Genomic DNA, 56,813 nt, shown 5'->3' on the forward strand with positions numbered 1-56,813 from the left:
AGGAATATTTTGACTCCCGCCATCACCAGCAGCCCGCCCAACAGCAGGATGATTACGATCTTAACGTGCGCTTTCATGCATCCAGTCTCTACTGCCTGAGGTCGCCTTGCGTTCTATTGTTGAAATTCCAGGAGCGTGAAGTCCGGCGCTTCGGCCAATACTTCATTCAGCCCCGCCATCAGACTGTCCGGGTCGCTCGCAGAGCGGTAAAAGGTTAACCCAGGCTGATGTAGGGAGTGATCGTCGCCAATACAGAAACCAATGGTATGAATGTTGATCGGCGTATTCTGCAGAATGGACTGCACCGCCCCATCGGTTTCATAACCACGGCTGGCCAATCCGTCCGTGATGATCACCAGGTGATATTCGCCATAGCCCAGTTGCTTGCCCGCCTGTGTAGTCAAGGCGGCTTGGCCGTCCTCCAGGCCCGCGGACAGCGGCGTACCGCCGCCGGCGACTAACTGGTCGATCATCTGTTTTACGACCGGACGATTCTGTGTGGCGAGATGGGTGCGTTCGCCAACGCCCTGGCCGTCAAAGGCGTAAACCCCCACATTGGCGTCAGCCGGCAACTGCTCGACGAACTTTTTCACCGCGGTTTTAGCCACATCCAGCTTGCGCTTGCCGTCGCCGCAATCGGTATTGTCCATGCTGCCGGAGCCGTCGAACACAATGTAGTAGTTCTTCGCCAGCAGGTTGTTGCTCAATTCGCTTTGCTCCCGCGTCGCCGGCCAAAGGTTATCCGCTGGGCGCATGGCGTAAAGCGCGGTAGGTTTAGCCGCCTGCGCAGGCTTCGTCTCTGCGGTCGCCGCCGGGGCGGAGGACGAGGCTGGCGAGGAGGAGCTATCGCACCCCGCCAGCGCCGTCAGGGCGATACAGACTGAAAGTTTCTTCAACATCGCATATCCCCTTACAACGGCATGAATACGTCGGATTCAGCTTCAACCTGAATAATGCGGAATTCCACCCGCATGTTCGAACGCCATTCCTGCTGGTTTTTCGGCGCACAGGGCTCCGCGCCGCAAATACCGGTTTTCGGGTTGGCGATACCGTTGCCCACCACCGCGAACTGGGATGGGTCCAGACTGATGTTCTTGCCCGCCGCATATTGAATGATGTTGTCGCGAACTTCCTGCGCACGGGCCAGGCTCAGGTTGCGGGCGGACTGTTTGATGCGTCCCAGCACAACCGCCTGCTCGCCTTTCTTCTTGGCGCGCAGGTATTCCATCGGGTCGGAGTTGCCTTCTACGGTGATAATAGCGCCGCCGTATGTGCTGGCCAGCTCGACCACTTTGTCGAAAGAGTCCTGATACAGGTCGATAGAGAAAGACTTCTGATTAGGCTGGAAGAACACTTCGAAAGAGAACAGCTCACCTTCAGCCAGACTCTGTTGCTGCTGACGCTGATTCACCAACTGCGCCACCTTCTCTTCGTCGAAACGGGGCTTGGCTGCTTCCGCTTTGACATTGACCGCCGCCCCCAGGAAACCATAGTCGAACGCCGCTTTCGCCAGCGTCGCCGGCTTGCTCAGAATGCCGGCCTGTTGCAGACCGGTTTGTACTTCACTGCTCAGGGCGTCGAAGCGACGGGGATAGTTGCTGTCGGTAAAGAATTGCTTGTTGCCTTGCAGACCGACGAAGGTCGCGTCCGCGAACAGGCCTTCCACATCAGCGGTGGCTTCTTCGCTGTCCAGCAGCAGTTTGCCCGCCGCCGCCAGCATAGTTCGGTAAGGTTTGACGTCCTTGGTTTTATTCTGGAACAGCTTGCCCAACGCCTCTTCGCCCTCGAGGAGCCCGGCGACAAAGGCTTCCACTTCGCTGCGATGGGCGTCGAAATAGTCCTTTCTTACCGCGTAGACGTCGGCGATAACTTTGTCCGCAGTGCGGGTGGATAGCAAAATGCGCGCGCCTTTTACCGAATCTTCAGAGCCAGAGCCAACATTGCCGCCAGAGGTCAGCGCCAATGCGTCAGGGATGATGACGAACGCTGCATCCACGTCCTGCTCATAAAATGCCGCCATAGGCGCATTATTGGTGCCAGTAAGATCCGGCAACCAGCGAACCGTGACGTCTTTGAAGCTCAAGCCGGCGTCTTTCAGAATCCGGGCGGCGTAATCCACATGCGGGCCGTATGCCTGAATTGCGATAGTTTTGCCTTTCAGGTCCTTGGCGTTACGAATATTGGACTTCACTACCAATGCATCGCCGCCGGAAGACCAGGTCAGTTGATAAATGACCACTGGCTGCGTGCGCGGGTCTTTATTCAGCAGCTCCGCCGCCGCGCTGATCATACCAACCGTGCCGCGCAAAAACGGTGTTTCGCCGGCCACATAGCTTTTGACCTGATTGACGAAGGCGTCTTCCCGGTACAGTTTCAGTTGCAGGCCTTTCTTGTCGAAGATGGAGCCTTTCGCGGTTTGCGTCTGATTGCCATTAGCCAGCAGCGTGGCGATATCGCCACCCCAGGTTATGACCGGCGCACTGAGGCTGCGGGTGTTCACTTCGCCGACATTGAGCTTGACCACTTCGCTGATCGGCTTGTAGTCAACATAGGCGGGCTTGGCGTGGGAAAGCACGCTGAAGGCGGTGGCCAGCAGCGCCAGTACCGAAATAAGAGAGCGTTTAACCATAATGGATTCCTTATAACTTACCGTCGATATTCCGCATCCAGCAAGGTTTGGAATGAGTCCGGATGTTTGAGGTTGAAATCTTTGACGTGTTGCAGATATTCAGGGTCAAACCCTTCCTGCTTCACTTGTTCTATTAATTCTTTAAAGGCGTCCGTGTGCATCACCTCGCGACTGGTGGCCACCTTCGGTAACGGGTGATCCGCGACAATTTTGCCGCCCCGGCCGGCGAAGTGACGATCGCCCCGGTCATCAGAGTAATACTGGGACAACACCAGTAGTCGCGTCCCCAGCAAACAGGCTTCATGCATGTCGTGGGTCACGAAGAACACCGTCAGTTGTTCCTTTTCCCACAGTTCCAACAGGTGCACCTGCAGGTCCGCGCGGGTGTCCGGGTCCAGAGCGCCGAAGGGTTCGTCCATCAGCAGAATGGGGGGTTTCATGATCAGCGCCTGGGCGATAGCCACCCGCTGCTGCATGCCGCCGGACAGTTCATGAGGATACTTGCGCGCAGCATCCGTCAGTCGCACCTGGGCCAGCATCGCCATGGCCTCTTCTTCGTGGGCCTTGTTGCGGTACCAGGGGTTCCACCATTGCCCCTGCGTCAACGTCTTGCCCAGCATGACGTTCTCCAGCACGGTGCGATTGGGAAACAGGGAATAACGTTGATACACAATGCCGCGACTGAGGTCCGGCAACAGCGCCGGCTCCCCGGCGATCTCCACTTTGCCGGCACTCGGCTGCTCCTGTCCGAGGATGAGTCGCAACAGTGTGGACTTGCCACAACCGCTGGGTCCAACCACGGTACAGAATTCGCCTTTGCGCACCGACAAATCAATATTGTCGAGTACCTGTTTATCACCGTACTGCTTGTATACGTCTTCTATGTGAAGCAATGGCTGCATCGTTTCCAATCCTAAGATTCAAGCGTCGCCGGTCTGCGCCGGTCCGTTCCGCTATGTCCGCATTCAATCAGGGTAGTCCGCAAACGCGGGTCCCGCTCGATTCCCGCTATTGTTCGTACCACTTGTAACGCCACTTCAATATCAAGCGCAGCGCCCAGTCCATCAAAAAGCCCAGCAAAGTGATCCAAATAACATAGGGAATGATCACATCCATGCTCAGATAGCGCCGCACCAGGAAGATGCGGTATCCCAGCCCTTCCGTCGCCGCAATGGCTTCAGAGGCGATGAGAAACAGCCATGCGGAGCCGATGCTCAGACGTAACGCCGTGATCAGGCGCGGCATCATTTGTGGCAGCAGTATTTTGTAAACCACCGCCAGATCGGAAGCGCCCAGAGTTTTGGCTTTCACCACCTGTTCGCGAGGAAAGCTGCGTACAGACAGCGCCATGTCCCGGGTCATGATGGGAAAGACCCCGATAAAAATAAGCGCGACCTTACCCAATTCGCCAATGCCCAGGGATATGAACAATATCGGCAACAGCGCCAATGGAGGAATCATCGCAATAAAGGTAAGAATGGGGTTACCCAGGGAATAGAGGCCATTGAACGCCCCCATGTTGAGGCCAATGATCAACGCCACCAGGGTGGAGAGCGCCAGCCCTATCGCCAGACGTTGCAGACTGGCCAGCGTATCGGCCCAGAACACGTAATCGCCGCTGCGCCGGTCCGGCTCAAAAGCGAGTCGGTGAATAGCGTCCCCCATCTGTTGCAGGCTGGGCAGCAGTTTGTCGCTGGGGTTATCAGCCAGGCGGATATCGGAAGCAATGAGATAGGTCGCGATCAATATCACAAATGGCGCCAGCGCCAGAACCACGTTCAACAGTCGCGGCGGCTGGGCGAACAGGCCCAGCATGGCGGGTCTTTTCATCTAAATCCCTTATTAATATTTATTGAATGGTGGCTGTCGGCGTCCGCCGTTTACAAGTTCCGCTGCGACTCCCGGCTGTCGGGATAACGCTTTTTCTCGATGGCGTAGTACGCCTTCAGCAGGTCGGCCTCCAGGCCAATCGCCTCGCGGGCTTCTTTCAAGGTGTAACTTGAATATTGTTCGAAATCCACCGTATCCAGAGGCGTACAGTCAGAGACATAGCCCAGTCGCACGGCGTCTTTGTATACCTGCAGATCTTCGTCATTCATCTGATAGACCTTGGGGTACAGATACTTGGCGAAGAAGCTGTATAAACGTTCTTCCGTCGTCGTCACCCGGTTGGTGCTGCCCATGGTGAAGCCAAGCACGAAGGCCTCATCTTTTGGCGCCACGCCCCGCCCCAGCAGTACGTGGATATAATCATGCGCTTTCAGGCCGGTGGCGCCGTTGAACAGATTGACGCCGGGGATGTCAAATTTGGGGTTCTCCACCAACTGAATAATCAGCGGAATGTCTTCCTGTTTCAGAGCAATGCTCTGAATGCTGGCGAATGCTTCCGCCACAGTCATTTGGTCATCGTCCAGCTTGATGTGCCATTTTGCCACACGTTCGGGTAATGCCATGGTTGTCTCCATGAGTTTGAGCGAGCTAGCGAATGTTTATACGTCAGTTACACAGTATAGGCCGGGCGTCTGGAGAAGAGACGACGAACGGGTATAAAGCGCCGTTTCTCATGACTTTCCGTCATTTAATTATAAATTTCAATCGCATATGCGCTTATAACGCATCTGCACCAGCCCGCTGGAGAAGGTTTCCGCCAACTGAAAGTCCAGGCGCGCGCAGGCGTCTACGGGGGGAAACAGCGGAATACCCTGGCCGAGTAAAACGGGCACATAGGAAATAATGTACTCGTCCACCAGGTCTTCTTCCTGGAAGGAAGCCAGCAGCTCGCCGCCGCCCACCAGCCAGATCCGTTTGTAATCCAGCGCCCGAAAATGCGCCACTAAGGTGGAGGGATCGCCGGCGCAACGCTCCACTCCCGGGGCGAGCTTTAAATCCTCCTGCCGGGAGAACACCCATACCGGTTTCCCCTGGTAGGGCCAGGCGCCCAGCTCCAGCACTTTGAGATAGGTCTTGCTCCCCATGACCAACGCATCGACGCCGTTGTAAAACGTCTCGTAGCCATAGTCTTCATTTTCATCCGCCACAGACGCCAGCCAGTCCACCTTTCCTTGTAGATCGGCGATGTAGCCGTCAAGACTGGCGGCCACGTAATACACTATTTCCATACACGAAAGACCTTAACAGTTTTCAATGGTTATCGGTTGTCGCCAAATAAAACCGCGCTGATTACACGCTCTCCGGGAATACAGCTAGAATTAAATGCAAGACAACGTCACATGCTTAAGTCCGGAAATAATAAGCTCCCAAGAGCGCTCTGTTTTTCTGGGCAAGTAATGCCTGTTTTTTAGCGCATGACGAAGGGGCGATGATAGAACAATGAACTTTATTAATCATCCGTGGCGCCGCGCCGTATTGCTGGCCGTCATCGCGCTATGGTTTCTTGCGCCCCCGACCGTTCATGCCCAGGACGCCCAGACTAGCGCACCGGAAAGCAGGCTGATCAGGTTCAATATGAGCGATGGCGGCGGCTTTCCGCCGTTCACCTACTACGACGAACATAACCAGCCGCAAGGCATCATGTATGAAGTGCTGGCTACCGTGGCGAACCGGCGCAATTACCAACTCAAATTAATGGCCCTGCCCCGCAAGCGACTCGACAGCATGCTCGCAACCGGCGATGTGGATGTGGTGACCCTGGCGCGGGAATGGACGGATGCGCCAACGCAGTTTCTATGGTCGAAACCGGTGATTCCCCATCGCGACGTGATTTTTTCCCTGCGCGATCGCAATCTGCAATTTAAGAAAGTCGATGAATTGGTAGGCATGACCCTGGTGGTGCGTTTCGGCTACCACTATCCGTTGCTGGACCCTTACTTTGAGGATGGCCTGATCAAGCGTCAGGAAGATTACAGTGAAAGCATCATGCTGTCGCATCTGCTAAAAACGCCGGACCGGGTTGACGGCGCAGTGATAAATGAGCTGGTTGGCCTGTGGTTGATCAAAGAGAAGCGTCTGGGCAATCAGTTCGTCCTCTCCGAGCAGGATGTCAGCACAGTGTGGTTTCGCTTCGCCGTGACGCCGCAGCGCAAACAATTACTGGCCGATATCGACGCCGTGCTGCAGGATCTGAAAGATTCCGGCGATCTGCAGGCAATTATCGCCCGCTATCAACCCTGACAGCGCTGCGGACTACGCCGCGAATTCCGACACCCGATACTCCGCTTTGATGAAGACCTCCAGATAATCCGAGTGATTCATCGCCAGCTCAAAGCCCTCGCTGTCATCGCCTCCGCCCGGCCCTCGCGCTTTCATCAGGCTGCGGCTGCGGGTCAGCCCCGCCATCGCCTGACGGTTAGGCTCGTCCCATTTCGGATAGAGACTGTGTACGGCGATCAGGCGCACGCCCAGGGCGTCCGCCAGCTCCAACGCCTGCTTTTTGTTTTCCCTGGCGGCGGACTTCATGATCTCCAGCTTCTTAGTTTCCAGATAGGAATACTCCCACTGGATATCTTCCAAAGAGATGTTTTTCGTGGTCGCCGCCAGGGCAAGAGTTTGCGGTACATCGGCAATCGCCAGCGATTGCAGCTTGAGCGTGAACGTCACCGAGGAAGCGCCGGCGAACATGCCGGATTTAGAGGTCACGCGGATATTCTCAAGGGATAGCTTGCTTTCATCCACTCCTAGCCGCTTCAAGCCATCGATAAGGCTTTTGACATCCTTCAACTTCTTCAGCGCTTCGGTGGTGAACACCGAAGACTCCCCCGATACCTTGAGCGCCAGCGTCGCCGCGTCGGGAGACACTTTCACCTTCTCCACGGTTTCCATGGTGATTCTATCGGGATATTTTTCGCTCATGCTCAAGCTCTCCTGTTATTGCAGCATGTCCCGCAATGGAATCAGGCTGCGCTCGCCCTCGGACGATACAATCGCCACAGATTGGGCCGGTATGGCTGACTGACCCGCTTTACGCTCCTGAGAGGAAAAGTTCGCGGTAATCGTCGTGCCGTCCGCGAAGCGGGTGGATTGCAGCAGACGATCCTGCGACAGGAACTCAAACCCCGTCATGCGCGTACTGTAAAGTTTTTCATGCCAGGGACGGAACACTTTATCGTAGGCGGCGATGACAGGCAGGTCGCGCTTCTGATTCGCCGCGTTCAGATGGTACATCGGCGGAATCATGTACAACAACTGCAGCAGCCCCACGTCCACGCGGGTTTCTTTGAACTTCAGCGAGGGGTATTCCCAGTGCAGGGTCGCCACAACGCTATCGTGCAGCGCCAGCTGATACAGCGGCAAGCGATAGGCGGGGTTGTAGTAAATATTGCGCAGCGCCGGCTTGATCGGCTTAGTGGCGAAGAACAGCGAGGGCGCCTCCGGCGGCCAGTAGTTGCCGCGATAATAGGTGGATTGGCGGTTCTTGCCAGTGTCAGGGTCCGTCCAGCTGAACGGCGTGATGGTCATGCCATGAGCGAATTCAATGGCGTTGGCAAACAACGCGGAGCCGCCTTCGCTCCCCGTGACCAGCGCCAGTTCTTCCCGTGGGAAATTCAATCGTTGCGTACGCGCCGCCACATCCTGCGCTTCACTGGTTTTGCGCCCTTCCGTATAGTCCTCATAGATCATGCCAGTGGCGTCCACATCCAGGAACAAACTGTTAAGCTTGGCCTCACGCGTCACTGCCGTCATGCGCTGCTCCGCATAGTCTTCAATCGCCACTGGGTTGGCGTAGGCGCCCACACTGGAGAAACCGGAGACGACACTGCCGTCCTCCCGTCGGTAGGGCGCCTTTTCCCAGTTTTCGCGGCCGACCTGGGCGGTCAACCAGGTGCGCGACTCATCCGGCGCGTGAATGCTGCCGTAGCTGTCATAGACTCCCACCAGATAGCCCGCCGCCTTCGCAGCTTTCACCGATTGCGGATGCCATAAGGTATCCAGCCAGTCGTTGGCGCCTAGCCAGGCGCTGGTCAGCCCGGCCTTGCGCAGCGCGGCGATGGTGTCCGTGGAGAAACCGCCGCCCCAGGACTCCGGCTCGGTCATCATGGAGCCGAACGCCTGCTGCATGGCCGTGCGCATCGCGTCTCCCCGCAGTACTTCCATCGCGGGATCATGTCCGCCCGGTAAGGGATGCTGCGCCGGCGCATCGATGGCTTTGATCAACGCTCCATTCACCGCCCTGACGATAGCCTCGCGAGAGTATTTGGAGACAAATCCCGCATCACCCTGAGCCTCCTTGAAGGCCTGGGTAAACATCTTGCGCGCCTCTTTATCGCACTGCGCCCAAAGTTTTTGCGCGAGATGACCCGGCGTCTGGTACTTGGCGGCGAATTCACGCACGAAGGGACGCCAGCTCTTAATATCCTCCGGCTTGATCAGACCGCTGCTCCACAGGTAAATATGCGGCGCGCCAGCCAGCTTGGCTACATTGGGGTTTTGCGCGAGTTTATCGTCCAGCGTCAGCAACCCCTGACGCTCCAACAGCTCGCGATAAGCCAAAGCGCCGGCGACAGGCGTAGCCGCGCCCTTCTGTAAACGCACCAGATAAGGTCGATCCGGCATCAGCGGCGAGAATTCATGACTCACGCCCAGACGCAATGCGCCTTCATCCCGGTCGAAAGTCATGGCGGTATTGAAGGGGTTCGCCAATGTCCAGGTCAGAGAGTAGCCTGCTTGTCCGTCGCCGCCAGCGCGCACTTCCGTCCAAAACGGCATGGACAGCAGTTCCGTCAACGCGGACTCGTCGTACTTTTCCTGCAACCAGTCCGCCCACGCCGCATCATCGGCCGGGATATAAAAACCCTCTCCCAATGGCAGGCCGTAAGCGGACACCAGGCGCGCCGCCGACGTCGGCCAGTCAATATGCGCCTTGGGCTTATCGGCGCTGATGGCGAAAGTCAGAGCGCCATGATCAACAGCGACTTTCACATCAAACGCATTGTCCTGCAGGGCAATACGCCAATGGCGCTGATCTCCTTCCACAAACACCACATTTTTGACGTCTTCGGCAGCAAACGCCGCCGCTGAGGCGGGAGATTGAGTCTGATTCATCTGCACAGTCACCACCAACGTGGCGGGATCGATCAGATATAGGTCGTCGCCAACGGCGACTTGCACCGGTTGAGCATTCCCGGGCGCCGCCCAGGTTGGTTGCAACGCCATGGATAACAGCGCCGCCAATACGGAGATTCGTTTCATAATTACGTATAACTTGAATAGAAGTTGGATCGAGGTATCGCTTCAAACCACGTTGGTTCCCGTAAAGGAGTTACAGGGAGCATCTGGGCGCGGACTTATGGGTAAGTGACTGGTCTTATAGGTAAGTCATTGATAATAGAAGCCGCCATGCTCCGGGAACTTAAACGTGTAAGCCCAATGCACTATAAAATAAAAGTTTCCCGGTTTCTGCATGGCGAAGGCGCCCTCTTTCCGTCGAATGACTTGAAAGCCTTGGCGGCGTAGGACTGACAAAGTTATGAAATTTTATTCATGAGAGTGGGACGGCTAAAACCCATATCTCAACGCCACGTAGAGATTGCTGTTGTCCTTGAGCTGGCCAAAAAAGGTTTCCACTTTCTCTCCGTAAAAAACATTAGCGCCGGTCTCCACGCGCCAGTGATCGTCCACCTTGTAGTTAGCCTTTAAACGCAAGTAGCCGTCGTCTTCGCTGGGGCTCCAGAAATTGAACAATGACAGCGTCAGATTCTGGTTCATCAAAAGCTGGGTCAAACGCAGCGTCACCACCTCCCTGCGCTTGTCCTTCAGATATGCGCCAGAAGGCTGCGAGGCCTTGAAGGCGTCATAATCCTGCATGGACTCAACATAGAACTGCACCGCGCCAGTCAGCTCCGGCAGCAGCTCGCGTTCATAGCCAACCAAAGCGCGCCACTCACTGTTGCGCACCCAGGGGTCGTCACCGCGCTCATCCTCCAGGCTGTCATAGTAGCCCAGCTCCGCATTGGCTACGCCGCCGGCGACAGGACCACGCACGCTCGCGCCCCACACCTGCAGCTCAGGAAACCTATACAGGCCGCTGTCAGGATTAACGCCCGCCGGGCTTTTCCAGAAGCCGCGATAATAATAGGCGGCCAGTTCATAAGGCCCCAATAGACGATACGCCCGCAACGCCAGTTCATCATCCTGCAACGCGTTTTGACGCCCTTCCACCCGCACGGGCTGATTACGCCCCACCACTTCACCGTCGCCCGCGCTGTAGTAGGAAATCCGCTCGCCATCAATGTAACGGTCCGCGTCGAATTGCGGCGTGTACACCCAGTCCAGATTCACTACATCACTGAAGAGGGATATCTTGGCGGCGTCCGAAGGCGCTTTCAGGTACTCCTCGTCACGGCCAATCATCAGCGCGTTCCAGTCCTTGGGAAAGAGGTCGTTGATGAACAACAGATCGCCGGTTCCCCAGGTGAGAATCTGACGTCCCAGCTTGATATCCATCGCATCCGCCGGACGCACCAAAAAGTTGGCTTCGCGCAAGTCCAGCCAGCCTTCGCCGCGCTCAAGATCGATACGATGATGATCCAATACCGGGTCGTACAGGACATCCGCCACGCCCTTAAACGTGACCGACTCCAGAAACGCTTCCGCCTGCCATTGGGCGCGCGCTTCGCCTATGGACGCCCGTTTTTGCGTCGGATCATCCTGCAACCGGGCGCCGAGTCGGGTTTCCGCAAAACCGGACATTTGCCACGGAACCGCAGTCAGCCCTGCCTCTGTCCCTTGGTCCCTGCCATTCGACTCGGGCTCCGCCAAATCCAGGCCGACAGGCAGGTCCGGCTCATTGGCGGACGGCTTAGCAGGCTCTTCCAACCCTGTTGGCAGTTGTGGTTCTTCCGCTCCCAGCCCCATAGGCAACGCGGGCTCTTCACCCCAGGCGCGAGCGCTTATAAGCAGGATCGCGGCGATTCGAAGCGGTGTTTTCATCAGTGCTCCCGCCCTCTCTCAGCGTAGATACTGACGCGGCGCGCTACGCAAATAACGTTCGCTGAAAATATCTTCCGGAATATCCACGTCGTAATCGACTTTGCTGTAGCCCATCTGAGTGTAGCCGCCGATGCGCGAGTCGCTCATTTTGGATTCCGTCACTGTCTGATAGCCGTCCACCATTTCCACCCGCGTCGCCTGATAGGTGCGATAAGCCCGATCCGATGCATCGTAAAACTCTGTTTTCACTGGAATAAAGGTGGTCTTGTGAATCCAGTTTTTGTAGTAGGCGAACTCCACATTGCCGGTGTTTTTTGGCGTGCTTTTCAGCACGTAGTAGTTGTCCGTCTCTTCGAGCAACACATGATTGTCTTCATCCGGGGTGCGACCGGACACATCTTCATAGAAAAAATGTGAGCCCATGAAGCTGGTGCGTTCATCACTGGCGGAAATGCGTTTCACCAGATCCAGAGCCGGCAGATAGAGCCAACGGTCGTCATCTCCCTTCACATGCTTCCAGACCAGGAAGGCGCTTTTGCTTACGTCCGCCGGGCTGTGAAAGTACACATAAAACTTCTGATCGCCATCGCCTGCGTCATCAATGTCTCTCCGCAGAATGGTGAATTCCCGCGAGCGCTCCCGGTTCTGCGCGTCGAAGATGCGCATATCCACCCTCGCCTTACCATCCACGCCTTGATAATAAGCTGCGTGGCTGGCCTTGCGTACGATGTCATCCACCTGCGCCTGATCCGCAGCGCCCGCCGGCGTCACCGAAATTCCCGTCATGACGAATACCCAGGTCGTCGCCCATCGTTTGAATGAAAGACTCATGCCTCAGCCTCCCTTGTTGGTTGCAGATTTTTAAACAGAAAGCGATCAAACGCCGTCAGCAGCGCAGGCAGGATCAGCAAAGTCGCCACGCCAGCGAACAGCAAAATGGAAGAGATAAACACTCCGACAGTCTGGTAGGGAATCAACGGCGCCGCCAGCAACGGCAGGAACCCCACGCCGATAACAATCACATTGCGGGTAATCGCCCGCGCCGGCTCGCCAAACACCGCGTCCACGGTCTCACGCCAGGAGCCGGTCTGCCGATACAGAAAGCGGCTGCGAGCCAGAAAGTGGATGGCGTAATCCACCGCCAGTCCCAAACTCAACGCTGACAGCACCGCCACCGGCATATCGTAATCTTTGCCAATCCAACCGATGACGCCGTAGATCGCGCCAATTGTGACCGTCAGCGGCAGCATACTGAGCAGCCCCCACCACAGGGACCGGAATAAAAACGCCATCATCGCCAGCACAATCAGGAAGCTGCCGAGAAACGCCTCCAACATCCCGCTCACCATTTTTTCCTGCCACACCACATTGATATAGGTCAGCCCAAACCATTCATGCTTAAGAGCCGTCGGCGCCAGATGCTGAGCGAAAAAGCGGTCCACCGCGGCGACCACCGCCGCCATGTCCTTGTTGTCTCCGCTTTTCAGCTGTATCCACAAATTGGTGTTGCGATAGTCCGGCGTTACGAAGCGCCACAAGTCCTGAGGACGATGACTGCTCTGGTAGGTAATCAGCGTCTGCCCTACCGCCGGGGCGCTGGCGGGGATGCGAAACGCCTCCGCATCTCCCTGCATCAGTTCTCTGTGCACGGTTTTGACAATGTCCGGCAGCGCATTGCTCTTACCCACCAGACCGGTTTCCTGCAGGTACTTTTGCAGGGTTTCGATATAAGCCAGGGTCTCAGGCTGTTTAAAGGTTTCAGCGCTTTGTCTCACCGCGTCCAGCCCCTGCCCCAACGCATCCCAGGCGTCCCAAAGCGCATCTGTGTCCGCCTGCTCTCTGGCTTCCGCCACAGCGTCCTGCACCTCACGCAACCATTCATCTCGGGTTTGCGCAGTCGCTCCGCTGATAAGGGCGCGAGCGGGCTCTTGAATGGCCGCATCCGTCTCGTTCAATAACGCAGTGACCCGGTTGCGGGCGTCCTCCAATGTAGCTGGCGCCGCCGGCTGCAGCGCCAGATAGGCCATATAGGTTCCCGCAAAACGCTCATTCAGCGCTTGATCCGCAACCCGAATCGGATGGCTTTCCGCAAACCATTTCACCGGGTTGTCATTAATCTGGATTTTGCTAATGCCATAGCCTGCGCCAACCGCCACCAACAAAGTCGCCACCAGCACCAGTTTGGCGCGGCGATAGGTGAAACGCCCCAGCGCATGAAGAAACCGCGCCAGCGCCGTATGCTCCTCTCCGTCTTTGTCCGTGTTCATACCAAATCCCTGCAGGGAGTTTTCCGGCATCAACATGATGTAGGCGGGGACCAGCGTCACCGTCAACAACCAGGCCAGCCCCACGCCAATGGAAACGAATACGCCAAACACCTGCACAGGAGGAATCGGCGTGAACGCCAATGAAGCGAAGCCCGCACAGGTGGTGATCGAGGTGTACAGCATCGGCGCCGACAACTCTTCCATCACTTCGCGAATCGTTTTGTTGCGGTCGCGAATCCGGGGATAGCGGTCAAAGAAGTCCGACAGGATATGCACCGCGTCCAGCACTGCGATAGGCATGACAAAAATGGGAATCATCGAACTCATGATATGCACGGTGTTGCCGGTGACCACCAGCAGCCCCATGGTCAGGATCACGGAAATCATGGCCACCGCCAGCGGCGCCAGCACCAAACGCAGATGGCGGAAAAACCACCACATCAGCAGGAAAATCAGCAGCATCGCCAGCGGCGCGGAAATCGCCATCTGCTTGAACATCTCCACGCCAAACTGATCCTGCGCCACCGGCAGCCCGGTAATGTGGTATTCATCATTTGAGTCGAACTCAGCGACCTTGGCGCGCAGCTTCTCCGCGATCTGGTAACTGATGTCCTTTGACGTAATAGGAACGTACAGCGCCAACGCTTTCTGGTCCGATGACACCAGAGTGTCGCGCAGCATGGGAATACGCATGGCTTTTTCCGCGACCTGCAAAGCAGCAGCGTCGTTAACGGGAGGCGACGGCATCAGCCATTCAAAACGCACCGTTCCCAGTCCGGCCTGCTCAATATTATCCACCGTGGACGGAGCCATCAGATCCACGCCCACCACGCCCTGCTCACTGCCGTTCTCTTCCCAGCGCAAGCCTCGCGCGAAAGCGGCCAGATCGTACACGTTCTTCAGTGAGCGCGCATTGAATACGCCCTGAGGATGATCGCGGTTGATCACCCCCACCACGACAACGTCGTACAGGCTGAATTCCTGCTTCAGGTGGTTATGAGTCACCCTGACAGGTTCATCCTCCCGCAGCATGTTTTCTGGGTCGGTATCAATGTGTAGAGGGTTCAGGAAGGAAAACGTCGTGGGACTCAGTGTTGGAGCCGCCGCCAGAAGAATCAGCAGCAGGCAAAGAGCCCCGCTCAGGCGGAACCAAAACTTGGGGTGTCGGGAGGCATGTTCTGATAAAGTCAGCATAGCAGGGCCTCAGTGAAAGGCGCTTCCGGGATGGAACCCCAGTTTTTTCAACACCATGGCTAACGGACAAAAGCCGGTGAACGCCGCCTGAAACATATTCAGGCCGACAAAGGCGGAAAGCAGGAACCAATAGGGACTCACCCAGTAACCCAGAATCAAACCAAGAGAAACCATGAAACCTGCGAATGCCAAGACCAGTCGATCAATGTTCATAGCGACCTACTCCTGTTCGGATGGCTGAAAGCTTAGCTGCTGATCATTTATTTAGAATAATCTAAATGATTTTTTTCTAATTTAGATTATTCTAAAATATTAGTCAATTCATTAGATGTGTGGCTTCAAATTATGCTGGATAACGAATTTGACCCCGAAGGTTTTGAAAAGGCTTTGTCGTTAATCAAGTCCATGGACAATCGCAATCGATTGTTCATTCTCTGCCTGCTGTGCGACGGCGAGCGTACGGTGACGGAAATGGCGGAAGCGGCGGAACTGAGCCTGTCCGCCATGTCGCAGCATCTAAGCGTGCTGCGTCAGGCGGATTTGGTAGAGACGGAGAAGTATCAGCAGAGCGTGACGTATCGTCTTAAAGGCAATGAAGTCAAACAGATGATTGCGCTGCTGAAAAAGCTGTACTGCGACAGCGCCGCCAAATAGCGGCGCCGTCAATGACAACAATGGCAACGCGTTAGTGAGCGCCTTGAGGCGCACCGACGCCGCTGCGGGGTAACGGCTTCAGCTTCCACACCAGAGGAATCAGCAGCGCAAACAGGATCGCCAGCATCTTGAAGCTGTCCATGAATGCGATAAACCGGGCCTGCTCGGCCACCTGCTGATTAGCCATCATCAATGCGCGAGTGGCGTCGCCAGTGATCTGCTGCAACTGCATATAATGCTGGCTCCAGACCTCACTGACCGGGCTGGTGTTAGCCACCAGATGACCGCGATTCACGGTCGCGACGCGATCCAGGAATGTCATCAATAAGGCGATGCCGACGCCGCCCCCCAGATTACGCATGAACGACAGCATGGCCGCCGCCTGATTGTTCGCCGACGTAGGCAACCCGACATAAGCGCTGGATGTCGTGGGAATGAACAGGAACGCCAGACCCAGCGTCTGCCACACTCGGGCCAACGCCAGTTGATCCCGACTCACCGACAACGTCAGGTCCCCCAGATTCCAGAGCGCCAGACTGCTCACGCTCAGCCCCAGCGTCAACAGAATACGGGAATCCACGGCGCCAACCAGACGCCCCACGATAGGCATCATAAACATGATCGCGAACCCGCCCGGCGACAATACCAGACCAGCATCGAAAGCCGAATACCCCATCAGCGTCTGCATCAGCAGCGGCAACAACGCCGTGGAGCCGAACAGCACAAAGCCCATCATAAACATGATGACATTCGCCATCGCGAAGTTGGGATAACGGTACAACGTCAGGTCGACGATGGGATTCTTCTGATCGAAAGAACGCACGATATAGGTCAACAGCGCCACCACCACAATCACCGCCAAGGCGACGATCTGCGGCGACTCAAACCAGTCTTCGCGCTGTCCGGTATCGAGCATCCATTGCAGACAGCCCAGGCCGATGGCGATCAGAGCAAAGCCAAAATAATCTACCTTGGAGCCGTCATGGTTGGCGGGCTCGTCCGGCAGAAAGCGTTTAACCAGCATGATCAAGACAATGCCAACGGGCACGTTGATCAGAAAGATCCAGCGCCAGCTGAACTCATCCGTAATCCAGCCGCCCAGGGTAGGACCAATCGCCGGCGCCGCCACCACGGCGATGCCGTACATGGCGAACGCCATGCCTCGCTTTTCCAAGGGAAAACTGTCAGCCAGTATCGCTTGAGATACTGGCTGCAACGCGCCGCCAGCCAGACCTTGCACGGCGCGAAAGATAATCAGCATTTCCAGCCCTGGCGCCATGCCGCAAGCCAGAGACGCCAGCGTAAAACCGATAATGCTGCCGATAAAAAAGCGCGTACGCCCAAAATAGTCGGACAGCCAGCCGGCGATGGGCAACGCGATAGCGTTGGTGACAAGGTAAGACGTCAGTATCCACGTGGTCTCTTCCGGTCCCGCCCCCAGGCTGCCGGCAATATGCTGCAGCGAGACGTTGGCGATGGAGATGTCCAGCACCTCCATAAAAGCGGCGAGCGCCACCAGCGGCGCAATCAGCCAGGGATTAACGGTTTTCTGCATGGATACCCCAGACGCTTGGCGATTCCGATTGACGGCGCATGGCGCTTACTCCTGTCTTTGCCGGCATCAGGAGCCGCTGACGTAGACGGTGGGAATGACCGACATGCCCGGCCACAACTGCACCCCGTCGGGGACTTCATCAAAAATGATTTTTACCGGCACGCGCTGCACTACTTTCACGTAGTTGCCTGAGGCGTTTTCCGGCGGCAACAGACTGAAACGGGAACCCGTGCCAGGCTGGAAAGACTCCACCTTGGCGCTGAAAGTCACGCCAGGATAAGCATCGACTTCAACGCTAACTTTATCGCCAATGCGTACGTCGCCGATCTGAGTCTCTTTAAAGTTGGCTTTCACCCAGGCGGCGCCGGTGACTTCAATGGCGAAGTTGGTCTGCGGGCTGACGAAGCTGCCAGGGTGCTTATCCACTCGGCTGATCCAGCCATTGGAGGAAGCGCGAATTTCCGTCCATTGCAAAGCCAGACTGGCGCGTTCTTCATCCGCCTGCGCCTGTTTGAGCGCCGCTTCACTCTGCCCGATCGCCGCTTTCAGCACTTCGATATTGCGCTCATCGGAGGCGACGGTTTTCTGTTGGGAATGGGCCGCCGCCACCTTGCTGGAGGCGACGTCGATGGAGGCTTTTACAGTCTCCCGCTCCGCACGCAAAGTAGCCAGATTGGTTTTCGCATCCTCCAGCGCCTGCTCGGAGACCTGCTTGCGCCCGGCCAGGCGCTCATAGCGATCCACATCCCTCTGCGCCTGCGCAATCTGCGCATCCAGACGCGCCAGGTTGCTTTCATGGTGCTGTTTCTCCGCTTTGGCGACGTCCACCTGAGCCAAAGCATCCTGTTTACGCGCATCCAAACGCGCTGTAAAAGCGTCCAGATCCGCCTGCGCCTTCACCATCGCCGCCTGCTGCATGGCGACTCGGGCGGATGCGCTTTGCAATTCAGCTTCGTAGGGTTTGGGATCAATGCGGGCGAGCAGGTCTCCCGCCGCCACCTTCTGGTTATCGCTCACCAATACCTCCACCAACGTGCCGGAAACCCGGGGCGTCAGGAAGATAACGTCGCGCTCGACAAACGCATCGTCGGTTGAGACCTTGCCGGCATGCCACAGGTAATAGCCGCAACCGGCAATGCCAGCGAGGCTGAAAAACAACATCAAACGGATCATTTTCTTTGACATGGCGCAGTCCCACGTTCGCTATACAGGTTCAGGATAAAGACGGGCCCGCGGGCGGGATTTCTGAGCAAAGAGTCGGACTTTGGCCCCAACTTCTGATTTTCAGCCGCCGCCGGGTTAAAATTATGTCGATTGCAATTTATAAAACTGAACCGTACAGTTCAGTTTTTGCATTCTACTCTGATTTGACGGATAAGCACAAAGGCAATTTAACGACCACCATGGCACTAAACCCACAACGCACCGAACAGATACTTGAAGCCGCCAAGAACGTTTTTCATCAAAGCGGATACGCCCGCGCCTCCATGGACCGAGTGGCGAAAGAAGCCGGGGTATCCAAGGCGACGCTATACAATCACTTCAAGAGCAAAACGGTGTTATTTCAGGCCGTGGTGTCCAGCGCCAGCGCCAGATTCATTCAGGAGTTGAGCGACCTGCAGATGGATGGGCGCCGCCTGGAGCCCGCTCTGCGCATCGTTGCGGAGCGTTTTCTCACCTTCCTGCTCTGCCCGCATAATCTGGCGGCCATCCGCATGATCCTGGCGGAGATTCAAGCGGACCCGGAACTGGGAGAGGCCTTCTACAGGTCCGGTCCCGCCGTTGGGGAAAGCGCTGTCGCTCGTTTTCTGGAAAAGCGCATGCAGAAAGGGGAAATCCCTCAGACGGACCCCGTTCGCGCCGGCCGTCACTTCATGGCGTTACTGCGGGGAGATTTATTCTGGCGCGCCCTGCTCGGCGTCGCCTTGCCCCAGGAAGAGATCAACGCGCACCTGGACAGCGTCGTCAAACAGTTCATGCAAGGGGTCGCCGGGATGTCCGCCAGTCACGGCAGTGCTGATACTCGTAACAGTCCAGCGTCCGGTTCTTGAGAGTCGCCGCTTCCGGAATCAGGCCAGCCTGCCGGAAGCCGCATTTTTCCAATACCCGGCTCGATGAGGGGTTGGCGGTAGAAACAGCGGCGAGCAGACGACGCAGCCCCAGCCGCTCATAGGCTTCGTTCATCAGATACCTTACCGCACCGGTGGCCAGCCCGCGTCCGCAATAATTCTCCGCCACACGATAGCCTATCCAGGCGTCGCCGCTGTCATGGCAAATTCCCCGCAGATTGGCGCGTCCCACCACAATTTGATTTGCAGAGCCGGACGCCTCGTCTCCCCACAGCAAAAATGGAAGCTGACGTCCTTGCGCCCATGCCTGGAGATAATCTTCGATATGTCCTTCTACGCCCTGGCGAGTGTAGAAACCGTCGGGACGCGGCTCAATATGGGCTTCAAACCAGGTCCGGTTGGTCAGCTCGAATTCAAACAAGGCGTCCAGGTCATCCCGAGTCAGTAATCTGCAATCCATGAAATATCCTTACTATTAATCAAGCCCTGTCTCCCGCGGTCAGCCGCGGCGCTATGCGCGGAGAAGGCGCAGCCGGTTCTCTCCCGGCCCGTTTCTCTCATATACTGTGCGCGCTCAAGCATACACAGGACCCGATACGCCATGAAAGTCATCCGTAGCAAAGAGTTCACAGCGGACCGCGCCTGGGGCGCGCTCGACATCGCCAACATGAGCGGCGTCACCTGCCGCCTGCACTGGACGGATCAGCCGTACAAGTGGCATGTTAATGATGGCGAAGAAGTTTTCGCCGTATTGGACGGAACCGTGGACATGCATTACAAAGACCAGGGAGAGGTTAAAATCGCCACGCTGCAATGCGGCGACATATTCTACGCCGCCGTCGGAACGGAGCATGTCGCACATCCCATCGGAGCCGCCAGAATTCTGGTCATAGAAAAAGAGGGCTCCGTGTAAGCGCCCTCCCTTCCCACGGATAAAACCATACAGAGCTAGAGGAATACATGACGGACATAACCATCAGGACCGCCACCGCGGACGACGCCGCACTCATTCTGCAATTCATCACAGAACTGGCGATCTATGAAAAAGCGGAGCACGAAGTAAAGACTAACGCGGAGGAGATTCAACGCTCTCTGTTCGGTCCCGACTCCACCACCCACGCCCTGATTTGCTCAGTAGACGGCAAGCCCGTGGGCTATGCGGTTTACTTCTTTAACTATTCCACCTGGCTGGGCAAACACGGCATCTATCTGGAAGACCTGTACATATCGCCTGAATGTCGGGGCGGCGGCGCAGGCAAAGCGCTGCTCCGTCATATCGCCAAAATCGCCGTCGCCAAAGGATGCGGCCGCTTCGAATGGAGCGTACTGGACTGGAATGAGCCCGCCATCAACTTCTACAAATCCATCGGCGCCAAGCCCATGGACGAGTGGGTGATCTACCGTCTGACAGGCGACGCGTTGACAGACTTCGCCAAAGGTTAACCTGAGACGACGCCCATGCAACTCGACGCCGCCGCAATCCGCGCCCGCCTGCAACGTCTCGGCAATGAAACAATTGCCGCGCACTCCCTGCGCTTTTTCAAAACCGGGCCGGGAGAATATGGCGCTGGCGACCAGTTTCTGGGCATCAGGATGCCGACCTTACGCAAGCTGGCGTCCGAATTGCGCGGCGTCAGTTTGACGGAAACATTACAGACACTGCAGTCCCCTTATCATGAAGAGCGCATGCTCGCCCTACTGCTACTGGTAGCGCAGTTTCAGAAAGGCGGGCCTGAACAGAAGCAGGCGGTGTACGAGGCTTATTTGGCCCAAACCCGATTCATCAACAACTGGGATCTGGTAGATTGCTCCGCCCGCTTTATCGTCGGGCCTTATCTTGAAGATAAAGATCGCCGTCAGCTCTATACCCTGGCGGCGTCATTCGATTTGTGGGAACGACGCATCGCCGTGCTGGCCACTTACCACTACATCACCCGCCATGATTTCACGGACATTCTGCAACTCGCGGAAATCCTGCTACAGGACAGCGAAGACCTGATCCAGAAAGCCGTCGGCTGGATGCTGCGGGAAGTGGGCAACCGGGATAAAGCATCGGAGGAGACCTTCCTGCTCAAACACTATCGCAATATGCCTCGCACCATGTTGCGCTACGCCATTGAGAAATTTTCAACGGAGGAGAGAAAGCAATATCTCCAGGGGTTGCGCTAACCCTCGGACGTTAAGCCCACTGGGCGAACCAGGCAACTCCGCGAAGCCCGGCGCGATATGCCCGTAAGCCGCAAGTTGCGACCAGCAGTAACTACTAAGGAACAGTATGTACACACGATATTCCAAAATCGCCCTAGTGTGGGCCGCCGCCTTATTCGCCACTCTGGTGGCCTTCAACAACCTGACGGATTACGGCTCTAACTTCGCCTTCGTCTCCCACGTATTAAGCATGGACACCACCTTCCCGGACAATCAGGGCATGTGGCGCGCGCTGACGTCTCCCGTGATTCACCACGGCGCATACGCCCTGATCATCGCGACGGAATCGTTGGTTGCGATTCTGTGCTGGATAGGCGGCTATCGTCTGCTGCGAAACGTCAGGGACGTCGAGCAGTTCACTCAGGCAAAAGGGCTGGCCATTATGGGGCTGACCCTGGGCGTGATCCTCTGGTTCACGGGTTTTATCGCCGTTGGCGGGGAATGGTTTTTGATGTGGCAGTCCAAGATCTGGAATGGACAACAAGGCGCGTTCCGCTTCACGGTCATTCTTGGCGTCACTATGATCTACCTCAATATGCCGGACACAAACGCACAGTCTTGAGTCTGCGGATTTTGCAGCGCTCCCCTTTCTTTGCTATACCTTGAGCAGGGTTTCGGCGAGCGCTGAGTACACACTTATTTTGGGACCCAAGCATGTCACCACCTAAGCAACGCCCGCGTTTTCTGACGCTGCTCCTGCTTTTGCTACTGAGTTTTTCCGCAATGGCGGATCACGATGTCGTCTTCTATCTGGAGGATGAGCCCATCTATACCAGCAAATCAGTGCAATCTCCCGGCTTTCTAATGGAAGTAGTGGGAGAAATGAACAAGACGATGAAATTGAAGGTGAGCGCTAACTTCCTGCCATGGAACCGGGCTCAGTATATGGCGATTAAAACCCCCAACGCCGTTATTTTTCCACTCAGCCGCACCCAGGAAAGAGAGCCCAAGTACACCTGGATCTGCAAAGTGTTCGATGTCCCCGTCATGTTCATCACCAAGGAAGGACGTCCGCCTATCAACGACTTCCATACCGCCCGCGAAATGCGGGGAATCGGCGTCATCATCGGGACGCCACAGGAAGAGATGCTCAAACAAGAGGATGTGCCTTACATCGCGCTTACCGGCAAGCAGCTGTATGAGGCTTTGGCCGAAGATCAGGTCAAAGCCATCTACACCGCCAAACCTGAGGCCATTCTGGGCTGGAAACAGGGAGAGTATTCGCAGAGCCTGCAATATGGGCGACCGCTGCAGACGCTCCCCCTGTGGATAGCCGCCAGCAAGTCGTCGCCTAATGTTAAAGTACAGGAATGGAACGATGCGCTTGAGCAGCTTAAAACCTCGGGCATATTCGACAAGCTGCGAAAGAAGTACTTCGGCGACGACCCGAAACTGTTCAATGCGGCTCAGGGCGCGGGGGCGTCATCGCCACCCAGCAACTGAGGATACTTGCGCAACGCGGCGCGCAGTTGATGATAAGTCAGCCCCAGCGCGCCCGCGGCCCGCTTCTGGTGGAACTGATTGGCGGCGAGCGCTTCGGCGATCAGGCGCTGCTCGAACTGCGCCATGCGACTGCGCAAATCCAGGTTCTCAGCCTCTCCTGTTGTTTCCCGCTCAGTCTGCACGGCGGCTATTGGCTCAGCCGCTTGCGGGACGTCTTCGATAGACGCAGAGGCTGGCGGTCGCCAAGGGCTCTCAAAGGGATCGATAACCACTTCCGTTAACATTTGTTCCTGGGCGCCATGTCGATAGACACTGCGCTCGACAACGTTTTTAAGCTCCCGAATATTGCCGGGCCAGTGGTAATTCATCAATTGAGTCATGGCTTCGGGGGCGAAACCCGCAAACCAGTCATATCCCAGCTCAATACTCATTTTCAGCGCGAAGTGCTCAGCCAGCTCACGAATATCGTCTTTGCGAAAACGGAGCGGGGGCAAGCTGATGACATCGAAGGCGAGCCGGTCCAATAAGTCGCCACGAAAGCGCCCGTCCTGCGCCATAGAGGGCAAGTCCGCATTGGTCGCGGCGATGACTCTGACATCCACCTGCAGCGTCTTGTTACCGCCAAGGCGCTCAAAGCGGCCATATTCAATCACCCGCAACAGCTTTTCCTGCACCTGCATGGAGGCGGTCGCCAGCTCGTCCAAAAACAGCGTGCCGCCATCCGCCCTTTCGAACAGCCCCGCCCTGCCCCGCGTAGCTCCTGTAAAGGCGCCCGCTTCATGACCAAACAGTTCAGACTCCAACAGCGACTCGCTCATCGCGGCGCAATTCACTTGCAGATAAGGCTGCTCCCAACGGGAAGAGAGGTAATGCAGACGCTCCGCAATCAATTCCTTCCCCGTTCCTCGTTCACCGATCACCAACACAGGCCGGTTCAGCGGCGCCACCTGAGACACCTGCTGCAGCACGCGATGCAACTCTTCCGAGCCGCCAATCAATGTTTGTCGCCGACCATCCATAAAAACCATTTATTAGCTAATTAAGCTAAAAATAAGTCATACAAACCACAAAAGACAACTCGAAAATGTGAACAAATCGTCCAAAAATCAAATAAATCAATTATTTTCAGCGACTTACAGAAATTGGCACAAGACTCGCTATGGCTTAAGCAACGTTACAACCGACCTCAAAAGCCAAGACGCGCTTATAGAGAGTGCGCAGGCGACACAGCAAAGGAGATTGATTTATGGGTATTTTCTCTCGTTTCGGCGACATCATTAATGCAAACCTGACCGCCCTGCTCGATCGTGCGGAAGATCCCGCCAAGATGATTCGCATGATGATTCAGGAAATGGAGGAAACGCTGATCGAAGTCCGCACCACCTCCGCCCGGGTCATTGCGGACCGTAAAGAACTGGAGCGGCGCATGGATTACCTGCGTCAGGAATCCGAAAACTGGGAAGGTAAAGCCCGCCTGGCCCTGAGTAAAAACCGCGAAGACCTCGCCCGCGCCGCCCTGGCGGAAAAAAGCGCCATTGAAGAAAACCTGCAGATCGCCGGCAAAGAATTGAAAGCGATCGAGGAACAACTCGAAGTGCTGCACGAAGAAATCGCCCAACTGCAGCAGAAACTGGACGACGCTAAAGCCAAGCAAAAATCCCTGGTGGTGCGCGAACAGACCGCCCGCTCCCGCATGGATATCCGTCGCTCCAGCAATCGGGATAAACTAGAAGAGGCCTTCAACAAATTTGAGGCCTACGAGCGCAAAATGGATGACCTGGAAGCCCAGGTGGAATCCTATGATCTCGGCCGCACCGGCTCTCTGATGGATGAGTTTTCCGAGCTGGAGCGCAACGATAAGGTTGAGCAAGCGCTTGCCGAATTGAAGGCGCGCATGGATGCCGATAACGGGAGTAAAAACTAATGTCGTCCATCATGGTTTTCTTTTTCGTGCCGACGGTGATCTTCCTCAGTCTGGTTGCCCCGATCTGGCTGATCCTGCATTACCGCACCAAGAGCAAGATTCGCCGCAGCCTGTCCGAGGATGAGCGCGACTTGCTGGAAAGCGCGCTAAAGACAGCGGAGCGCCTGGAGCAACGCATCAACGCGCTGGAAACGATTTTAGATGCGGATCATGGCGGCTGGCGCACCTACGACAACCGTCATGATCGTCCGCAGCACCATTAAGGAGTCCACCATGAGCGAAGCCAACAAGCAAAACGGCTACAACCGCAACCTGTATCGCGACCCTGACGCAGGCTGGATCGCCGGCGTCTGCGCCGGTCTGGCGGAGAGCTACGGACAGCCGGTATGGCTGGCGCGCATCGTGATGCTGTCGGTGTTTATTTTCAGCGGCAGCCTCGGCGTGCTGCTCTATATCGCCGGCGTCATCCTGCTGGCCAAACGCCCGCGCGACAGCTACACGCCAAGCCAGGGACGTCCGTTATTTGATTATGGCGAAAGCGCCTCAGATCGCGCCCGGCAACTCAAAGAGCGTATGCGCGCGCTGGAAATGCGTCTGCAGTCCATGGAGCGTTATGTGACGTCCAACCGCTTTAACGTTAACAAGGAGTTCAAAAACCTTTAGCGCGGCGGCGATAGTACGGAAGGTTAAGAAGGACTCATGAGGTCCGGAGAGAATCAACGGGGCGCAGCGGACGCCCCGTTTTCATAGGCGTCGGCTTATTTGGATTTCTTGACGTATTTGGTAAGAATCACGATCTGCTGGCCGTTGACCCGGCCTTCGATATGCTCAGGATTGTCCGCCACCAGTGAGATGCCGCGTACCGCCGTGCCGCGCTTGGCGGTGAAGTTGGCGCCTTTCACGTCCAGGTCTTTGATCAATGTGACCGTATCTCCCGCTTCCAGCACAGCGCCATTGCTGTCCAGATGACGCACGGCCTCTTCCTTTGCTTCACCCTCACCCGTCGCCTTCGCCCACGTCAGCGTATCTTCATCCAGATACAGCATGTCGCTCAAATCCTGAGCCCAAGGCTCCGCGCTCAAACGCTTTAGCATGCGCCAGGCCATTACCTGCACAGCAGGGATCTGGCTCCACATGCTGTCGTTCAGGCAACGCCAGTGATTAACTTCCAGCGTGTCCGGGTCATCCATCTGCCCCTGACAAACCGCACAAGCCAGAATGCATTGGTCGGCGGAACCGTCAGAAGTCGGCGGCACCGCATAGACTCCGAGATTATCCGCCGCGCCGCAAAGTTCGCATTTTGATTCGCTGCGCGCATGCAATGTCTGTTCTGTACTCATACCTTATCACTCACATCTGAATTTAAATCCGGGATCAGCGCCAAGCGCCGACAAGGGGCGCAAAGATAGCAGATTGAAAGCGCATTTTGACACCGATTTAATGAGGATAGACGCAATCCAGATCAATAAACGCAGCCAAAATCGGTGAAAAAGCTTTCCTGCATCCGAAGCCTCCCTATAATGCCCACTCAAACAAGGCCGACCAAGGATCTGGCCCGCGATCAGAGGATATTACATGCGCCCACAATACAAAGCCGCCGCCACATTTCTCACCACTTTGCTACTGACGGGCTGCGACAGCCTGATCGGTTTGGCTGGAGAAAAGCTGCAGAAAACACACCTTATAGATACCTGTGGCGAAGACGACCCCGCCTGCATCTCCGCCGTGGAAGCTCAGTTCGACGCCTGTCATACCAAACATAAAGAACACTGGAACGCTTTCATGAAAGCAACAAACGAAAAAGAAGAAGACCTTCACTTAGAGCGCTACTCGCTAGGCTTATATGATTGCATCGTTGACGAAAACGGCGATCCTTATTTTTATTATGATCCTGATGCTTGATAGCCTATTACGCGAACAAGCTATTCAAAGCCCTCTCATTAAAGGTTAGTGTATGAACTGGCTAGACGGCTAAATGGCTTTCACGGAAAAATGATCGAGAACTTCAAAAAACAGCTCGACAAAAATCTTAAAGACTTAATCAAGTTAAGTCTCATACCGGGCTACTCAGGTATAGGCGCCAAAGAGCTTTGCAAAGTAGAAGAGCATGCTGGTGGTCCTCTCCCCCATATTTACAAAGAGTTCCTTATAACTTGCGGTAAGGAGCCATCCGTTTACTTCAAAGAAGCTTCCATTGATCTATACCCTGATTTATTAGAGCTCAAAGATGTATTTGAAGAAGCTAACTCAGAAGCAGAAAATCCAGTTACACTAGAGAGCGATGTATTTCTTATTGGCGAATATTCTGGCGAGCAGTTTTGGTATTTCAAAATGAGTGACGGTAGCGACCCTGCTGTGTATTTTTTATCAATATGGGACAACCATACATACAAAGAAGATGACCACCTATCAAACTTTCTGCTATCAATTTCTGGCGTAAGGGCCTAGCAGAGTAGCCTTTATCCTATGCAATTCAACTTACCGACAAATACTTGGCGATACAAGATAGGACTAGCATGCTGGGATCTTGAGGTGATGCACCCTAAATTTATAAGTGGTGATTCAGATAAACAAACTCTCCTTAGAACATCTGTCTCAAGCATACTCAGTTCTCTTGGCGACTTTGCCAAACTGGGAAATCTGTCGATTACGACAAGCTCTATAGGAGAGGATGCTGCGCAGTTTAAGCCTGATGCCAGTGAAGAATCACTGGAAAACTTCCTGCTCAATTACCACGACATTTTAGAGGTAGAGGCAGACTTGGATTTAAGCCTGGTAGGCAATGATGGCATTGAAAACTGGTTAAAAGGAGGAGTTACGCTCTGGTTTCAGTTAGAAGATGAGACAGATAGAAGCTCACCCTTACGTTTACTTGTGTCCCTAAACGTAGATATTTATTTTTCAAAAACATCTGGCGAAATAAAAGACAACCATGCCCTTTCATCGAAAAATGCGCCTAGACTTAACCATTTTTTAACAAGACTGACAAAAGAGAAAGCAAAAATAATAGATATAGATGCCCCTGGATACTCGAACCAAATTGATCAAAAGGGGCTAATAAAGCCCGCATGAACCCAGGCGATTTTCAAATAGCAATAGTTGAAAATGGGTTAGCGACCGCAGAGGAGCTAATTGGCATAACCTCCAGCGACATTGAAAACTTAGAGAAATTATTTTCCGTCCAACTTCCAGATAGCTATAAAAGTTTCCTTCTTTTCTGTGAAAATAATATGGAAATGCTTGGCTCCACACCAATATTATATTATCCCGAAATAATTAACCTAAGAGACTCATTCGATAATTTAATAGAAGACGAGCTGAAAATAACAACTCCCGAAAATTCGTTTATATTTTATTCTTTTGATGAGTTAATATTTGACTTTTTTATCTGCAACGGCAATCCAGACCCTGTTATGTATAGAGTAGTCGAGGGGAAAAATAACATAGAAAGCAGAGGATCAACCTTCACTGACTATTTTTTCAGACTAATTGAAACCTGTGACAAATCAAAAAGTAACGACGCATTCAAGTACTACTAAATTGGAGAAAGCGTTATCAAAGAGCCTTTTAAGTAGCTCTTTCTTGCATACATCATTTATACCAAAATAACACTCACCTTTTATCGCCACCGTTAACTAACTTCCTGTAATGATTAACGAAAAAAATATACACAAAAACCAAAGCAGCCCCATATACTTCAGCACTCCCATTGATATATCCACGATAAAGCATGGCGCCAAGAAACAGGTACATAATCACCAGCATAAGACGCCCAAACGCCAGGTAGGCGGCGTAGGCCTTAAATGGTAAGCGTTGCTTCAGGAACTGATCTGCTTTGTTGAGGCATACTCCTACTAGATACAGTGCGGCAAGTGCGCCAACAATGATTAAGATGACTTTCCAAAAACTCCAGGAGACTAGCCAGGAGAATGACGAAAGCTTCAGTTCGAGTAAAAGCGGAATGATGAAGCCAAAGAACAGGATCAGGGAAAACACGCTGATGAAGACCATCACGGGTATTTTCAGCGCGGAGACAACTTGTCTTCTTGTATATTTGTCGCTCATAAAATCCTATTAAAGGCGGACCGAATTCAAACCAGGTAACGTAAAGCGCTTTTGTGATTTAGAGACGCATTCCCATCCAGATCACAGCTTCTGTGCACTGGCTGATAATGTTGTAGTAGGGTCGATAGAAGATGCAGTCCTGCCTGGCTTCCATTCCAGCCAGCTGGTGTTCTTCTTCATCTTTTACGATCTTGGCTACGGCGTCATAGGCGGCCTGGTCGCCCAGTTTTTCCAGCGCCTGAAGTTGCTCGCGTAAGTGTTTCAGTACAACGGTTTCCACTGCGGCGGTGCAGGCCAGCACTGAATTTTTGCCCAGCAGGCCGGAGATCAGTCCCAGCACAAAACCGCCTACGCCACATAGCCAAAGGCTGGGACAGCGACGAATGCCCCTGCGTTTGAGCTCTGCCCCAAAGATGCGGTGATGTTCTTTTTCGTGGACTAAAAATTCTTCCAGAAGCCCCAAATGCTTGGCGCCGGTGAGGCGTGCGACGGCAATCTGCGCGCGATAGATGTTGATGGCTCCGAATTCGCCAGCATGATTAACCTGAAGAATTTTACCCGGCGTATTTTTAGACCCGTCTGCGACGGAGGTGAGCTCCATGATTGACTGCTACTTCTGATTACGACCATTGACCCGCACACAATATCCGCAGCCTGGATATTAAACAAGCAAAGGCGCCGTTCAGGCGCCTTCTGAGTCACACTGATCTATTCAGGACTGACGATTACAGCCCAAACTGCTCGAAGTACGCCTTATGGCTCTTGGAGAATTCGTAGTCGTTGAACTTGTCCCAGTTAATAGACCAGGTCATCAGCCCCCGCATATTGGGGTAAACGCCTTTGGGCTGGTATGTTCCGCAGTTCTCTTTCTTCATCAAGCAATCCAACGCGGTTTGCACTTCTTGCACGGAAGTAAAGCCGCCGCCGGCGTTAACGCTGGATGGCAGACCAATCGCGATTTGGCTCTGCTTGAGCGCTGGGAACATCATGTTGGAGTCTTTCTGCACCGGGAAGCCCGCCAACAACATATCCGTCATCGCCACGTGGAAATCAGCCGTGCCCATGGTGTGGTACTGATCGTCCAGTCCAACGATAGGACCTGAGTTGTAATCCTGCACATGCAGCAGCGTCAGATCGTTACGCATCGCGTAGATCACCGGCAGATAAGCTCCACACCGAGGATCGGCGCCGCCCCACTTACCGCTGCCGTAGAAGCTGTAGCCGTTCTGCACGAAGAAGGTCTCCGGCGCCATGGTCAGCACGAAGCCTGCGCCATACTTGGCCTTAAGCTCTTTCAGCGCGGCGATCAAGTTGACGATAACCGGCGTGGTCGGGTTACGGAAATCATTGTCGCCGGAGTCCAGATACAACGAGTGTCCTTCGAAGTCGATGTCCAGACCGTCCAGACCGTATTTATCGATAATCGCCGACACGGAACGCACGAAGGCATCTTTCGCTTCTGAGCTGGTCAATTGCACCTGCCCGTTGGCGCCGCCGATGGAAATCAGCACTTTTTTGCCCTTGGCCTGCTTGGCGCGAATCGCGGCTTTGAACTCCGCTTCGGATTCCACATTGGCGCACTCGGATGCCGGGCATAAATGGAACTCCACCTCACCAGAGGTTGCGGACGTCGGTTCTGCGAATGACAGATTAATCACATCCCAGTCATTGGAAACGTCGGCCATGCGCACATAGCCTGAACCATTGGCGAAGCTCGCATGCAGATAACCGATCAGGGCGTGTTTGGGCAACCCGCTGACAGGACCAGGGCCGCCATCGTCTGGATTATCTCCATCGCCATCGCCTGGGTTATCGCCATCTCCGTCCCCGGGAGTATCGCCATCTCCGTCGCCGGGATTATCCCCGTCGCCGTCTCCAGGATCGTTTCCCCCATCATCGCACTCGCCTTTTTGCTCCCATAAGGTTGGCGTAGAGGCTGGGTTCCAATTAGCGCCCACATGCGCCGTATGCGTCACCAGCGCGGTGTATACGGACCCGCCGTACGACACCACATCGCCTGCCTGATACGTCACGCCCTCCCGCCATACTGCGCAGCTGGATGGGTCTGTTGGATCAGTCGGGTCGGTCGGGTCGGTCGGACCGCCCGGGTCGGTGGGGTCCGTTGGATCAGTTGGGTCTGTAGGACCGCCAGGGTCCGTCGGGTCGGTGGGATCGGTCGGCGCGCCGCCGTCATCATCGCAGGCGCCCACTTCTTTCCAGACGCCCCATTGGCCGGACTGAGAAGGCGTCTCGCCCTGAGTCCACCATTTCGCCTCGTAAATCTTGCCCTCATAACTCACTTTCATGCCCTGGGTGTAAACCGCAGAAGCGCTCCAGACGACCACATCGCAGGCGCCCGGGTCAGTCGGGTCAGTCGGATCGGTTGGATCGGTTGGATCGGTTGGATCGGTTGGATCGGTTGGATCGGTTGGATCGATAGAACCGCTTACCACATCCCATATGGTTTTCATCAAGGACGTGTCGTCATGAGTATCCTGGGAAATCTCCCAGAACATGACGCCCCCGGCCTCCGCCAGAGCCAGCTCCGCTTTGGCGCGAATGGTAGGCTGGCCGTTGTAATCCAGGCCACCGGCGTCATCGCGTTGTGCTGCGGAAGCGCCGTAGCGGGCGATCACGTCCTTGTAGGCCACCCAGTCTTTATGAGAGTAGAAAGGCACGCCCAGAACGGCTTTCTCCTGCGGCAGGCCTTCGTTGAATTTCCAGTGGCTTAACGCACTCTGAGCATGCTCATACGTGGAGTGCGGATAGCCCAGGTCGTACACCATCAAATTCAGAAAATCGACGCTACTGATTACATCAGCGTCTACGCTGCCGGGAAAGTCTGTGGCGGTGACGGCGGCGGTCAGAATTTTGCCTTTCGCGTGCAGGGCCTCGCCTAGCTCTCGCATCAGCACTTTGAAATTATTCGCTTCCGCGCCCGCTTCGGGGTATTCCCAATCCAGATCTACTCCGTCCAGACTGTATTGATCCACCATGTTCATGAGATTCTGGATAAAGGTAGCGCGGGCGCTACTGTTCGCTGACAACGCAGCGAAGGCGGAGTCGTCGCCGTCGTTCCAGCCGCCCACAGCGATCTGCACTTTGACGCCTGCGGCGTGCGCCTGCTGCACCAGGGCGCTCAAACGTTGCGTACCGCCTTCAAGCGGTTGTAATCCGCCACTGGCGGTAGGAAGCGCAAAGGAATAATTGATATGAGTAACTTTATCGTAAGGAATGCTGTTCACATCCCCTTGCCAGGTGGGAAAGTACCCCACCACCTTAAACTCCGCCAACGCCTGACCGGCCATCAACCCGGTCGTCAGCGCCAGCGAGAGCATACCTGTTCTCTTAAGTGGATTCATCGCATCACCCTTCCATTGTCTATTTTCGCCTTATTGGTACTTCAATGGTTATACAATAGCCAGCCAATTGGTATCATCCGGAGATATGATTTTTTCTATGCTATTTGGGTGATGGCTTATATGCGCTTTCAAGCCGCGAGGCGCGCCGCAGAGCCATTGGGTATGAACTACACTTGTTTGATATTTTTCGCGTATATATTAATTAGGCAGACAGTCATAACGTAAAGGAATTCCGGCGACGCCTGCATGCGCAAAACCTCCAACCGAATACTCTCCGCGCTGTTGCTGATCACAATCGTCGCGCTGGCGGCCACGCTGTTCCAGCACTGGCAATTGCATTTCGTCAGCGATATGTCGAGAAAAATCATCGATCAGGACCGCCTTCTGTTCAAGCATCTCGATCAGGTGGGACTGGGCTTTGCGCGCATTTACGCCATGCTGGAGCGCATCCCCATGGAGGCGGACAGCGATACCCGCAGCGCGGCGCAACAACAGTTTCTGGAAAGCTATCGCAACCTGTCCGAGCTGATAAACCGCTCGCCTTCCCGGGCCATTATGGAGAACACGTCTGCAATTGAAGACGAGCTGAACGGGCATTTGCGGGAAATCGCCCTGCTTGGCGAGCAAATGTTTCAGGCCATGGAAACAGCGACGCCAGGGACCGCCATGACCATCCTGCACGAAAAGATATCCCCCTTGCGCGATGAAGCGGTTAATTTGCTGTTCCGGCAACAAGAGATTTCCGATCAGTACGTGCACCGCTCCTCTCTCAATATTGAGGAAAGACTGCATTTTATCGAAGGCATCACCTTCATTAGCGTCGCCATCTTGCTCGTCACCTGTCTGGGCGCTGGCTACCGCCTGACTCACACCATCATTCGCCCTTTCAGACGGGTCACCCGCCACCTGCGCGCCATGCAGGATCAGCCGCAATTCATTAACCTGCCGGAAAAAGATCGCGATGACGACCTGGGCCTGTTCATACGCACGCTGCATAACCTGCTGCAGCGTCTGCAGCAGGCCAACCAATTGCTGGCGGGCGCCAAGAACGTGGCGGAAAGCGAAGCGGAGAATCGACGTGAGGCGGAACGACAGACACGAGTACAGAAAGACATGCTGGCCAGCATTATCGACCACATCCCTGTCGCCGTATTCGCCAAGGACGTAAAGAACAACTACCGCTTTTTGATATGGAACAGTCAGGCGGAAAAGCTGTTCGAAGCGAACCGCGCCGATATTATCGGCAAGACTGACTACGACATTTTCCCCAACAAGGAAGAGGTGGATTTTTTCCGCAGCATCGACGAACAGGTCATGCAGTCCGGCGAAGTAGCGAATGTGGAGGTGGAACCGATCACAACCTCTCGCGGCACCTGGCTGGCGCATACCACCAAGGTGCCCATCTTCGATGACAAGGGCGAGCCGGAAACGCTCCTCGGCATACTGGAAGACATCACAGAAAAGCAGCGCGCGGACGAGCAGTTGCGAGAATATGCGCAGCAACTGGAGCGACAAACCCGTGAGCTGACCACCGCGAAAGAAAAAGCGGAGCGCGCCAACCGCGTGAAATCCCAGTTTCTGGCCAACATGTCACATGAGCTGCGCACTCCGGTGCACGCGATTCTTGGCTTCACCAGCCTGTGCCTGAAGCGGGTGAAAAATTCGGATGAACTGGTTTACGAACACCTAAGCGAAGTCAAAACCAGCGCCGAGGGTCTGCTGGAGTTGCTGAATAACCTGCTGGATCTCGCCAAGCTGGAATCCGGCCGCATGACTTACACGTTCAACCTGGTGGATATCCTCGCCATACGGGACAAGCTTCTGAAGGAGCTGCGGCCGCTATGGGACAAAAAGGAACTGCAGATTCATACTGAAGACTTGATGGACTCCCCTTTTGTCGTGTGCGACGGTCCCAAAATGACCCAGGTCTTGCGCAACCTGCTCAGCAATGCGATCAAGTTCTCCCCGCAACAAGGCCACATCAGGCTGCGCATCGCCCATCGCACGCCGGACATGTATGAGTTGCTGGCTCTGCACGGACTGACGCTGGAGCGATTAAACGAGAAGACCGCACTGCTTTTACAGCAACCAGACAAGCTTATAGAGCTCTTCACCTCCCCCGCCCCCTGCCCGAGCGAGTCCAACGCCTCCGCTGAGTTCCCCTACTGGCCCTTTCAGGAAGAGAACTGCCTGACCGAAACCCTGAGGAGGTTGAACAGGGAATTGCCCTGGGATGAAAGCCACTCCGCGATCTATTTGATTCAGGAGGGCGACGTCATCGCACCCACTCACCTGGAAGGCGCGCGCCCACACCCCGACGCCGCTCAAACCAACGTTTACGCCAGCAACTGGCGTCGCGTCGGCGGACTCAGTGAACGCAAGGCGGAGAAGCTGGCGAAGCTGGCGCAAGAGGCCGGGGCCCTGGAGCGTCCATGTTGGAAACTGGCGGACGTGGGCGAGCTGCAGAGGAAAATTGTGGGATTGGCGCCGCTTCCTCATGGATCGCAAAACAACATATTGCTGCTAGAGTTATCCTTAATGGATACGGATGAGCCCGTGTTCGCCTTCAGCGTTTCCGACCAGGGCGACGGCATTCCAGACGCGGAGCTGGAAAGCATCTTCGATAAATTCGTCCAGAGCAGCAGTACAGACACCGGCGCAGGCGGAACCGGACTCGGTCTGGCGATATGCCGCGAAATCATCAAAGCTCATCGCGGGGTCATATACGCCCGCAACCATGAACAGGGCGGCGCCGACTTCATTGCGCTGATTCCGGAAGCGGAGCCCTCGCCCACCTGACAGCAAGGACAAGAGCGCTCAGCATGCACGAACAAATACTTGCGATAGACGACGATGAACGCAACTTACGCCTGATCCGCGCCTATCTGGCCGATACCGGCTACGAGCTTATCACCGCCGCGGACGGCGCCGAAGGCTGGTCGACCCTGGAGCGTCATCTTTTCAAAGTGGACCTGATCCTGCTCGACCGTATGATGCCGAAGATGGACGGCCTCGCCTTTCTGCAGCAACTCAAAGAACACCCCAGAGCAAAAGAGATTCCGGTCATCATGCAGACCGCGGCGGCGGAGTCAGGACAAATCCGCGAGGGCATCGACGCCGGCGCCTACTACTACCTCACCAAGCCTTATGAAGAAGAAGTGCTGATTTCCATCATCAAGGCCGCGCTGGAGTTCGGCAAAGAGTCCCACAAACTCATGACCGAGCTAGGGAAAAATGAGTCCCTGCGACACATGGCGCGCCAACTGACATTGAGTTTCGCCACCGTGGAGGAAGCTGAGCAGGCGTCGATTCTGCTGGCCGACCTGTTCCCCTTTCCCCCCAAGGTCGTCACTGGTCTGGCGGAGCTGCTGGTGAACGCGGTGGAGCATGGCAACCTGGGCATCACCTATGACGAAAAAACCGACCTCAACCTGCGCGGAGAATGGATGAACGAGGTGCAACGGCGCCAGAAACTTCCAGAAAACCAAAACAAACGCGTGCAGGTGGAGTTCACTAGAACTGACGACGCCATCACCGTCGCCATCACCGATCAAGGGCCGGGGTTCAACTGGCGCGAGTACCTGCAGATCAGCGTGGAGCGGGCCACAGATAACCATGGCAGAGGCATCGCTATGGCCAATCTGCTCAGCTTTGACGATCTGATCTATGAGGGGGACGGCAATCGGGTTATTTGCAAAGTGCTCGTTTAAAAACCGCCTAATATAGGCCCAAAAACCTTCAGGTGATCAATTAGAGAGAAAAAAACATCCGCGTCTCCGTGAATAATACCATTCACATAAACGCAAATAAGAATCATTATTGACAGAAGTTCATTTTTATTAAATGATAATCATTATCATTTAACTGTCGATAGTGGTTGTTCGTGTCGCATACATCTCACCCTTTTCTACTTGTCACACTCACCGTTCCTCTCACTCTCGCGCTGCCACAGCAGGCGCTGGGGGATTCGACTGCGCCGGAAACAGTGCTCAATACCGTCGTCGTCACCGGCACCCGCAGCGAAAAACTGCTGATGGAGACGCCTGTGCGCACCGAGGTGGTGACGCGGGAGGAAATCGAACGCAAACACGCGCGGGACGTCAAGGAAGCGCTTGAAGACGTTCCGGGTCTGCTGCTGAAAAGAATCCACGGCAAGAGCGGCTATGAAGTCTGGCTGCAAGGGTTGGACAGCAACCGCGTCAAAGTGCTGATAGACGGCGAACCCGTCGCCGCCAGCACCGGCTCCAGCGTCGACGTCACCCAGATCGGCAGTCTCAATATCGAGCGCATAGAGGTCGTCAAAGGCGCTACGTCCGCACTCTATGGCAGCGCCGCTATGGGCGGAGTCATCAACATCATCACCCGGGATATCGAGCCGGGCCTGCACTACGAAGCGCTGGCGGAAGCCGCCAGTTTCGGCAAAGACAACATCGGCGGCAAGACGGCGGATATCGGCGCGCGCCGCGCCTCCGCGAGATTAACCGGCCGCGACGGCGCCTGGTATGGCGCGCTCAGCATGGACTATCGCGACAGCGACGGCTTCGACGCTACGCCGGAAAACTGGACCACGCAAGGCGCAGAAGGCGAACGCGGCGACTGGTCGGCTCGCCTGGGCTGGAAACCCGATCAGAACCAGTCCTATGAACTGCTGGGCGGTTACTATCGTGAAGACCTCAATAACCGCATCTCCGCTGACGCCGCCGGTAAGGAAATCCGTAAGGTCAAAGAGGAGGAAGCGGAGCGCACCCGACTGGGCGCGTCCGCCGCCTGGCGCACTGCGGCGGGAGATTTTCAGGCCCGACTGCTGCAGGAGCAATTCGACGACGTCACCTATCAGGACGCCATCGCCACCGCCGTTAAGGAGGACCGTCGTAGCGCCAGCATGGAGACTCGCAGGGCGACCCTGGACTGGACTTACGCCTTGACTGACGACCATCTGCTTTCCGCTGGCCTGGAAGGGTTCGAAGAGACGCTTGAACAACGTCACGACAACGCCGTCGAAGTGCCCGCCGGCACGGACCGCCACAGCATCGAGGTCTATCTTCAAGACGACTATTTCATTAGTGATCGTCTGGAAATCACCCCCGGCATACGCTTGCAGCGGGATAGCGATTTCGGCTCTTACGCCGCGCCCAAAATCAATGCGCGCTATGAGCTCATGCGCGAAGACAGCCTGACCCTGTTTCTGCGCGGCGGCGTGGGCCGTGGATATCGCGTGCCCAACCTGAAAGAACGTTATTACGTGTTCGATCACAGTCATCTGGGATACATGGTGCTGGGCAATCCAGACCTGCAGCCGGAAAAATCCACCAGTTACCAGTTAGGCGTCGGCGCTTATGGCGACCAGGGCGCCTACGTGGACCTCAATCTGTTCTACAACGACATCACCGATCTGATCGAAACCGCTTTCGATCCAGGAGCCACGGCGGATCGCGGCGACGGCGTCTCCATTCACCGCTACACCAACATCGCCGAAGCCAGCACCCGGGGCGCGGAAATCAGCGCCGCCTACCCGCTGTCCTCACAATGGAAAATTCACGGCGGCTACACCTGGATGGACAGCGAAGACAAACGCACCGGCCTGGAGCTGCCGAAACGCCCGCGCCATCAGGTAAAACTGGGCGCAGATTACACCCTGTCTTCCTGGGGAACGCAGCTGTCTCTGGACGGCGTATTTCAATCCAGTGAGTTCATCGACATCGCCGGCTCCATGGAGTCGCCGTCCTGGAGCACGTTCGATTTCAAAGTGAATCAACCTCTGCCCTGGGGCGTCACCCTGTTCGGCGGCATCGACAATCTGACGGATACGCAGCGGGATTTCAGTGACGCCAGCGATTTCCGCCCGGACGAAGGACGATTTTTCTACCTGGGCGTGCGCATCAAAGGCTGACGCCAGCGCCCGGACATCACTCAGCACTATCACGCAGCACTATGGCAATAACCCACTCACACACCCAAAAAACACATAAAGGCAACGCTATGAAACCAGTCTCCCCCACCCTTGCAGTCAAATCCGGCGCCATCGCCGCCGCTCTGATATTACTCAGCGCCTGCTCCGGCGGAGGAGGCTCCGGCGATCCCGATAACAATGCGAACAATACGCCAACCAATGGCGGCGACAGCGGCTCCACGCCTGATAACGGCGCCGGCGCGGCTTACACTTCTCTGATCGTCGACGCCAGCAGTCGCGACGCTTACACCTACGTCAACCTCGCCACAGGTCAAACCCTGTCGCTGACGGAAGCGGAAGCCGCTTCTTCTACGGACTGGCATATCGGTTTCCGCCGCACTGGCGTCGTACTCAACGGCGGCGCTTCCGGCCCCGGCCAGGTGCGCGGCGCGCTCGCGGTGGCGCAGCAGGATTTCTACACAGATAGCGGCGATCCCAACGCCAACGTATTTCTCAACGCCACACCGGACTCGGAAGAAGAGCACCTGCTCGCAGCAGTGAACACAGCAGGTCTGACCTTCACCAGCGACAGCGTGCTGAGCGCCATCACCGCGTCCGGGGACAGAACCGGCAACGTCATGGACCTGGGCTGGTACAACTACGATATCTCCACTCACACAGTGTCGCTGAACGACGCCAACGGCTGGTTGCTGCGCTCCAACTCCGGCGCCAGCTACGCCCGTTTCCACGCTACCTCGTTGACCTATAACCCCAGCGCCAATATTGACGTCACCTTCAGCTTCGACGTGCAACCCTCCGATGCAGCAGGCTTCACCGGCAACGCCACCTTCGCCGCCTCCGTTCCCTTCAGCGGCGGCAGCCAGTGCTTTGATTTCGATGCTGACGCCACCGTCGACTGCGCCAACGCGGCCTGGGATCTAAAACTGGAGATCAAGGGCTTCAACTGGACGCTCTGGACTAACAGCGGCCCTTCCGGCAGCGGTGCCGGCGGCGCTTTCGGCCCGCTGCCTGTGGCGGATCTGAACAACTATGTCTCCGGCACGCAGTCCGACACTGGCGCGGACATCAGCATGCACTATGTGGCCGACGCCACCGCGGGCATTTTCGAAGGCTCACCCTGGTACGCCTATGACCTGCAAGGTCAGCACAAAATCTGGTCCAACTACCGCGTCTACGTGATCGAAACCCAAAGCGGCGGCGATGACGCCACCAAATACAAGCTACAGATCACCAATTACTACTCCGACGCGGGCGCAAGCGGACACCCCAATATCCGTTTCATGCCGGTCGCCAACTGATCCGCACGCTCCACAGGAACCATTGCACATATATCGCATATATAACGAGGTGAACACATGACGGCTCAAGCGGTTCTCAACAGAGACGAGGCGATCAAACAACCTGCTGACGGGTTAAAAGAATCCTGGACGCAAATGCGACGGGAGCAACCCCGTCTGCGTATCCGCACTGCGGCGGAACAATTGGGAGTGAGCGAGCTGGCGCTGTTGCTGACGCAAATGGAACAGCGCGTCCAGCCCCTTGGCGGCGACTTCGCGGAGATGTTGACGTCCATCGAGTCCGTAGGACGGGTGATGGCGCTGACCCGCAACGATCAGGCCGTGCACGAACGTCACGGCGTCTACCATGACTTCAAGGCCAACGCGGCCGGCGTCATGGGCTTATGTCTGGGCGAGATCGATCTGCGCGTCTTCTTCAAGCACTGGCGTCACGCTTACGCCGTCACCGAAGGCGCCGACGAACAGCCTCGTCGCAGCATTCAGTTTTTCGACGCTTCTGGGACGGCGACGCACAAAATCTACGCCACCGAACATACGGATATGGCGGCCTGGGACCAGTGGATTAACGCTCACCTCGCTGTCGACGCGGAGCTGTTTTTCATGCCCGAAGCGAAGACGCCACCGCTTTATCCCAATGCGGGCAACGTGACGGAAGACGAAGTGCGTCGGCCCTGGTCGGAATTGAAAGACGTCCACCACTTTAACGCCATGCTGAGCAAACTGGGCATTGATCGTCTGGAAGCGCTGCAGATGGCGGGTCAGGAATACGCCCATCGCCTGCCGACGGACGCCATGGAGCAGGCGTTGCGATTCGCCGCCAATTGCCAGTTGGAGATCATGGCGTTTGTGGGCAACGACGGCGTCGTGCAGATCCACACCGGGACCGTCAACAAACTGTTGCGCACCGGCCCCTGGTTCAATGTGCTGGACCCGGACTTCAACCTGCACCTGAACACAGAACAACTGGCGAGCTGCTGGGCGGTGCGTCGCCCCACCAGCGATGGCGTGGTGACCTCTCTGGAATGCTTCAACCATGAACGCAAGCTAGTGCTCACCCTGTTCGGCGCCCGCAAGCCCGGCAAGCCGGAACTGACCGAGTGGCGTGAACTGGTGGCGTCGGTGGAGAATCTGTCATGAGCGTAGCCGGCTTCTCAGTGCGTGACTGGAGCGCGCGCCTGGCCGGCGTTGCATTGCTATGGGTCGCCAGCATGGCGGCCCAGGCTGCGACGCCGACGCCGCCCCCTGAACGCATGCAACGCATCCTCTCCATTGGCGGCGCCGTGACGGAAATTGTCTATGCGCTGGAGCAGGAACAGCGTCTGATCGGCTCCGACATCACCAGCTATTATCCGCCCGATGCGGAGAATATGCCGAAAATCGGGTATGAACGATCGCTTTCCGCCGAGGGTATTCTCGCGTTGCGTCCGGATGCGGTGCTGGCCAGTGAGGATGCAGGCCCCCCCGCAGTGCTGCGACAACTGAAAAGCGCCGGCGCCACCTGGTTGACCGTTCCGACAGCGCAGGATCTGGACGGGGTTTACGCCAATATTCGTCAAATCGGCTACCTGCTTGGCGCAGAGATTCAAGCGGATAAGCTGGTGACGGACATGCAGGCGCAACAACAGCAACTGGAACAGGAGAAAGCCCAGGACCAACGCAGCGCGCGGGTGATTTTCATCCTTCAGCACGGCGGCGGCGCGCCTATGGTGGCCGGCTCCAACACAGCCGCGGACCGCATTATCCGTCTGTCTGGAGCCGTGAACGCGCTGCAAGGTGTAGAAGGCTACAAACCCATGACGCCGGAGTCCCTGGCGCAGGCGCAACCGGACCTCATCCTGACCACTACCCTGGGGATGGAACAGGCCGGAGGCATCGACGCTATGCGCAGCATTCCCGGGGTCAGGCTCACGCCAGCGGGACGCAATGACAAAATCGCCGCCATGGATGGATTGTTGCTGCTCGGTTTCGGCCCCCGCACGGTGGTCGCCGCCAAACAGCTCCGTCAAACCTGGATGGAGTAAACGCCTGTGCAGACCCTCTCCGCCATGCCGCATAAATCCACCCGCATCTGGCTATTGCTGGGCGCCAGCCTGACCGCCGCCACTCTCGGTGCGGTGATGCTGGGGGCTTACTCTCTGACCTGGCGATCCGTGCTGAACTTTGACTTGAGCAGTCAGGACTGGATGATTCTCTGGCATATCCGCCTGCCCCGAGTGCTTCTGGCCGGTGTGGTGGGCGCCGCGCTGGCGGTCAGCGGCGCAGCATTGCAGGGATTGTTCCGCAACCCGCTAGCGGACCCGGGACTGATCGGTATCTCCGGCGGCTCAGCGCTGGCGGCGGCGTTAGTCATCGTATTGTTTCCTTTCAGCACTGGCTGGATGGGGCTGTATGGACTCAGCGTCGCCGCCTTCCTTGGCGGCGCGGCCACCTGCTGGCTGATCTTCAAGGTCGGTCAGCTTGGCGCCGCCTCCAGCGTGGCGCACCTGATTCTGGCCGGCATCGCCGTCAACGCTATGTGCGCCGCGGCTGTGGGCTTTCTGACCTATCTCAGTACATACGAGCAATTGCGCACACTGACGTTCTGGACAATGGGCAGCTTTGGCGGCGCGCTGTGGCCGTCAGTGGGCGTGTCGTTCACCATCACGCTACCAGTGATAGTCATGCTGATGCGTCAATCCGGCGATTTGAACCGGCTGCTGCTGGGCGAGCAGGAAGCCCGCTATCTGGGCACGGACACAGAGAAGCTGAAAACCCGCGTCATCGCGCTTTCCGCCGTCGCCGTGGGCGCCGCCGTGGCCGTGTCCGGCATCGTCGGCTTCGTCGGTCTGGTGGCGCCGCATTTAGTGCGCCTGCTATGGAAAGCGGATCATCGCGTGCTGATTCCCGCTTCCGCCGTCCTGGGCGCCGCGCTGACGATCTCCGCCGACACCCTGGCGCGCACCCTGTTTGCGCCAGCGGAAATGCCCGTGGGCATACTGACCAGTCTGATCGGCGGTCCCTTCTTCTTGTGGTTGTTGCTTAGCCGGAAATCCGGGGTACGTTCATGATGCATACCGCGCCCCAAGATAACCTAGAAAGCCCTCAATATAGCCGTAAAGAACAGAGAATCCCGCTATGATTCACGCCTTCGCCGTGTCCGTGATACGTCATGACAAGACCTTGCTGGAGCAGATCAATTTCAGCCTCAGCCCTGGAGAACTGGTAGTGACGCTGGGTCCCAACGGAGCAGGCAAGTCCACGCTGCTAAAGACCCTGGCGGGGGAACTGTCGCCCTCCCGCGGACACGTATTGCTGGACGATGAGCCCATCAGCCAGTTCAGCCTGCCGCAGTTAAGCCGTCGGCGCGCAGTCTTGTCCCAGTCCGTGCATCTCGATTTTCCCTTCAGCGCCATGGAAGTCGTGCTGATGGGCGTGCAACGCACAGTATCTGGGGGCGATCCATTTCGTCTGAGTCAGGAAGCGCTGGAAGAAGTGGACGCGGGCCATCTGGCGCAGCGAAATTACCAGGATCTTTCCGGCGGCGAACGTCAGCGCGTACAGATCGCCCGCGCCCTCACCCAGCTCTGGACGGGAGTCGGCGCGGGTCCCCAATACCTGATGCTGGATGAACCCACTTCAGCGCTGGACCTGAAACACCAGTGCGCCTTATTGAAACTCGCGCGCAGGCTGGCGGCCAAAGGCGTAGGCGTATTCTGCGTGCTGCACGATCTGCATCTGGCAGCCCAATACGCCGACCGTCTGGTGTTGATGAATCACGGGCGCATCGTGGCGGAAGGCGCGCCGGAGACGTTGATTACGTCGCAGAACGTCAGGGAGGTTTATCAGGTGGAGAGTCGCATCATGCCGCATCCCATTACGCAGCGGCCTATGGCGATGATTGACTGAGGCCGCCGCGCAAAGCGCGGCGGTTGAAGGAGATACGACTTACTTTTTGTATTCGCCGCGGCGGGAAGCTTCAATCATTTTGTCGTACTCGCCGCTGTCTTTCAGCTTCTGCAAACCGCGGTTAAAGGCTTCCATCAGCTTTTTGTTTTCCGGTTGCGTCTTATTCAGAATCAAGTGGTAAGACTTCTCCTTGATCGGCTTGGGATGCACTTCAACTTGATCCATCACGCCCATGCTGTTCATCAGCTCGCTGCCTACATCAAGGTCTTCCATATAGGCGTCCAAACGTCCCGCCAGCAGCTTTTTCACGTTGGCGTCCGCGCTGGACACCCGCTCAATGCTGACCATCCCTGATTTTTCCTCTTCATCGAAACCGTAGCTATAGCCGGTGACGCCGCCCAGTTTTTTGCCTTTCATAGACGCTGCGTCACTCCAGTCGAAGCCGCTGCCCTTTTTGAAAAACGCAACGGTCTTCAGGTCGATAACTGTGTCGCTGTAGTCGAAATCCTTCTCCCGGTCTTCGGTGCGACTCCAGATCAGCGAGCCATTCAGCTTGCCGTTCTTGGCGTCTTCATAACCCCGCTTCCAAGGCAGGAAGACATATTCCACTTCAATATTTTCATTGGCGAAGGCTTTCTTCACCACATCGGAAATCACGCCATATTCTTTGAGGTTTTCAGATAGATACGGCGCCCATTCACCATTGGCCAGGGTCACTTTTTCTGCAGCGCAGGTCCCGGAAAAGACCACGGCGGCGGATAAAACAAGCACATTCATCAAGCGGTTAAATAATGTCTTTTTCATTTGTTTACCTTTCATTTTTTACTACGGAGAAGCTCCGCAACCTATTATTGGTTATCGCAGGTAAGGCTAGCAGAAGACGTTAAAGCCGCCAGTGAGGACGGACGCGTCAATGGGCGAGTTCACAATCTGTGAAATTCGGGCGAGAATCTGAATAAGCGCTATAATATCGCGTATCTGTATGAGTTCGGGCGCAAAACGCCCTTAACCGAGATTGGAAAAATAGGAAATTGTAGTGCAAGGGTTTGACAATTTTTTACAAAAACACGGCTTAAAGGAGTCCCACATCTACCTGCTTGAGCTGATTCCCCTGATTGAAATGATCTGGGCGGATGGCCGTTGTCAGGACGCCGAAGTGAAAATTCTCTACCGCTACACCATCGAACATCTGAGCCGGGTCAGTCGCGAATCTCCGGATATCGAATTCATTTCCGACGATGACATCAACGAGTTTCTCGACCGCTTCACGCAAACCCGTCCCGATCGGGAAATGCTGCGCGAACTTAGAGAACTGTGCCTGGATCGAATCGAGAGCAAATCCAACTACCAGGACCAGATGGAAAGCAAACAGGCCATGATGAATTATTGCCTGGATATCGCCGCCGCCAGCGTTAATAGCTATCCCTACAAGTTCAACGAACGCATCATTGCTGAAGAGAAGGACCTGCTGAAGGAATTGTTTCACGCCCTGTCCTCACGCTGATTTTTCATCATGAGTCGTAGTAAGCCGTCGCTGGCGAAAAGCATACATCCGTCGTGGTTCAACGCGTTGTCGCGCCGGACAAGGCTTGGCAACAAGGTGAAAGCCGCAGCAGCCTGCCTCTGGTTCGCTGCGGCATTGTCCGCATACGGCGGCTCCTATGAAGCCATGGATCAATCCCCCTCGCTATGGCCGGTCGGCCTTCTCGGAGCGGCATTGCTATTGCAAATAGTCGGTCTGTTTTTTTTCAATGCTAAACATAGCGTGTCGGAATAATGCAGGACGCCGTGGAAACCTATCAGGTCGTCACGCGTGGCAAGCTCGCCAGCGGCCAGGAGCTTGTTCAGGTTCAGCGTAATTTGAAAGCGCAGTTGCGTCTGAACGACGCCATGACCGCCAAGGTATTCGCCGGCGCGCCGGTGAAACTGAAAAGTAATCTGACCTGGAAACAGGCTCAGGGCTGGCAGAAAAAACTGCATCAGCTTGGTTTGCTGACGGAGCTGGCGCTGCAATTAAACCCCGCCTGCCTGCAAGCAGGCCTATTGCCCGCCCCGCAGGAACCTGTCCAAGATGAGCCGGATGATCAAATACTGCTGTTTGAAGCGGGCAAGCTGACGCCTCATCTGGTTCATTTCTCTGAGTCTCTTACGGTGTCCACTGAGTCCGACGAGCCCGTCGCCCGTATCGTCAATCACAACGCGTATTGGAGCCCGCTGGCGTTAGTGCTGGCCTCAACCGGACTGGCTCTGACGTTGCAGAATCACCTGCTGCGGGTGATGACGCACTATCTGCAATGGGGCGCTCTCGCCAGCGTCCTTAGCATTATTTTTCTGCTGCTGGCTATCATCTGCCTTCCCCGGCTGCTGCAACCGCGCATGCTGCAGTCCATTGCCGACGCCCGTGGCGCACACCGCATTTATCAGCAGGAACTTCCCGTCTTTTGGGTCGGCGCGAAAAAGCATCGACTGATCGATGCGGAGCAACAAGACCTCGGCGTCATTGAGCGCAAACAACAAAGCGCGACCTTGACGGATGCGCAAGGCGCCCTCGTCTATGAATGGCGGCAGGCCGTGCGCGTTCACGAAAGCAGCAAAGACGCTCTGGGCAAGATTCAGGAGAAGCTGGTGGAAGACACCGCTTTGGGGCCCGTCGCCGAGTATCTGGGGCATGCGAAGAAAGTTCTGGATTTCCTCAAGCGTAAACGCGCCAAGTCTGCGGCCTCCCCTTCCTGGGACCCGCAGAACGCCATGGCGGTGCTGGATCAGGAAGGCAATTTGGCGGCGTTGGTGTACGCCACGCCGGAGCCTGCGGCGCAAATTCGCAAAGCCGATCTCTCGCCACAGGAGAAACTGCGGCTTCTGGCCTTCTGCGCCTGTTTGCTCAGGAGTCCCCTGGTATGAAACAGTTATGAAACAGGTATGAAGCAGTATTCCTTCGAATTCAGAGGCCAACTTTCCCCTGGCGCGGACCAGGGTAAGACCCAGGCCGGACTGGCCAAGCTGTTCCAGACCGACGCCGCCGAGCTGGCGCCCCTGTTCAGCGGCGAAGCCATATTTCGTCGCGAAGGATTAAACGAGTTCACCGCTAAGTCCTATCAGCAGCAGTTCGCCCGTGTCGGAGCCATCGGCGCAGTACGAGAGCAGACGAAGAACACCGCCGCTCCCTCCGTCGCAACGAATACAACACCGCATCAAAACAAAACATCAGGCTCACCGACAGCGTCGCCACAGACTGCGGAAGTACCGCCCAAGACAGATGACCGCTCCCGTTGCCCGAAGTGTCTGTCACAGAATATCGACGCCACTCAGTGTCTCGATTGCGGCGTCATTCTGGAAAAGTATCGCCAGATGCAGGAACGGCTGCAAAACCCGCCGCCGCAGCCAGCCCCTGTGCAGGCGGAACCGTTTCGACTGGAAGAGGCGGACTCTGAGCAAAAGCGGGCGGCGAAGTGGCTGTCCTGGGCTGGCCTGATCCTGACCATTGTGTTTGTCTCCGACAGTTACCTGCTGAAGATCAACTTTCTCTACTCCGCCGGCATTGACCTGGGCTATATCCCCTTCTTCGTGGGTCATCTGGTCTTGCTGCGCGGCTGCATTCTTTATGCGGAAAGCAAAGGCTACAGCATGCTGGTGGGGCTGTTGGGCTTATTCAGCCTGGCGGGGCTTTCCATTCTGATGCTGCTGCCGGATCACCGGCGGGATAAGTCCGGCGTCACCGGCAAACACCTGGCCACCGCAGGCGTCTGCATTCTGGTCTGCGTGGTGTGGGCGGTTGGGTTTTTCAACAAGCTGCACGATATGAGTGAAATCGCCAACGAGGGCCGTCAGCTCATCGCAGGCCGCCACGAATACCCCGCCCCGGAACTGGACAGCGCAGCGGAAATCTACGAACGCGAGCAGAAGGAGATGCAGGCCTATCTGGAAAAGTCGCTGAAAACCATCAAGGACGGCTCATTCCGCCCCAGCGAAATCACCACACTGGCGGATGTCATGTTCGGCGCGCTGGCGCGGTATGAGGCCTGGCGCAACTATCAGCGCTACCGCCATGTGGTCGAACAACAGCCTTTGCCGACGCCCCTGGAGTCGGACTGGACCAAACAAAGCCAGAAGCTGTTCGCGACTTTGCTGTTTAAAAGTATTGATCGCGAAAAACAGAGACGTCTGTATACCGAAAAGCAAAACTGGCTGGTGGGCGTTCACCCGGATCAGGTCGGCCCGTTTTGGGATAAATTCAGCCGCTATCTGTTCGATGTCCTGAGCGATTATATGACCGCATACCGCAATGAGCTGTATCGCCAGCCATTCAACAAAGACAAAAACGCGCCGCCTCCCGTTACCACCCTCGACCTGCGCGAGATTAACCTCCCCGACTACGCCAAACTGCGCAAAGACGTCACCGTGGACACCGTCACCTACAGCGCCACGCTGGGCCAACTGTCCCACACGCCTCTAACTGTCGCCTTCTACCTGGAGCCCTACACCAAACGTTTCGGCAAGCAGGGCATACTCGCCAAAGGCGTCGTCATCTCCCCTGACTTTCCCAATAAATATCTATATGGACACTTTAATCTGTTTAGCCGCTATCCGGCGGAACAAGAATTGAGGGAGCAGTAAGGCAGTGATTCAATCAGCGCCGACCACGCACTACGAAAATGCGACCAATCAGGACGGCGACGCCCTCGCTGAGATCAGGGCCCAAGCGATGCAGCCCAGTCTGGAAGCTGTGGGGCGGTTTGATGCAAACAGCCTGCTCATACCGCTATACGCGTTGACTCAACAGCACCCCGCCGCCCATGGTGATAAACAATCCGCCAGAGACTTTTGATATCTTCCGTTCAATATCCTGTGCGAGAAACCGTTGCCCAACTCGACTGATTAACATGGCGTAGCCCAGGTGAACACCGGTGACAATGACGCATATAGAAACATACATAGCGCCAAACTGCTCCAGGTGCGACTGTTCCGCATTGACGAATTGAGGCAGAAAGGCGGATAAGAATATCAATGTCTTAGGATTGCTTGCGGAAACAAGAAAAGCTTCAGTGTAGAGCTTGCGTGAGCTGAATTGCGCCGCCTGCTGCGTATTATCTGGTAAAGACAGGTTTGACTTGCCGCCAGCCCTCAGGCTTTTGCAACCGAGATAGATAAGATACGCTCCACCCAATACTTTCATCAGGGTGAACCATATCGGAAGCTGCTCAAGAAGCTCCCCCACGCCAATGGCGACAAGGCATACGATCACAAACTGGCAGGACAGATTTCCCAGCACCGTCACAAACGCGGACTTCCACCCATACTGGAAACTGTTCTTAACCACCAACAGAACATTCGGCCCTGGTGATAAAGTAGTGACCAAATAGGCCAGTGAAAACATAAGCCAGACATCCAACCCCATCACCCACTCCTTTACCACGCAAACATAGACGCACAGCCTCAAAACAGCGCGAGCCATCGCCGCTGAACGATCAAGATAGTAGTTAATTCAATTAATTGAATCCAATTGAGTTTTTAGGCTGTGTAATTGAAAAAGGTGGGGCTCAAGCTATGAATTTGAGAAAACAAGACGCACCAGCCCTTCAAAGGAAACGTTAACGTGCTTGATCCATGTTTGGTGAAGTAAGAGTTAGCTGAGTAGCGCCTTCTAGATAATTTTCTTTCAGGCTGCTTCTCTGAATATTCGCTTGCGTTAGGAGCGCCTCTGCTTAGTATAAAGGCCGATTTATACAGGGCGAGTAATTAGCCAGATAAGTATCAGCAGGTTGAAGAGCGTGTGCACAGCGGAGAACTGACTGTCTCAAACATAAAAAGCCGGCTTAATGAATATCTCGATCACGATTTCTATAGCTTACACATCACTGATAGTTAGAGGCGTCAACGCCCTTGTACAGATTATCGAAGCAATATCTGCTGGTATGCGCACCTATAAGCCCGCATATTTGCATACGTCCACTGTCTGACTTTCCACAGACAGGAATGGTTATCTCAACAGGAGCACAGGAAACAAGATGTACAAAGGAAGCTGTCTTTGCGGTCAGGTCAAAATTGAAATCCAAGGGCCGATTGAGTCGATTATTCATTGCCATTGCTCCAAGTGCAGGAAGAGCAGCGGCACGGCTTACGCCACCAATGGGTTTGTAAATACGGCGGACTTGAGAGTTCAGGAGGGCGCAGAGCACTTGGCCTTTTTCGAAATGGCGCCCGGACGCAAACGCCACTTTTGCCGGACCTGCGCTTCCCCGGTCTTCAGTTCAAACGATGCAGCGCCTGACCGGGTGAGACTGCGTCTCGGAATTCTGGATTCAGACATTGCCGAACGCCCCCTCTCCCACAACTTCGTCACCTCAAAAGCAAACTGGGATGACCTGGACGCCCAGCTTCCCCGGTATGAAGCGCATGAGCCCGGGCGGGGCGGCTAGCTCAAGTACAGCGTACGGCAAATGATAGTAATGTGGACAATCTAAAAACCGGCTTCATTGTGAGAGAAAAGCCTGAGTTAATAGAATGGCTAAAAAGTCATTCTATTTCTGAATCAGACTATCACTTTATTCCAATAGTTTTGACTTCAGATATTCTATATCAGCCATTAAAACCAGGATCAGTAATATTTATCCACCAAGACCTAAAGGCCTTTTTCATTCAGCATGAACTCCCTATCTTAGTATTTGGACGTGAGAACATAGAAAATATATTTGGCTCATTCGAATGCGAGTCTGAACTGTTTGACCGCTTTTGGAAGTTAGATGAAGTATTGTGTGTTGACGTACCGATAAAACATGAAGTTGAAGACTAAGTCATAAAAAACAGAAAGGAAGCAAAAGGCTCTCCCTTTCCGTTAAACTTTATTACTTAGCTCGGCAAAGCTCTTAAGTTACGGAACTTGTATATTTCCGCCAGGAACAATCCCCAGTTATCCGCATTATTAAGTGACGCCCGCTTGTCCGATCCTATCGCCAGTCTGCCACACTCATGCGCTCCATATGCGATATCGATGGTATCCAGAATTCGGTGGCTAAGTTCGTGGGCGACGCAACGGAATTTGAACCACTGTTCGTCATTGCGATCATTCTCGTCAAAGTTACCGCTCAGGTAGCCTGGCGTCAGGTAGATTCGCAGTCCGCTTTGCACGTTAACGTATCCACAGTTGGCTCTGAAAGTGCCTGTCGTTTCCTTGACCGTATACTTCTTGCTTTGAGGCGCATTGTTATTCAGGCGATGGAAGAAGTTATCATTATTTCTATGGGAAGATTGTCCCAGTTGATTGTCAAAATCAGAATCGTAAGGGTTCAATCCTACTTTAACCATCGGCCTGACCCAGCCAATATAATCTTTGGGGTGCCTGGGCGCAGAGACAAAGGTCAGGCTAGTGCATTTCCTTGTTAAATACTTATGCATATTATTTAAGCCTTCGAGGACCGCCTTGATATTCCCTCCGCCAAACCATCTATTTATCGAGCTGCATTTTGGAAGAGTAATAGACTCCGCCAATATTGTTTCCAGCATGCTTAATGCATTGCTTATTTTCACCTGTTCGCCGTTATTAAAAGGGGCTGCATCCCCCATGCTTTCAAATCTTAATGTGTAAGCCATGATTTAACTCTCCGAGTAGTTCTATGTTTTTATATATTCCTCACCCGGGAAAGCGACCTAGGACATTTTTCCCCTTATAAGCAATAGTGCTTAGTCCAAATAAATTTCTCTTCCGCTGCATCCAAACCACTCTTCTCGGTCGTCATACGACTGACGATAAAAAAATCACGCCGGGGTGGTTTTGTCCGCCGCCGGCTGTATTTCATGAAACAGGGAGAACCTCTTGATGAATCTTTTTGAACTGACGCGTCCTTCCCGAGCAGTGCTCTGTGTAGGCGCGATATGCACATTGGCGGCCTGCAGCAGCGATGACAATGGCCGCCCCAGTACCGACAACACCTCCAAGGTGACGCTGACAGCCCCCATCCAGAACGTCTTACCCGCAGCGCAGCTTCCTTCCAGACTGCTGCCGTCAGCAGCGCTGCAATCTGATTTGCTGCCCTCCAGCGAACGCGCGACCGAATCCGCCAGTCTGCGTATTTTCGATGTAACCTTGAGCGTGGAGCAGGAGGTGAACGCAGACGGCGTTGATAAACTGGTCAATAAAAACGCCACGGCAACTGCGGAATTCAAACTGGATTCGTCTATGGGCGAAGGTAACGAAACCTTGTCCGCCAGCGTCAAAATCACAGGTTTGGATGAGGACGACGCCGTCACCGCCGTTCACCTACACAAAGGCTTCGCCGGCGCCAATGGCGACATGCTGATCGCCCTGTCCCGCGACGAACTGGACCCCAATCTGTTCTATCTGCCCAGCGGTACGAAATTAAGCAATCTGCCCGGCGCATCGTTGAATCTGCTGCTAAGCGGCGGCTGGTACTTCAATGTCCATACAGACAAAAATCCCAAGGGGCAATTACGCGGCCAGATTATTCCCGGGGACATCCAGGCGGTAAGAATAGCGCTGGAAGGCGCGCAGGAAGTACCTCCTGTGACGACACCCGCTGCCGCCGACATCGAAAGCATTGGTTATTTCACCGTGGATACCGATGACGGCAGAATCTGGGCGAATATCCAGAACATCGGCTTCCAAGGAACCGCCGCCCACGTTCACTCCAACTTCGCCGGAGCCAACGGAGATGTGGTGATTGCGTTGAATGACGTCAGCGCGGATCAAGGTCTGGAGCCCGGCGTATTTTTCAGCAGCGCCCCCGGCGCGGTAGCCGCAAACCTGCCCAAGCTGCTTAACGGCGGTTATTACTTGAATGTTCATTCCGAAGCGAATCCCAGCGGCGAAGTGCGTGGACAGATTCTGCCTAAAAATGTACAAACCTCTCGCCTGCTGTTGCAGGGCGAGCAGGAAGTTCCTCCCGTGGCTGCGCCAGCAGCTGAGAGCGCCTATGGCATTGGCTACGTGACGGTCAGAAGCGATCTTCCCAAAGTCTGGGTCAACCTGCAGAACCATGGCTTTAACGCCACCGCGGCGCATCTGCACAGCGAATTCGCCGGGGCTAACGGCGACATCGTCTTTGCTCTCAACGATATCAGCGCCGATCTGGAGCAAGCGGAGGGAACCTCCTTCAGCAAGGTTGTGGAGATGGATCAGAGTCAGCTCGCCAAGTTTCTCAATGGCGGTCTGTATCTGAACACTCACTCGGAAGCGAACCCTTCTGGCGAAGCCCGTGGTCAGATTCTTCCCCAGCATGTGCAGACCGTTCGCGCCTCTCTAGAGGGGGAGCAGGAAGCGCCTCCCGTTCTCACTCCAGCCAGTGAGCAGGTGAACAGCCTGGGATATCTGACGATCAGAACCGATACCCGCGTGGTGTGGGCCAACATTCTGAATGCTGGATTCACCGCGACTGCAGCCCATGTGCACAACAATTTCGCCGGGGCTAACGGCGATATCGTCTTCGCCCTCAATGACGTGAGCGACGCCGACGGCGCCGCCCCGGGCTCGCACTTCAATAAAGTGACCAAGCTGGAGGAAAACCAGCTCGCCAAGCTGCTTATCGGCGGCTATTACTTCAATGTTCACTCCGACGCCAATTCCAGCGGCGAAGTACGTGGTCAGATCACTCCGGAGCATATCATTGCCATGCGGACTGAGTTACAGGGGGAACAGGAAAATCCACCGGTGACCCAACCCATCGCTGAAGATATCGCCTCGACAGGCTACGTCACAGTGCATGATGAAACTGGCGCTATCTGGATCAATATTCTCAACCAGGGCTTCAACGCCACCGCCGCTCATCTGCATGCTGGCTTCGCCGGCGTCAATGGCGATGTGACTCTGCCTCTGGAAGATGTGAATGGCGACGGTGAGCTGTTCAGCGCAGCCCGCGGCGCCAAGCTGGCGGACGTCGCCGGCCTGTTGCGCGGCGGCTTCTATCTGAATGTCCACAGCAATGCCAACCCCAGCGGAGAACTGCGCGGTCAGGTTGTTTCCAATAACAGTTTTGCGCTAAAGGATAACTCCAGCGCCGAGAATGGCTTCTCCGGCTATGTGACGGTGACGGATATCGACGCCCATGACTTTACGGCGGCGCTCAATATCAAGGGGCTCGCTCCCGACAGCGTTGCGGCGACCATTCAAAACGCCAACGGCGCGTTGATAGCAGAGCTTGAACAAAACAGCGATTTGCCGACGTTGTTTCAGGCAGAGGGACGTTTACCGGACTATGACGACCTGTTAAACGGCGCCCTAACCTTCAAAGTGGAAGGGAATAAGGAGTAACCGTCAGCGCCGCCTTTCAAGGCGGCGCTCTTCATTAAGCCATCTAGGGAACCTCTGAAAAACTACCTGCGGCCGCCATTACGGCGTCAAAAGTCGGCTCAAAATGCTCATTTATTCACGATAAACTGCGCTTTTTCGCCAACTTTTTCCTTGCACTGGCGGCCTCGCCAACGTTTTTCAGAGGCTCCCTAGGCTTTGTATTCCGGGTTCTTATCCATAAAGCGCCGCAGGTTTGTATCCGCTGTGGCCTGCACTTTATCCCGCAACATTTGCGACCAGCCCAGCGCCCAGCCAGTCAAGCCTAACGCATGACGGGACCAGCGCCAGAAGTCGAAGCGGTCGCGGTGGCGATATATTTTGCCGTCCTTGAATTCAAATTCGGCGCGTAGTTTGTTCAGCACGTAACGCCCGGTTGTGGAAAAGGTATAACCCGCGCGCCAGCGAGCTGAGCCTCGCCGATCGTCGGCTTCAACGTGATGAAAGTGCAACGACAGGTCCGCCCCGCGTTCGCACAGCATATGCCACATGGCCCCGATTTCCTTGCCCTTAAGGGTGAACACTTCATCCTGAAACTCCGCCTCTTCGTGATAGCAGGCTTGCATGGTTCGATAATCTTTATCCTTAAAGGCTTCATAAAAACGGGTCACCAGTTCGGCGTTAGGGTGCATACCTTTTGTCCTTTTATTCTTGTGTAAGCGGCGGCGGATTCTGCGCCGGCGCAAACTCCTCCTCGGGTTCGCCGACGACCGCCCTGGTCAGACCGAAGTCTTCAAGGATCGTATACACACAAGGGATGACAAACAATACCAAAAGCGTAGATGCGCCTACGCCGAACACAATACTGGTGGCCAAAGGAATCAGAATCTGCGCCTGCAGGCTGGTTTCAAACAGCAGCGGCGTCATCCCCGCCATGGTGGTCAGGGAAGTCAGCAGTACCGCGCGGAAGCGGTCATGGCTCGCCTTCGCGGCGGCGTCATGCACATTCATACCCTGCCCCACCCGCATCTTGACGAACTCCACCAGCAGGATGGAATCGTTGACGACAATGCCCGCCAGCGACACAAATCCCAACAGCGACGGCATGGTGATGTCCATTCCCATCACCACATGCCCCACAATCACGCCGATAAACGCCATGGGGATGTTGAGCATAACGATGACCGGCTCCACATAGGATTTGAACTGGAAGCTCAACAGAATAAAGATGCCCGCCAGCCCCATCAGAAAGCCAAGTTTCATCGAGCCCTGAGTGGCCGCGCCCTCTTTGATCTCGCCCTGAATACTCAGCTGAATGTCTGGATAGCGTTGCTGCAGTTGCGGCAAAAAGTGCTTCTGCATGTCGCCGATCACCGCCTTGGTGTTATTCAGGCTGATGTCGACATCGCCATACACCGTGACCGTGCGCTGATTATCCACCCGGTTGATGCGCGAGTAGCTGCGGCTGGGGATGATCTCCGCCACGTTGGATAGCGGAATCAGCGCCTTGCTGACCGGATGCACAATGGGGAAGTTGTCGAAGTCCGCCAACTCGTCGCGGGACTCATCATCCAGGCGCACCACCACCTCGTAGGTTTCCAGGCCGACGCTCGACTCCAGCACCGTCACGCCCTGAAACGCGGCGCGTAATTGCGCGGCGATGGTTTGCGCGTCCAGGCCCAGATCGTAAGCGCCGGACTTCAAGTGTAAGGTGAACTCCGGCTTGCCCGGACGCAGATCATCCAGCAGGTTGATTACGCCAGGATAGCCCGCCAGCCAGTTCTGCAACTCATGAGACGCCAGCGACAATGACTCCAGATCGTCGCCACGCAGGCGTATTTCAATCGCGCGTCCGCCCGGCCCGATCGTCGGCTCCTTGAACAGCACCGACCATACGTCCGGCGTTTCCCCAGCCAGTTCACGCCAGCGTGACGTAAAGGCCTGCAAACTGAAATTGCGACGCTCGGCGGTGAGCAGGTCGACGCTGATGGTAGCTAAATGGGGACCAGTTTCGAAGGCGTCCGCATTCTGGCCATAGTTCACCGTCACGGAACCTATCGCAGGCTCCTCCTGCTCCTTGTTGAATTCGGAAGCAGTTTGCTCCAGCGCCTGAGAGTAATGCGCCACCATGGCCTCCGTACGCGCCTGTGAGGTCCCGGTAGGCATGATCAGGCGCGCCTGCACGATATCCCCTTCCAGGTCCGGAAACGCAGAGAATTTGATAACCCCCGAGGCCAGCAGACTGACGCACAGAATGAACGTGGCGATAACGGCGCCGACAAAGCCGTAGCGATGTTTGATCAACACTGACACGCGCCGATCAAGCCCTTGTCGGATCTTCTCAAAACGCTGTTCAAACCCTATGCGAAATCGGGAGTCTTGCTGTTTCTCCGCATGGGCGAGAGAGTGTTGTAAGTGATGGGGCAGAATGAAAAACGCTTCAATCAACGAAATAGTGATCACCGAGATCAGCACGATCGGTACGACCACCAGCACCTGACCAATATCGCCTTCCAGGAACAACAGCCCGGTGAACATGCACAGGGTCGTGAGAAACGACGAAAACACCCCTTTCGCCACCATCAACGTTCCGTCCACCGCCGCCTGCAGGGGCCGCTTGCCCTTGCGCATCTCCGTGCCGATGCTCTCACTGATGACAATGGCGTCATCCATGAGAATCCCCAGCGCCAACAGCAACGCCACCATGGAAAGCATGTTGATGCTCACGCCCATATGCCCCAGCACGAAGGCGCTGGCCAGGAATGACACCGGCAACCCCATCACCACCCAAAACGCATAACGGGCGCCGAAAAACAGCCACATCACCGCAAACACCAGCACCAGCCCCTGCCAGGCGTTGCTGCTCAACATGCTGATGCGGTCTTTGACGACGCTGGTGTAATCCTGGGTCAGACTCAGCGTTACTTCCGGCGGCAAACGCTGGCTCTCTTCCGCAATAAACGTCTCCACTTCCTGCAGAATACGCAGACTGTCGTCACGGGTGTTTTTGGATATTTTCAAAAAGGCGGCGGGCTTGCCGTCGAAGGTGGATTTGTTCTCCTCCAGCTCAAATTCGTCGACAATTTTGGCGATGTCCCCCAGGCGCACTTCCGCCCCATTGCCGCCCCGCAACACCACCAGATTCTCCAGGTCCGTGACGGTGCGTTTTTCATCGCTGAAGCGAATCTGATAGTCGCGGTAGTCTGTTTTCACATCTCCCGCCGGC

The 56,813-nt window shown here is 55.5% G+C and carries 56 protein-coding genes (2 of these 56 cut by a window edge); 30 read left to right on the top strand and 26 right to left on the bottom strand.

The window, feature by feature from the left end:
• The 7 genes from ONV78_RS25570 to ONV78_RS25600 all read right to left on the bottom strand — a co-directional run.
• On the bottom strand, positions 1-77 hold the 5' end (the start) of the coding sequence (locus tag ONV78_RS25570; protein WP_279507245.1) for a phosphate ABC transporter substrate-binding/OmpA family protein. The gene continues 1,468 nt to the left of window position 1, outside the view; the window shows 77 of its 1,545 coding nt (coding positions 1-77); it begins with the start codon at positions 75-77; its stop codon lies off the left edge, out of view.
• A gap of 36 nt (positions 78-113) precedes the next feature.
• Positions 114-899, bottom strand: a complete 786-nt coding sequence (locus tag ONV78_RS25575) for a VWA domain-containing protein (protein ID WP_279507246.1) — start codon at positions 897-899, stop codon at positions 114-116.
• Between the two features lie 11 nt (positions 900-910).
• A complete protein-coding gene (locus tag ONV78_RS25580; protein WP_279507247.1) occupies positions 911-2,629 on the bottom strand; it encodes an ABC transporter substrate-binding protein in 1,719 nt (572 codons plus the stop codon).
• Between the two features lie 17 nt (positions 2,630-2,646).
• Entirely contained in the window at positions 2,647-3,531 is an 885-nt protein-coding gene (locus ONV78_RS25585) for an ABC transporter ATP-binding protein (protein WP_279507248.1), read from the bottom strand.
• 106 nt (positions 3,532-3,637) lie between these two features.
• Positions 3,638-4,459: an ABC transporter permease gene (locus ONV78_RS25590; protein ID WP_011399150.1), complete on the bottom strand. Its 822-nt coding sequence runs from the start codon at positions 4,457-4,459 to the stop codon at positions 3,638-3,640.
• Between the two features lie 50 nt (positions 4,460-4,509).
• Positions 4,510-5,082: a hypothetical protein gene (locus tag ONV78_RS25595; RefSeq protein WP_279507249.1), complete on the bottom strand. Its 573-nt coding sequence runs from the start codon at positions 5,080-5,082 to the stop codon at positions 4,510-4,512.
• Between the two features lie 138 nt (positions 5,083-5,220).
• Positions 5,221-5,748 carry a dihydrofolate reductase family protein gene (locus ONV78_RS25600; RefSeq protein ID WP_216735134.1) on the bottom strand — a complete coding sequence of 176 codons (528 nt, stop codon included), beginning with the start codon at positions 5,746-5,748 and terminating at the stop codon, positions 5,221-5,223.
• A 211-nt stretch (positions 5,749-5,959) separates the two neighbouring features.
• Between ONV78_RS25600 and ONV78_RS25605 the strand changes: the two genes are divergently transcribed.
• A complete protein-coding gene (locus ONV78_RS25605; protein ID WP_279507250.1) occupies positions 5,960-6,760 on the top strand; it encodes a transporter substrate-binding domain-containing protein in 801 nt (266 codons plus the stop codon).
• Positions 6,761-6,772: 12 nt separating this feature from the next.
• On the opposite strand, the gene ONV78_RS25610 is transcribed toward ONV78_RS25605, so the two are convergent.
• From ONV78_RS25610 to ONV78_RS25635, 6 genes are all read right to left on the bottom strand, one after another.
• On the bottom strand, positions 6,773-7,438 hold the full coding sequence (locus ONV78_RS25610; RefSeq protein WP_279507251.1) for an SIMPL domain-containing protein: 666 nt from the start codon (positions 7,436-7,438) through the stop codon (positions 6,773-6,775).
• A gap of 15 nt (positions 7,439-7,453) precedes the next feature.
• Positions 7,454-9,775 carry a glycoside hydrolase gene (locus ONV78_RS25615; RefSeq protein WP_279507252.1) on the bottom strand — a complete coding sequence of 774 codons (2,322 nt, stop codon included), beginning with the start codon at positions 9,773-9,775 and terminating at the stop codon, positions 7,454-7,456.
• Between the two features lie 306 nt (positions 9,776-10,081).
• The gene (locus ONV78_RS25620) at positions 10,082-11,515 is read right to left on the bottom strand and encodes a DUF1302 family protein (RefSeq protein WP_279507253.1); all 1,434 of its coding nucleotides are present in this window, start codon (positions 11,513-11,515) and stop codon (positions 10,082-10,084) included.
• Between the two features lie 18 nt (positions 11,516-11,533).
• Positions 11,534-12,346 carry an outer membrane lipoprotein-sorting protein gene (locus ONV78_RS25625; protein ID WP_279507254.1) on the bottom strand — a complete coding sequence of 271 codons (813 nt, stop codon included), beginning with the start codon at positions 12,344-12,346 and terminating at the stop codon, positions 11,534-11,536.
• A complete protein-coding gene (locus tag ONV78_RS25630) occupies positions 12,343-14,976 on the bottom strand; it encodes an MMPL family transporter (RefSeq protein WP_279507255.1) in 2,634 nt (877 codons plus the stop codon). Before ONV78_RS25630 ends, ONV78_RS25625 begins: the two co-directional genes overlap by 4 nt.
• Positions 14,977-14,985: 9 nt before the next feature.
• On the bottom strand, positions 14,986-15,189 hold the full coding sequence (locus tag ONV78_RS25635; protein WP_279507256.1) for a DUF2892 domain-containing protein: 204 nt from the start codon (positions 15,187-15,189) through the stop codon (positions 14,986-14,988).
• A 132-nt stretch (positions 15,190-15,321) separates the two neighbouring features.
• On the opposite strand from ONV78_RS25635, the gene ONV78_RS25640 reads away from it, so the two are divergent.
• The gene (locus ONV78_RS25640; RefSeq protein ID WP_011399161.1) at positions 15,322-15,630 is read left to right on the top strand and encodes a metalloregulator ArsR/SmtB family transcription factor; all 309 of its coding nucleotides are present in this window, start codon (positions 15,322-15,324) and stop codon (positions 15,628-15,630) included.
• Positions 15,631-15,661: 31 nt separating this feature from the next.
• Here the strand turns inward: ONV78_RS25640 and ONV78_RS25645 are convergent, their stop codons facing one another.
• Together ONV78_RS25645 and ONV78_RS25650 are read right to left on the bottom strand one after the other, a co-directional pair.
• Positions 15,662-17,185, bottom strand: a complete 1,524-nt coding sequence (locus ONV78_RS25645) for a DHA2 family efflux MFS transporter permease subunit (protein ID WP_279507257.1) — start codon at positions 17,183-17,185, stop codon at positions 15,662-15,664.
• Positions 17,186-17,251: 66 nt separating this feature from the next.
• The gene (locus tag ONV78_RS25650) at positions 17,252-18,370 is read right to left on the bottom strand and encodes an HlyD family secretion protein (RefSeq protein ID WP_216735144.1); all 1,119 of its coding nucleotides are present in this window, start codon (positions 18,368-18,370) and stop codon (positions 17,252-17,254) included.
• A gap of 218 nt (positions 18,371-18,588) precedes the next feature.
• On the opposite strand from ONV78_RS25650, the gene ONV78_RS25655 reads away from it, so the two are divergent.
• Positions 18,589-19,236: a TetR/AcrR family transcriptional regulator gene (locus ONV78_RS25655; RefSeq protein WP_279507258.1), complete on the top strand. Its 648-nt coding sequence runs from the start codon at positions 18,589-18,591 to the stop codon at positions 19,234-19,236.
• Here the strand turns inward: ONV78_RS25655 and ONV78_RS25660 are convergent.
• Positions 19,160-19,714 carry a GNAT family N-acetyltransferase gene (locus ONV78_RS25660; RefSeq protein WP_279507259.1) on the bottom strand — a complete coding sequence of 185 codons (555 nt, stop codon included), beginning with the start codon at positions 19,712-19,714 and terminating at the stop codon, positions 19,160-19,162. The two genes, ONV78_RS25655 and ONV78_RS25660, sit on opposite strands and share 77 nt — an antisense overlap.
• 141 nt (positions 19,715-19,855) lie before the next feature.
• Here ONV78_RS25660 and ONV78_RS25665 point away from each other — a divergent pair, with 141 nt between their 5' ends.
• The 5 genes from ONV78_RS25665 (at position 19,856) to ONV78_RS25685 (ending at position 22,905) form a co-directional block, all read left to right on the top strand.
• Positions 19,856-20,167, top strand: coding sequence for a cupin (locus tag ONV78_RS25665; protein ID WP_279507260.1), 312 nt, complete (start codon positions 19,856-19,858; stop codon positions 20,165-20,167).
• Positions 20,168-20,214: 47 nt separating this feature from the next.
• A complete protein-coding gene (locus ONV78_RS25670) occupies positions 20,215-20,697 on the top strand; it encodes a GNAT family N-acetyltransferase (RefSeq protein ID WP_279507261.1) in 483 nt (160 codons plus the stop codon).
• Positions 20,698-20,712: 15 nt separating this feature from the next.
• Positions 20,713-21,423 carry a DNA alkylation repair protein gene (locus ONV78_RS25675; RefSeq protein WP_279507262.1) on the top strand — a complete coding sequence of 237 codons (711 nt, stop codon included), beginning with the start codon at positions 20,713-20,715 and terminating at the stop codon, positions 21,421-21,423.
• Between the two features lie 106 nt (positions 21,424-21,529).
• Positions 21,530-22,024, top strand: a complete 495-nt coding sequence (locus ONV78_RS25680; RefSeq protein ID WP_216735150.1) for a DUF2165 domain-containing protein — start codon at positions 21,530-21,532, stop codon at positions 22,022-22,024.
• Between the two features lie 92 nt (positions 22,025-22,116).
• Positions 22,117-22,905: a transporter substrate-binding domain-containing protein gene (locus ONV78_RS25685; RefSeq protein ID WP_216735151.1), complete on the top strand. Its 789-nt coding sequence runs from the start codon at positions 22,117-22,119 to the stop codon at positions 22,903-22,905.
• Here ONV78_RS25685 and pspF read toward each other — a convergent pair.
• Complete coding sequence (gene pspF, locus ONV78_RS25690; RefSeq protein WP_347815432.1) at positions 22,869-23,933, bottom strand: phage shock protein operon transcriptional activator; 1,065 nt, start codon at positions 23,931-23,933, stop codon at positions 22,869-22,871. The genes ONV78_RS25685 and pspF overlap by 37 nt on opposite strands.
• A 218-nt stretch (positions 23,934-24,151) precedes the next feature.
• Between pspF and pspA the strand changes: the two genes are divergently transcribed.
• Genes pspA through pspC form a run of 3 tightly spaced genes read left to right on the top strand, consistent with a single transcriptional unit; the run spans position 24,152 to position 25,492 of the window.
• A complete protein-coding gene (pspA, locus tag ONV78_RS25695; protein ID WP_216735153.1) occupies positions 24,152-24,829 on the top strand; it encodes a phage shock protein PspA in 678 nt (225 codons plus the stop codon).
• Positions 24,829-25,092, top strand: a complete 264-nt coding sequence (pspB, locus tag ONV78_RS25700) for an envelope stress response membrane protein PspB (protein ID WP_216735154.1) — start codon at positions 24,829-24,831, stop codon at positions 25,090-25,092. Before pspA ends, pspB begins: the two co-directional genes overlap by 1 nt.
• 10 nt (positions 25,093-25,102) lie before the next feature.
• Positions 25,103-25,492 carry an envelope stress response membrane protein PspC gene (gene pspC, locus ONV78_RS25705; protein WP_216735155.1) on the top strand — a complete coding sequence of 130 codons (390 nt, stop codon included), beginning with the start codon at positions 25,103-25,105 and terminating at the stop codon, positions 25,490-25,492.
• Between the two features lie 95 nt (positions 25,493-25,587).
• On the opposite strand, the gene ONV78_RS25710 is transcribed toward pspC, so the two are convergent.
• Entirely contained in the window at positions 25,588-26,169 is a 582-nt protein-coding gene (locus ONV78_RS25710) for an alkylphosphonate utilization protein (protein WP_279507265.1), read from the bottom strand.
• A gap of 235 nt (positions 26,170-26,404) precedes the next feature.
• On the opposite strand from ONV78_RS25710, the gene ONV78_RS25715 reads away from it, so the two are divergent.
• The 4 genes from ONV78_RS25715 (at position 26,405) to ONV78_RS25730 (ending at position 28,368) form a co-directional block, all read left to right on the top strand.
• Positions 26,405-26,731, top strand: coding sequence for a hypothetical protein (locus tag ONV78_RS25715; protein ID WP_279507267.1), 327 nt, complete (start codon positions 26,405-26,407; stop codon positions 26,729-26,731).
• Between the two features lie 90 nt (positions 26,732-26,821).
• The gene (locus ONV78_RS25720; RefSeq protein WP_279507269.1) at positions 26,822-27,277 is read left to right on the top strand and encodes an SMI1/KNR4 family protein; all 456 of its coding nucleotides are present in this window, start codon (positions 26,822-26,824) and stop codon (positions 27,275-27,277) included.
• 18 nt (positions 27,278-27,295) lie between these two features.
• Positions 27,296-27,901, top strand: a complete 606-nt coding sequence (locus ONV78_RS25725) for a hypothetical protein (protein WP_279507273.1) — start codon at positions 27,296-27,298, stop codon at positions 27,899-27,901.
• Positions 27,898-28,368, top strand: a complete 471-nt coding sequence (locus tag ONV78_RS25730) for an SMI1/KNR4 family protein (protein WP_279507275.1) — start codon at positions 27,898-27,900, stop codon at positions 28,366-28,368. The genes ONV78_RS25725 and ONV78_RS25730 overlap by 4 nt, the downstream gene beginning before the upstream one ends.
• Before the next feature lie 73 nt (positions 28,369-28,441).
• Here the strand turns inward: ONV78_RS25730 and ONV78_RS25735 are convergent, their stop codons facing one another.
• From ONV78_RS25735 to ONV78_RS25745, 3 genes are all read right to left on the bottom strand, one after another.
• On the bottom strand, positions 28,442-28,894 hold the full coding sequence (locus ONV78_RS25735; RefSeq protein WP_279507276.1) for a hypothetical protein: 453 nt from the start codon (positions 28,892-28,894) through the stop codon (positions 28,442-28,444).
• Between the two features lie 58 nt (positions 28,895-28,952).
• Positions 28,953-29,495 (bottom strand): demethoxyubiquinone hydroxylase family protein, encoded by a 543-nt coding sequence (locus ONV78_RS25740; protein ID WP_279507278.1) that lies wholly within the window; start codon positions 29,493-29,495, stop codon positions 28,953-28,955.
• Between the two features lie 124 nt (positions 29,496-29,619).
• The gene (locus ONV78_RS25745; RefSeq protein WP_279507280.1) at positions 29,620-32,256 is read right to left on the bottom strand and encodes a glycosyl hydrolase family 18 protein; all 2,637 of its coding nucleotides are present in this window, start codon (positions 32,254-32,256) and stop codon (positions 29,620-29,622) included.
• A 246-nt stretch (positions 32,257-32,502) separates the two neighbouring features.
• Between ONV78_RS25745 and ONV78_RS25750 the strand changes: the two genes are divergently transcribed.
• The 8 genes from ONV78_RS25750 (at position 32,503) to ONV78_RS25785 (ending at position 43,350) form a co-directional block, all read left to right on the top strand.
• The gene (locus tag ONV78_RS25750; protein WP_279507282.1) at positions 32,503-35,055 is read left to right on the top strand and encodes an ATP-binding protein; all 2,553 of its coding nucleotides are present in this window, start codon (positions 32,503-32,505) and stop codon (positions 35,053-35,055) included.
• A 23-nt stretch (positions 35,056-35,078) separates the two neighbouring features.
• Positions 35,079-35,966 carry a response regulator gene (locus ONV78_RS25755; RefSeq protein ID WP_279507284.1) on the top strand — a complete coding sequence of 296 codons (888 nt, stop codon included), beginning with the start codon at positions 35,079-35,081 and terminating at the stop codon, positions 35,964-35,966.
• A 173-nt stretch (positions 35,967-36,139) separates the two neighbouring features.
• Positions 36,140-38,146, top strand: coding sequence for a TonB-dependent receptor (locus tag ONV78_RS25760; protein WP_279507285.1), 2,007 nt, complete (start codon positions 36,140-36,142; stop codon positions 38,144-38,146).
• 89 nt (positions 38,147-38,235) lie between these two features.
• Positions 38,236-39,465: an HmuY family protein gene (locus ONV78_RS25765; protein ID WP_279507287.1), complete on the top strand. Its 1,230-nt coding sequence runs from the start codon at positions 38,236-38,238 to the stop codon at positions 39,463-39,465.
• 57 nt (positions 39,466-39,522) lie between these two features.
• Positions 39,523-40,602, top strand: a complete 1,080-nt coding sequence (locus ONV78_RS25770; RefSeq protein WP_279507288.1) for a ChuX/HutX family heme-like substrate-binding protein — start codon at positions 39,523-39,525, stop codon at positions 40,600-40,602.
• Entirely contained in the window at positions 40,599-41,486 is an 888-nt protein-coding gene (locus tag ONV78_RS25775) for an ABC transporter substrate-binding protein (RefSeq protein WP_279507290.1), read from the top strand. Before ONV78_RS25770 ends, ONV78_RS25775 begins: the two co-directional genes overlap by 4 nt.
• 6 nt (positions 41,487-41,492) lie before the next feature.
• Positions 41,493-42,512 carry an iron ABC transporter permease gene (locus ONV78_RS25780; protein ID WP_279507292.1) on the top strand — a complete coding sequence of 340 codons (1,020 nt, stop codon included), beginning with the start codon at positions 41,493-41,495 and terminating at the stop codon, positions 42,510-42,512.
• A gap of 67 nt (positions 42,513-42,579) precedes the next feature.
• The gene (locus ONV78_RS25785) at positions 42,580-43,350 is read left to right on the top strand and encodes a heme ABC transporter ATP-binding protein (protein WP_279507293.1); all 771 of its coding nucleotides are present in this window, start codon (positions 42,580-42,582) and stop codon (positions 43,348-43,350) included.
• A 39-nt stretch (positions 43,351-43,389) separates the two neighbouring features.
• Here the strand turns inward: ONV78_RS25785 and ONV78_RS25790 are convergent, their stop codons facing one another.
• Positions 43,390-44,154 (bottom strand): transporter substrate-binding domain-containing protein, encoded by a 765-nt coding sequence (locus ONV78_RS25790; protein WP_279507295.1) that lies wholly within the window; start codon positions 44,152-44,154, stop codon positions 43,390-43,392.
• Between the two features lie 232 nt (positions 44,155-44,386).
• Here ONV78_RS25790 and ONV78_RS25795 point away from each other — a divergent pair, with 232 nt between their 5' ends.
• The 4 genes from ONV78_RS25795 to ONV78_RS25810 are packed head-to-tail and all read left to right on the top strand — an operon-like array spanning position 44,387 to position 47,964.
• Positions 44,387-44,854 carry a hypothetical protein gene (locus ONV78_RS25795; protein ID WP_216735171.1) on the top strand — a complete coding sequence of 156 codons (468 nt, stop codon included), beginning with the start codon at positions 44,387-44,389 and terminating at the stop codon, positions 44,852-44,854.
• Between the two features lie 9 nt (positions 44,855-44,863).
• A complete protein-coding gene (locus ONV78_RS25800) occupies positions 44,864-45,127 on the top strand; it encodes a hypothetical protein (RefSeq protein ID WP_279507297.1) in 264 nt (87 codons plus the stop codon).
• Entirely contained in the window at positions 45,127-46,251 is a 1,125-nt protein-coding gene (locus ONV78_RS25805) for a hypothetical protein (RefSeq protein WP_279507298.1), read from the top strand. Before ONV78_RS25800 ends, ONV78_RS25805 begins: the two co-directional genes overlap by 1 nt.
• Positions 46,252-46,269: 18 nt before the next feature.
• Positions 46,270-47,964, top strand: coding sequence for a hypothetical protein (locus ONV78_RS25810; protein ID WP_279507299.1), 1,695 nt, complete (start codon positions 46,270-46,272; stop codon positions 47,962-47,964).
• Positions 47,965-48,109: 145 nt separating this feature from the next.
• On the opposite strand, the gene ONV78_RS25815 is transcribed toward ONV78_RS25810, so the two are convergent.
• Entirely contained in the window at positions 48,110-48,745 is a 636-nt protein-coding gene (locus ONV78_RS25815) for a LysE family translocator (RefSeq protein ID WP_279507301.1), read from the bottom strand.
• A gap of 610 nt (positions 48,746-49,355) precedes the next feature.
• Here ONV78_RS25815 and ONV78_RS25820 point away from each other — a divergent pair.
• A complete protein-coding gene (locus tag ONV78_RS25820) occupies positions 49,356-49,766 on the top strand; it encodes a GFA family protein (protein WP_279507302.1) in 411 nt (136 codons plus the stop codon).
• Positions 49,767-49,798: 32 nt separating this feature from the next.
• A complete protein-coding gene (locus ONV78_RS25825; RefSeq protein ID WP_279507304.1) occupies positions 49,799-50,140 on the top strand; it encodes a hypothetical protein in 342 nt (113 codons plus the stop codon).
• Positions 50,141-50,196: 56 nt separating this feature from the next.
• Here ONV78_RS25825 and ONV78_RS25830 read toward each other — a convergent pair whose 3' ends face one another.
• Positions 50,197-50,937, bottom strand: coding sequence for a M35 family metallo-endopeptidase (locus ONV78_RS25830; protein WP_279507307.1), 741 nt, complete (start codon positions 50,935-50,937; stop codon positions 50,197-50,199).
• 226 nt (positions 50,938-51,163) lie between these two features.
• Between ONV78_RS25830 and ONV78_RS25835 the strand changes: the two genes are divergently transcribed.
• Positions 51,164-53,611, top strand: a complete 2,448-nt coding sequence (locus ONV78_RS25835) for a CHRD domain-containing protein (protein ID WP_279507308.1) — start codon at positions 51,164-51,166, stop codon at positions 53,609-53,611.
• Between the two features lie 188 nt (positions 53,612-53,799).
• On the opposite strand, the gene ONV78_RS25840 is transcribed toward ONV78_RS25835, so the two are convergent.
• A complete protein-coding gene (locus ONV78_RS25840) occupies positions 53,800-54,279 on the bottom strand; it encodes a nuclear transport factor 2 family protein (protein WP_279507310.1) in 480 nt (159 codons plus the stop codon).
• Positions 54,280-54,292: 13 nt separating this feature from the next.
• Positions 54,293-56,813 carry the 3' portion of an efflux RND transporter permease subunit gene (locus ONV78_RS25845; RefSeq protein ID WP_279507312.1) on the bottom strand. Its footprint extends 623 nt past the window's final position, so only the last 2,521 of its 3,144 coding nucleotides appear in the window; the start codon falls outside the window, past its right edge; its stop codon occupies positions 54,293-54,295.

It is taken from the genome of Hahella sp. CR1, from assembly GCF_029813005.1.
Lineage (GTDB): Bacteria > Pseudomonadota > Gammaproteobacteria > Pseudomonadales > Oleiphilaceae > Hahella.

Excerpts from the sequence above, each read along its gene's own strand:
- ONV78_RS25790 (WP_279507295.1), bottom strand. The coding sequence starts at position 44,154 with ATGAAAAAGACATTATTTAACCGCTTGATGAATGTGCTTGTTTTATCC.
- pspB (WP_216735154.1), top strand. The coding sequence starts at position 24,829 with ATGTCGTCCATCATGGTTTTCTTTTTCGTGCCGACGGTGATCTTCCTC.
- pspA (WP_216735153.1), top strand. The coding sequence starts at position 24,152 with ATGGGTATTTTCTCTCGTTTCGGCGACATCATTAATGCAAACCTGACC.
- ONV78_RS25800 (WP_279507297.1), top strand. The coding sequence starts at position 44,864 with ATGAGTCGTAGTAAGCCGTCGCTGGCGAAAAGCATACATCCGTCGTGG.
- ONV78_RS25655 (WP_279507258.1), top strand. The coding sequence starts at position 18,589 with ATGGCACTAAACCCACAACGCACCGAACAGATACTTGAAGCCGCCAAG.
- ONV78_RS25620 (WP_279507253.1), bottom strand. The coding sequence starts at position 11,515 with ATGAAAACACCGCTTCGAATCGCCGCGATCCTGCTTATAAGCGCTCGC.
- ONV78_RS25640 (WP_011399161.1), top strand. The coding sequence starts at position 15,322 with ATGCTGGATAACGAATTTGACCCCGAAGGTTTTGAAAAGGCTTTGTCG.
- ONV78_RS25615 (WP_279507252.1), bottom strand. The coding sequence starts at position 9,775 with ATGAAACGAATCTCCGTATTGGCGGCGCTGTTATCCATGGCGTTGCAA.
- ONV78_RS25770 (WP_279507288.1), top strand. The coding sequence starts at position 39,523 with ATGACGGCTCAAGCGGTTCTCAACAGAGACGAGGCGATCAAACAACCT.
- ONV78_RS25755 (WP_279507284.1), top strand. The coding sequence starts at position 35,079 with ATGCACGAACAAATACTTGCGATAGACGACGATGAACGCAACTTACGC.
- ONV78_RS25725 (WP_279507273.1), top strand. The coding sequence starts at position 27,296 with ATGCAATTCAACTTACCGACAAATACTTGGCGATACAAGATAGGACTA.
- ONV78_RS25830 (WP_279507307.1), bottom strand. The coding sequence starts at position 50,937 with ATGGCTTACACATTAAGATTTGAAAGCATGGGGGATGCAGCCCCTTTT.
- ONV78_RS25605 (WP_279507250.1), top strand. The coding sequence starts at position 5,960 with ATGAACTTTATTAATCATCCGTGGCGCCGCGCCGTATTGCTGGCCGTC.
- ONV78_RS25820 (WP_279507302.1), top strand. The coding sequence starts at position 49,356 with ATGTACAAAGGAAGCTGTCTTTGCGGTCAGGTCAAAATTGAAATCCAA.
- ONV78_RS25635 (WP_279507256.1), bottom strand. The coding sequence starts at position 15,189 with ATGAACATTGATCGACTGGTCTTGGCATTCGCAGGTTTCATGGTTTCT.
- ONV78_RS25665 (WP_279507260.1), top strand. The coding sequence starts at position 19,856 with ATGAAAGTCATCCGTAGCAAAGAGTTCACAGCGGACCGCGCCTGGGGC.
- ONV78_RS25815 (WP_279507301.1), bottom strand. The coding sequence starts at position 48,745 with ATGGGGTTGGATGTCTGGCTTATGTTTTCACTGGCCTATTTGGTCACT.
- ONV78_RS25835 (WP_279507308.1), top strand. The coding sequence starts at position 51,164 with ATGAATCTTTTTGAACTGACGCGTCCTTCCCGAGCAGTGCTCTGTGTA.
- ONV78_RS25805 (WP_279507298.1), top strand. The coding sequence starts at position 45,127 with ATGCAGGACGCCGTGGAAACCTATCAGGTCGTCACGCGTGGCAAGCTC.
- ONV78_RS25670 (WP_279507261.1), top strand. The coding sequence starts at position 20,215 with ATGACGGACATAACCATCAGGACCGCCACCGCGGACGACGCCGCACTC.
- ONV78_RS25765 (WP_279507287.1), top strand. The coding sequence starts at position 38,236 with ATGAAACCAGTCTCCCCCACCCTTGCAGTCAAATCCGGCGCCATCGCC.
- ONV78_RS25745 (WP_279507280.1), bottom strand. The coding sequence starts at position 32,256 with ATGAATCCACTTAAGAGAACAGGTATGCTCTCGCTGGCGCTGACGACC.
- ONV78_RS25575 (WP_279507246.1), bottom strand. The coding sequence starts at position 899 with ATGTTGAAGAAACTTTCAGTCTGTATCGCCCTGACGGCGCTGGCGGGG.
- ONV78_RS25650 (WP_216735144.1), bottom strand. The coding sequence starts at position 18,370 with ATGTCAAAGAAAATGATCCGTTTGATGTTGTTTTTCAGCCTCGCTGGC.
- ONV78_RS25585 (WP_279507248.1), bottom strand. The coding sequence starts at position 3,531 with ATGCAGCCATTGCTTCACATAGAAGACGTATACAAGCAGTACGGTGAT.
- ONV78_RS25630 (WP_279507255.1), bottom strand. The coding sequence starts at position 14,976 with ATGCTGACTTTATCAGAACATGCCTCCCGACACCCCAAGTTTTGGTTC.
- pspC (WP_216735155.1), top strand. The coding sequence starts at position 25,103 with ATGAGCGAAGCCAACAAGCAAAACGGCTACAACCGCAACCTGTATCGC.
- ONV78_RS25595 (WP_279507249.1), bottom strand. The coding sequence starts at position 5,082 with ATGGCATTACCCGAACGTGTGGCAAAATGGCACATCAAGCTGGACGAT.
- ONV78_RS25610 (WP_279507251.1), bottom strand. The coding sequence starts at position 7,438 with ATGAGCGAAAAATATCCCGATAGAATCACCATGGAAACCGTGGAGAAG.
- pspF (WP_347815432.1), bottom strand. The coding sequence starts at position 23,933 with ATGGTTTTTATGGATGGTCGGCGACAAACATTGATTGGCGGCTCGGAA.
- ONV78_RS25625 (WP_279507254.1), bottom strand. The coding sequence starts at position 12,346 with ATGAGTCTTTCATTCAAACGATGGGCGACGACCTGGGTATTCGTCATG.
- ONV78_RS25735 (WP_279507276.1), bottom strand. The coding sequence starts at position 28,894 with ATGAGCGACAAATATACAAGAAGACAAGTTGTCTCCGCGCTGAAAATA.
- ONV78_RS25715 (WP_279507267.1), top strand. The coding sequence starts at position 26,405 with ATGCGCCCACAATACAAAGCCGCCGCCACATTTCTCACCACTTTGCTA.
- ONV78_RS25600 (WP_216735134.1), bottom strand. The coding sequence starts at position 5,748 with ATGGAAATAGTGTATTACGTGGCCGCCAGTCTTGACGGCTACATCGCC.
- ONV78_RS25685 (WP_216735151.1), top strand. The coding sequence starts at position 22,117 with ATGTCACCACCTAAGCAACGCCCGCGTTTTCTGACGCTGCTCCTGCTT.
- ONV78_RS25645 (WP_279507257.1), bottom strand. The coding sequence starts at position 17,185 with ATGCAGAAAACCGTTAATCCCTGGCTGATTGCGCCGCTGGTGGCGCTC.
- ONV78_RS25810 (WP_279507299.1), top strand. The coding sequence starts at position 46,270 with ATGAAGCAGTATTCCTTCGAATTCAGAGGCCAACTTTCCCCTGGCGCG.
- ONV78_RS25785 (WP_279507293.1), top strand. The coding sequence starts at position 42,580 with ATGATTCACGCCTTCGCCGTGTCCGTGATACGTCATGACAAGACCTTG.
- ONV78_RS25675 (WP_279507262.1), top strand. The coding sequence starts at position 20,713 with ATGCAACTCGACGCCGCCGCAATCCGCGCCCGCCTGCAACGTCTCGGC.
- ONV78_RS25660 (WP_279507259.1), bottom strand. The coding sequence starts at position 19,714 with ATGGATTGCAGATTACTGACTCGGGATGACCTGGACGCCTTGTTTGAA.
- ONV78_RS25720 (WP_279507269.1), top strand. The coding sequence starts at position 26,822 with ATGATCGAGAACTTCAAAAAACAGCTCGACAAAAATCTTAAAGACTTA.
- ONV78_RS25590 (WP_011399150.1), bottom strand. The coding sequence starts at position 4,459 with ATGAAAAGACCCGCCATGCTGGGCCTGTTCGCCCAGCCGCCGCGACTG.
- ONV78_RS25775 (WP_279507290.1), top strand. The coding sequence starts at position 40,599 with ATGAGCGTAGCCGGCTTCTCAGTGCGTGACTGGAGCGCGCGCCTGGCC.
- ONV78_RS25740 (WP_279507278.1), bottom strand. The coding sequence starts at position 29,495 with ATGGAGCTCACCTCCGTCGCAGACGGGTCTAAAAATACGCCGGGTAAA.
- ONV78_RS25680 (WP_216735150.1), top strand. The coding sequence starts at position 21,530 with ATGTACACACGATATTCCAAAATCGCCCTAGTGTGGGCCGCCGCCTTA.
- ONV78_RS25580 (WP_279507247.1), bottom strand. The coding sequence starts at position 2,629 with ATGGTTAAACGCTCTCTTATTTCGGTACTGGCGCTGCTGGCCACCGCC.
- ONV78_RS25750 (WP_279507282.1), top strand. The coding sequence starts at position 32,503 with ATGCGCAAAACCTCCAACCGAATACTCTCCGCGCTGTTGCTGATCACA.
- ONV78_RS25840 (WP_279507310.1), bottom strand. The coding sequence starts at position 54,279 with ATGCACCCTAACGCCGAACTGGTGACCCGTTTTTATGAAGCCTTTAAG.
- ONV78_RS25730 (WP_279507275.1), top strand. The coding sequence starts at position 27,898 with ATGAACCCAGGCGATTTTCAAATAGCAATAGTTGAAAATGGGTTAGCG.
- ONV78_RS25710 (WP_279507265.1), bottom strand. The coding sequence starts at position 26,169 with ATGAGTACAGAACAGACATTGCATGCGCGCAGCGAATCAAAATGCGAA.